General features: G+C 64.0%; 52 protein-coding genes (2 of these 52 cut by a window edge). 32 read left to right on the top strand and 20 right to left on the bottom strand.

The genetic code is table 11. The annotated features are described in order from the left end of the window. A protein-coding gene (locus G8O24_RS07550; protein WP_188097976.1) for a cytochrome c biogenesis CcdA family protein crosses the window boundary here: on the top strand, window positions 1-618 show its 3' portion. Its footprint begins 114 nt before the window's first position; only the last 618 of its 732 coding nucleotides appear in the window; its start codon lies beyond the left edge, outside the window; its stop codon occupies window positions 616-618. An 11-nt stretch (window positions 619-629) separates the two neighbouring features. Here G8O24_RS07550 and G8O24_RS07545 read toward each other — a convergent pair whose 3' ends face one another. Then, the gene (locus tag G8O24_RS07545; protein ID WP_188097974.1) at window positions 630-1721 is read right to left on the bottom strand and encodes an amidohydrolase family protein; all 1092 of its coding nucleotides are present in this window, start codon (window positions 1719-1721) and stop codon (window positions 630-632) included. A gap of 204 nt (window positions 1722-1925) precedes the next feature. Continuing rightward, complete coding sequence (locus G8O24_RS07540) at window positions 1926-3383, bottom strand: sensor histidine kinase (protein WP_188098029.1); 1458 nt, start codon at window positions 3381-3383, stop codon at window positions 1926-1928. A gap of 432 nt (window positions 3384-3815) precedes the next feature. On the opposite strand from G8O24_RS07540, the gene G8O24_RS07535 reads away from it, so the two are divergent. Next, complete coding sequence (locus G8O24_RS07535; RefSeq protein ID WP_188097972.1) at window positions 3816-4049, top strand: hypothetical protein; 234 nt, start codon at window positions 3816-3818, stop codon at window positions 4047-4049. 152 nt (window positions 4050-4201) lie between these two features. Here G8O24_RS07535 and G8O24_RS07530 read toward each other — a convergent pair whose 3' ends face one another. Beyond that, a complete protein-coding gene (locus G8O24_RS07530) occupies window positions 4202-5476 on the bottom strand; it encodes a serine hydrolase domain-containing protein (protein ID WP_188097971.1) in 1275 nt (424 codons plus the stop codon). Window positions 5477-5638: 162 nt separating this feature from the next. On the opposite strand from G8O24_RS07530, the gene G8O24_RS07525 reads away from it, so the two are divergent. The 11 genes from G8O24_RS07525 (at window position 5639) to G8O24_RS07475 (ending at window position 19599) form a co-directional block, all read left to right on the top strand. Beyond that, on the top strand, window positions 5639-6556 hold the full coding sequence (locus tag G8O24_RS07525; protein WP_188097969.1) for an intradiol ring-cleavage dioxygenase: 918 nt from the start codon (window positions 5639-5641) through the stop codon (window positions 6554-6556). A 345-nt stretch (window positions 6557-6901) separates the two neighbouring features. Next, complete coding sequence (locus G8O24_RS07520) at window positions 6902-8218, top strand: CmpA/NrtA family ABC transporter substrate-binding protein (RefSeq protein WP_188097968.1); 1317 nt, start codon at window positions 6902-6904, stop codon at window positions 8216-8218. 53 nt (window positions 8219-8271) lie between these two features. Next, the gene (gene ntrB / locus G8O24_RS07515) at window positions 8272-9168 is read left to right on the top strand and encodes a nitrate ABC transporter permease (protein WP_188097966.1); all 897 of its coding nucleotides are present in this window, start codon (window positions 8272-8274) and stop codon (window positions 9166-9168) included. A gap of 13 nt (window positions 9169-9181) precedes the next feature. Beyond that, a complete protein-coding gene (locus tag G8O24_RS07510; RefSeq protein WP_188097964.1) occupies window positions 9182-9976 on the top strand; it encodes an ABC transporter ATP-binding protein in 795 nt (264 codons plus the stop codon). A gap of 318 nt (window positions 9977-10294) precedes the next feature. Further along, window positions 10295-11698: an MFS transporter gene (locus tag G8O24_RS07505; protein WP_188097962.1), complete on the top strand. Its 1404-nt coding sequence runs from the start codon at window positions 10295-10297 to the stop codon at window positions 11696-11698. A 122-nt stretch (window positions 11699-11820) separates the two neighbouring features. Continuing rightward, complete coding sequence (locus tag G8O24_RS07500) at window positions 11821-12249, top strand: globin family protein (protein ID WP_188097960.1); 429 nt, start codon at window positions 11821-11823, stop codon at window positions 12247-12249. Between the two features lie 10 nt (window positions 12250-12259). Then, complete coding sequence (locus G8O24_RS07495) at window positions 12260-13477, top strand: NAD(P)/FAD-dependent oxidoreductase (protein WP_188097958.1); 1218 nt, start codon at window positions 12260-12262, stop codon at window positions 13475-13477. 14 nt (window positions 13478-13491) lie between these two features. Beyond that, window positions 13492-16197 (top strand): nitrate reductase, encoded by a 2706-nt coding sequence (locus G8O24_RS07490; RefSeq protein WP_188097956.1) that lies wholly within the window; start codon window positions 13492-13494, stop codon window positions 16195-16197. Between the two features lie 292 nt (window positions 16198-16489). Next, on the top strand, window positions 16490-17329 hold the full coding sequence (locus G8O24_RS07485) for an aldo/keto reductase (protein ID WP_188097954.1): 840 nt from the start codon (window positions 16490-16492) through the stop codon (window positions 17327-17329). Between the two features lie 188 nt (window positions 17330-17517). Beyond that, a complete protein-coding gene (locus G8O24_RS07480) occupies window positions 17518-18459 on the top strand; it encodes a DMT family transporter (RefSeq protein ID WP_188097953.1) in 942 nt (313 codons plus the stop codon). Between the two features lie 60 nt (window positions 18460-18519). After that, window positions 18520-19599, top strand: a complete 1080-nt coding sequence (locus G8O24_RS07475; RefSeq protein ID WP_188097951.1) for a zinc-binding dehydrogenase — start codon at window positions 18520-18522, stop codon at window positions 19597-19599. On the opposite strand, the gene G8O24_RS07470 is transcribed toward G8O24_RS07475, so the two are convergent. From G8O24_RS07470 to G8O24_RS07460, 3 genes are all read right to left on the bottom strand, one after another. Then, on the bottom strand, window positions 19577-21004 hold the full coding sequence (locus G8O24_RS07470) for a TAXI family TRAP transporter solute-binding subunit (protein ID WP_188097949.1): 1428 nt from the start codon (window positions 21002-21004) through the stop codon (window positions 19577-19579). The two genes, G8O24_RS07475 and G8O24_RS07470, sit on opposite strands and share 23 nt — an antisense overlap. Window positions 21005-21055: 51 nt before the next feature. After that, a complete protein-coding gene (gene ppk2, locus G8O24_RS07465; RefSeq protein WP_188097947.1) occupies window positions 21056-21976 on the bottom strand; it encodes a polyphosphate kinase 2 in 921 nt (306 codons plus the stop codon). An 87-nt stretch (window positions 21977-22063) separates the two neighbouring features. Continuing rightward, window positions 22064-22525 (bottom strand): Lrp/AsnC family transcriptional regulator, encoded by a 462-nt coding sequence (locus G8O24_RS07460; protein ID WP_188097946.1) that lies wholly within the window; start codon window positions 22523-22525, stop codon window positions 22064-22066. Window positions 22526-22655: 130 nt separating this feature from the next. On the opposite strand from G8O24_RS07460, the gene G8O24_RS07455 reads away from it, so the two are divergent. After that, window positions 22656-25019 carry a thiamine pyrophosphate-binding protein gene (locus G8O24_RS07455; RefSeq protein ID WP_188097944.1) on the top strand — a complete coding sequence of 788 codons (2364 nt, stop codon included), beginning with the start codon at window positions 22656-22658 and terminating at the stop codon, window positions 25017-25019. Between the two features lie 332 nt (window positions 25020-25351). Continuing rightward, window positions 25352-26782: an aldehyde dehydrogenase family protein gene (locus G8O24_RS07450; RefSeq protein ID WP_188097943.1), complete on the top strand. Its 1431-nt coding sequence runs from the start codon at window positions 25352-25354 to the stop codon at window positions 26780-26782. A 195-nt stretch (window positions 26783-26977) separates the two neighbouring features. Here G8O24_RS07450 and G8O24_RS07445 read toward each other — a convergent pair whose 3' ends face one another. Further along, on the bottom strand, window positions 26978-27955 hold the full coding sequence (locus G8O24_RS07445) for an SMP-30/gluconolactonase/LRE family protein (RefSeq protein ID WP_188097941.1): 978 nt from the start codon (window positions 27953-27955) through the stop codon (window positions 26978-26980). Window positions 27956-28044: 89 nt separating this feature from the next. On the opposite strand from G8O24_RS07445, the gene G8O24_RS07440 reads away from it, so the two are divergent. Continuing rightward, entirely contained in the window at window positions 28045-28869 is an 825-nt protein-coding gene (locus G8O24_RS07440; RefSeq protein WP_188097940.1) for an NAD-dependent epimerase/dehydratase family protein, read from the top strand. 263 nt (window positions 28870-29132) lie between these two features. Then, on the top strand, window positions 29133-29546 hold the full coding sequence (locus G8O24_RS07435; RefSeq protein WP_188097938.1) for a hypothetical protein: 414 nt from the start codon (window positions 29133-29135) through the stop codon (window positions 29544-29546). A gap of 14 nt (window positions 29547-29560) precedes the next feature. Here G8O24_RS07435 and G8O24_RS07430 read toward each other — a convergent pair whose 3' ends face one another. From G8O24_RS07430 to G8O24_RS07420, 3 genes are all read right to left on the bottom strand, one after another. After that, window positions 29561-30244 carry a nitroreductase gene (locus G8O24_RS07430; protein ID WP_188097936.1) on the bottom strand — a complete coding sequence of 228 codons (684 nt, stop codon included), beginning with the start codon at window positions 30242-30244 and terminating at the stop codon, window positions 29561-29563. A gap of 118 nt (window positions 30245-30362) precedes the next feature. Beyond that, a complete protein-coding gene (locus tag G8O24_RS07425; RefSeq protein WP_188097935.1) occupies window positions 30363-30677 on the bottom strand; it encodes a hypothetical protein in 315 nt (104 codons plus the stop codon). Between the two features lie 57 nt (window positions 30678-30734). Beyond that, complete coding sequence (locus G8O24_RS07420; protein WP_188097933.1) at window positions 30735-31415, bottom strand: GntR family transcriptional regulator; 681 nt, start codon at window positions 31413-31415, stop codon at window positions 30735-30737. A gap of 174 nt (window positions 31416-31589) precedes the next feature. Here G8O24_RS07420 and G8O24_RS07415 point away from each other — a divergent pair, with 174 nt between their 5' ends. The 4 genes from G8O24_RS07415 to G8O24_RS07400 all read left to right on the top strand — a co-directional run bounded on the left by G8O24_RS07415 (window position 31590) and on the right by G8O24_RS07400 (window position 36431). Further along, the gene (locus G8O24_RS07415; RefSeq protein ID WP_188097931.1) at window positions 31590-33302 is read left to right on the top strand and encodes an IlvD/Edd family dehydratase; all 1713 of its coding nucleotides are present in this window, start codon (window positions 31590-31592) and stop codon (window positions 33300-33302) included. Between the two features lie 63 nt (window positions 33303-33365). Continuing rightward, window positions 33366-34361: a TRAP transporter substrate-binding protein gene (locus G8O24_RS07410; protein WP_188097929.1), complete on the top strand. Its 996-nt coding sequence runs from the start codon at window positions 33366-33368 to the stop codon at window positions 34359-34361. A 154-nt stretch (window positions 34362-34515) separates the two neighbouring features. Then, the gene (locus G8O24_RS07405) at window positions 34516-35094 is read left to right on the top strand and encodes a TRAP transporter small permease (RefSeq protein WP_188097928.1); all 579 of its coding nucleotides are present in this window, start codon (window positions 34516-34518) and stop codon (window positions 35092-35094) included. Then, on the top strand, window positions 35091-36431 hold the full coding sequence (locus tag G8O24_RS07400) for a TRAP transporter large permease (protein WP_188097926.1): 1341 nt from the start codon (window positions 35091-35093) through the stop codon (window positions 36429-36431). Before G8O24_RS07405 ends, G8O24_RS07400 begins: the two co-directional genes overlap by 4 nt. On the opposite strand, the gene G8O24_RS07395 is transcribed toward G8O24_RS07400, so the two are convergent. Together G8O24_RS07395 and G8O24_RS07390 are read right to left on the bottom strand one after the other, a co-directional pair. Next, complete coding sequence (locus G8O24_RS07395) at window positions 36391-36999, bottom strand: histidine phosphatase family protein (RefSeq protein ID WP_188097924.1); 609 nt, start codon at window positions 36997-36999, stop codon at window positions 36391-36393. The two genes, G8O24_RS07400 and G8O24_RS07395, sit on opposite strands and share 41 nt — an antisense overlap. A 2-nt stretch (window positions 37000-37001) precedes the next feature. Beyond that, window positions 37002-37796 carry an enoyl-CoA hydratase/isomerase family protein gene (locus tag G8O24_RS07390; protein WP_188097923.1) on the bottom strand — a complete coding sequence of 265 codons (795 nt, stop codon included), beginning with the start codon at window positions 37794-37796 and terminating at the stop codon, window positions 37002-37004. Window positions 37797-38042: 246 nt separating this feature from the next. Here G8O24_RS07390 and G8O24_RS07385 point away from each other — a divergent pair, with 246 nt between their 5' ends. After that, window positions 38043-39263 (top strand): NAD(P)/FAD-dependent oxidoreductase, encoded by a 1221-nt coding sequence (locus tag G8O24_RS07385; RefSeq protein WP_188097921.1) that lies wholly within the window; start codon window positions 38043-38045, stop codon window positions 39261-39263. Here the strand turns inward: G8O24_RS07385 and rbsK are convergent, their stop codons facing one another. Both rbsK and G8O24_RS07375 read right to left on the bottom strand, forming a co-directional pair. After that, a complete protein-coding gene (rbsK, locus tag G8O24_RS07380; protein ID WP_188097919.1) occupies window positions 39264-40178 on the bottom strand; it encodes a ribokinase in 915 nt (304 codons plus the stop codon). A 22-nt stretch (window positions 40179-40200) separates the two neighbouring features. Beyond that, window positions 40201-41094, bottom strand: a complete 894-nt coding sequence (locus G8O24_RS07375) for a sugar kinase (protein WP_188097917.1) — start codon at window positions 41092-41094, stop codon at window positions 40201-40203. A gap of 245 nt (window positions 41095-41339) precedes the next feature. On the opposite strand from G8O24_RS07375, the gene G8O24_RS07370 reads away from it, so the two are divergent. The 9 genes from G8O24_RS07370 (at window position 41340) to G8O24_RS07330 (ending at window position 51058) form a co-directional block, all read left to right on the top strand. Continuing rightward, window positions 41340-42188 carry a VOC family protein gene (locus G8O24_RS07370; protein ID WP_188097915.1) on the top strand — a complete coding sequence of 283 codons (849 nt, stop codon included), beginning with the start codon at window positions 41340-41342 and terminating at the stop codon, window positions 42186-42188. A 259-nt stretch (window positions 42189-42447) separates the two neighbouring features. Next, a complete protein-coding gene (locus tag G8O24_RS07365; protein ID WP_188098027.1) occupies window positions 42448-43107 on the top strand; it encodes a TetR family transcriptional regulator in 660 nt (219 codons plus the stop codon). Window positions 43108-43379: 272 nt separating this feature from the next. Beyond that, window positions 43380-44189: an ABC transporter permease gene (locus G8O24_RS07360; protein ID WP_188097913.1), complete on the top strand. Its 810-nt coding sequence runs from the start codon at window positions 43380-43382 to the stop codon at window positions 44187-44189. 52 nt (window positions 44190-44241) lie between these two features. Next, window positions 44242-45234 (top strand): ABC transporter substrate-binding protein, encoded by a 993-nt coding sequence (locus G8O24_RS07355; protein WP_188097911.1) that lies wholly within the window; start codon window positions 44242-44244, stop codon window positions 45232-45234. A 123-nt stretch (window positions 45235-45357) separates the two neighbouring features. Next, the gene (locus tag G8O24_RS07350) at window positions 45358-46200 is read left to right on the top strand and encodes an ABC transporter ATP-binding protein (RefSeq protein ID WP_188097909.1); all 843 of its coding nucleotides are present in this window, start codon (window positions 45358-45360) and stop codon (window positions 46198-46200) included. A gap of 33 nt (window positions 46201-46233) precedes the next feature. Then, window positions 46234-47739 (top strand): enolase-like domain-containing protein, encoded by a 1506-nt coding sequence (locus tag G8O24_RS07345; protein ID WP_244645771.1) that lies wholly within the window; start codon window positions 46234-46236, stop codon window positions 47737-47739. Then, entirely contained in the window at window positions 47736-48887 is a 1152-nt protein-coding gene (locus tag G8O24_RS07340; protein WP_188097907.1) for a Gfo/Idh/MocA family protein, read from the top strand. The genes G8O24_RS07345 and G8O24_RS07340 overlap by 4 nt, the downstream gene beginning before the upstream one ends. A 117-nt stretch (window positions 48888-49004) precedes the next feature. Beyond that, the gene (locus G8O24_RS07335) at window positions 49005-50195 is read left to right on the top strand and encodes a dihydrodipicolinate synthase family protein (protein WP_188097905.1); all 1191 of its coding nucleotides are present in this window, start codon (window positions 49005-49007) and stop codon (window positions 50193-50195) included. Beyond that, a complete protein-coding gene (locus tag G8O24_RS07330) occupies window positions 50195-51058 on the top strand; it encodes a sugar phosphate isomerase/epimerase family protein (protein WP_188097904.1) in 864 nt (287 codons plus the stop codon). Before G8O24_RS07335 ends, G8O24_RS07330 begins: the two co-directional genes overlap by 1 nt. 23 nt (window positions 51059-51081) lie before the next feature. On the opposite strand, the gene G8O24_RS07325 is transcribed toward G8O24_RS07330, so the two are convergent. From G8O24_RS07325 to G8O24_RS07305, 5 genes are all read right to left on the bottom strand, one after another. Beyond that, window positions 51082-51852 carry an amino acid ABC transporter ATP-binding protein gene (locus G8O24_RS07325; RefSeq protein WP_188097902.1) on the bottom strand — a complete coding sequence of 257 codons (771 nt, stop codon included), beginning with the start codon at window positions 51850-51852 and terminating at the stop codon, window positions 51082-51084. Window positions 51853-51874: 22 nt separating this feature from the next. Next, window positions 51875-52570 (bottom strand): amino acid ABC transporter permease, encoded by a 696-nt coding sequence (locus tag G8O24_RS07320; protein WP_188097900.1) that lies wholly within the window; start codon window positions 52568-52570, stop codon window positions 51875-51877. Beyond that, window positions 52567-53361, bottom strand: a complete 795-nt coding sequence (locus G8O24_RS07315; RefSeq protein ID WP_188097898.1) for an amino acid ABC transporter permease — start codon at window positions 53359-53361, stop codon at window positions 52567-52569. The genes G8O24_RS07320 and G8O24_RS07315 overlap by 4 nt, the downstream gene beginning before the upstream one ends. Window positions 53362-53428: 67 nt before the next feature. After that, window positions 53429-54331 (bottom strand): amino acid ABC transporter substrate-binding protein, encoded by a 903-nt coding sequence (locus G8O24_RS07310; protein WP_188097896.1) that lies wholly within the window; start codon window positions 54329-54331, stop codon window positions 53429-53431. Window positions 54332-54347: 16 nt separating this feature from the next. Beyond that, the gene (locus G8O24_RS07305) at window positions 54348-55508 is read right to left on the bottom strand and encodes an aminotransferase class V-fold PLP-dependent enzyme (RefSeq protein ID WP_188097894.1); all 1161 of its coding nucleotides are present in this window, start codon (window positions 55506-55508) and stop codon (window positions 54348-54350) included. A gap of 177 nt (window positions 55509-55685) precedes the next feature. On the opposite strand from G8O24_RS07305, the gene G8O24_RS07300 reads away from it, so the two are divergent. Further along, window positions 55686-56483, top strand: a complete 798-nt coding sequence (locus tag G8O24_RS07300; RefSeq protein WP_188097892.1) for an IclR family transcriptional regulator — start codon at window positions 55686-55688, stop codon at window positions 56481-56483. 133 nt (window positions 56484-56616) lie between these two features. Here the strand turns inward: G8O24_RS07300 and rocD are convergent, their stop codons facing one another. After that, window positions 56617-56881, bottom strand: the 3' portion of a protein-coding gene (gene rocD, locus G8O24_RS07295; RefSeq protein WP_188097889.1) for an ornithine--oxo-acid transaminase. It continues 950 nt past the right edge of the window; the window shows 265 of its 1215 coding nt (coding positions 951-1215); the start codon falls outside the window, past its right edge; the stop codon is at window positions 56617-56619.

The raw sequence follows: 56881 nt of genomic DNA, 5'->3' as shown, positions 1-56881 counted from the left end.
GAGCATGTCGAGAGCGGCGAGCCCGACACGGCCTCCAAGCGCGCGATCATGATGGCGGCGCTGCTGTTCGTGCTTGGCTTCTCCACGGTGTTCGTGGCGCTCGGCGCCAGCGCCTCGCTGATCGGCGGGCTGATCCGCACCTGGTCGGCGGAATTGTCGATCCTCGCCGGCATCGTCATCATCGTGATGGGCCTGCACTTCCTCGGACTGACGCGCATCGGCATCTTGATGCGCGAGGGTCGGCTGCCGATCCCGAAGCCTGTCGGACTCTGGGGCGCCTACATCATGGGGCTCGCCTTCGCGTTCGGCTGGACGCCCTGCATCGGTCCGATCCTCGCCGCGATCCTGTCGATCGCCGCGGCGGAAGCGACGGTCACCAAGGGGGCGGGCCTGCTCGCCATCTATTCGGCGGGCCTCGGCATTCCCTTCCTGATCGCCGCCCTGATGATCGAGCAGTTCTCGACACTGTTCGCGCGCATGAAGGGGCACCTCGTCAATGTCGAGCGCGCCATGGGCGTGTTGATGGTCATCACCGGCATCGGCTTCCTCACCGGCGCGGTCTCCAATGTGAGCATCTGGCTGCTGGAGACGTTTCCGTCGCTGCAGACGATCGGCTAGATCATCCGCAACTAGGCTCGTAACCGCGGAATCAGGCGCGTCGCGTTCTCATGACCGATGGCATCGAGATCTTCCGCCGAGAGGCCAAGCTTCTGCATTTGTGTGAACTGGCCAAAGCCGAAATACGGATAGTCGGTGCCGTAGGTGATCTGCGAGGCCGGGACGAGTTTGAGTAGCGCCGCCATGGACGGCGCGAATGTCGCATTCGCGGTGTCATAATGAAGCCGGCGTAGCTCGCCTTCGATTCCCTCCGGCGCAAATTCCTTCAGGTCGGGCCGCGCCCCGTAGAACGAATTGATCCGGCCGGCCATCATCGGGATCGTGCCGCCGGCATGCGAGAACAGCCATTTGATGTCGCGATAGCGGGCAAACGAGCCGCTGAGCAGCAGGCTTGTCACCGTGCGCGTGGTGTCGTGCGGGACTTCGATCACCGCCGGAAACGTGCCGACGCTGAGAGCGCTGCAACAGTTCGCGACCAGCGGATGGACATAGACGACCGCCTTGCGGCGATTGAGCTCTTCCAGCACGGGCCTGTAGGCGGCATTGCCGAGCCATTTGTCGCCATAGCTCGTCTGCAATCCGATCCCGTCGGCCTTCAGCGTGTCGATCGCATACTCTATTTCCTTCAGCGTCGCATCGATGTCCAGCATCGACAAGGTCGCGAACAGGCCGAAGCGGCCGGGGTGGTCGCGCATCATATCCGCTGCATAGTCGTTGCAGGTCCGCGCGAGCCGGCCGGCTTCCGCTGCCCCAAGGTCGAACCACACGCCGGGGGTGGAGGCGATCGAGAGGATGCCGGTGCGGACGCCGTTGCTGTCCATGTCGTCGACCAGCTTCTCACGGGTCCATGCGACCTGGCCGGGGAAGTGTGGCTGCTTGCGCGCGTCCTCGTAGCCTAGCCAGAGCTTTTGATATTCCGGCGGATAGAAGTGAAGATGGGTGTCAATCAGCGCCGGCCTGGTTTGTGCGAATGCCGCCGTGGACGCGAAGGTCGAGGTCAGGCCGACTGCGCCTAGCCTTGCGAGAAAGCCGCGTCGCGACCAATGCAAATCGCAGCAGCTGCAGCCGCGATGTATCGGCGATTTTCGATCCCGCGTGTTCATGCTGAAATTCACCTGCGATCGCTGGTTCAGATCGATGATCCGTTGGATCGCACCGTTCTATCGTCGTTGCGTCGTATCCGCACCTGGCCGGTCGCGCGGCGCCAGCAATTTTATGTGAACCAGTAGCAGGCGCACGAACAGGTGAAGGGCTGCGAGAGCTTTGCCCCGAAAGATGGAGGGAGCTTTGTCGCCGGTATCGATCGTTCACCGCGTTTCGTCGAGTGCGCAGGTCACCGTGCAGACCACACCCTTTGGCAGGAAGTCCACCGTGGCTTCGCCGCCGAGCTGATCACGCGCGCTGCGTTCGATCAGGCGCGAGCCGAAGCCGCGCTGAACCGGTGCCGTCACCAGCGGGCCGCCGATCTCGGTCCAGATCAGCCGGAGCCGCGGCTTCGGCGTGTCGGCGATGACATCCCATTCCAGCGTCACCCGGCCGGACTCGTTGGACAGCGCGCCGTATTTCGCCGCGTTGGTCGCGATCTCGTGCACGATCATCGACAGCACGACCGCAAGCCGCGGCGACAGCGGCACCGCGGGCCCGGTCATCTGGATGCGATCGGGATTTGCAAGCAGGAAGGGGCGGAGCGCGCGCGCGATCACGTCCCTGAGCTCCGAGCCCGCCCACTTCTCCTGGCTGAGCAGATTGTGCGCTTCTGCGAGTGCGCCGAGCCGTCCCTCGAACTTGCTCCGCTCGTCGCGGCTGGCGCTGCGAAAGGTCTGCACTGCGATCGCTTGCATCAGCGCCAGCGTGTTTTTGACGCGGTGATTGAGCTCCTCGATCAAAAGACTATGCAGCATCTCGCCGCGCGCAATCGTGGTGGCCATCCGAACCGCAAAAGTCAGGCCGATCAGCAGCAGCACGCCGCCGATCAGGCTGGTGACCGCGACGTTGCGCCAGAGCGGGGCGATCAGCGAGCTTTCCGGAACGCCGGCGGCGACCGTCCAGCCGGTCAGATGCGATCGCATATAGGCGGATGCGAGGGGAACGCCGTCGAGCGAGACCGACGAAAGCGCAGCCTCGTCGCTGCGAAACATTTCCGTGTAGAGCGAGGGCGAGGCGCGCTTGCCGAAGGTTTCGTCCGGATTGGGCACGCGCGCGAACACGGTGCCCGTGGCATCGAGCAGCGAAACCGTCCATTCATTGTCCGGCCGTTGCTTCTCGACGAGGTCCTGGAAGATGCCGACCGGCGGGCTAAAGCAGAGGTCATAGACCACGGCGCCGTCGCGAAAGACTGGAACCTCGACGGTGAGAACCTGCCGACGGTTATAGACGCCCTGAAACAGGTCGGAATATTGCGGCGCCTTGGCCGCGAATATCTTGTCGACAATCGCCATGTTGCCGCGCGGCGGCAGGCTCGCAATATCCTCTGTCGCGGAGGAAAACAGGATCCGGCCCTTGCTGTCGGAGATCAGCAACAGACCGCCTCTGCCGTATTGCTCGAGAAAGCCGAGCGCGATGCGGCGAAAACTGACGAAGTCGTCGTTGCGCAGCGAATTCGTCAGCGCCAGCACCTGCAGGCCGCCGGTCATCCGCTGCACCTCGGAATCCAGCACGAGGCGCATGCTGCGCACATTCTCCAGCACACGCCGGGTCGCATCGCTGCGGGCCTGCTTGTAATTGTAGAAAGCGATGCCAACCGCGAACACGATCAGCGGCAACATCGTTCCCGTGACCAGGAGAGCGAGCCGGACCGGCAGGGAGAGCTTTGACAAACGCGGGCATCCCGGTTCCAGCGCCTGGGCGCCGGATTATGGTTTTGCAGAACCATACGGGCAGGAATTGCACGGCGCCACGATTTTCGCATCGGGCGAGCGGGCCAGATCGGGATTTTTGCGGCGCAGTCGCCGACGCCAGTGCGGATACGTCGCGTCAGCTCATGCTGATGGCGGTGAGCACCAGGCAGACGGCATATACGGCCGCCAGACTGAGCCCGGCGATCCGGGCTTCCCGATGCGATCTCATGTGTTGATCTCCGAGGCTGCTCCATCAACATCTCGCTGCAGGCGCCGTTCCGGCTGATAAGGAACAAATTGCTACTTTTTCCCGTTCTCGAATCGACCGGGCGCAACGTCCGGCAATTGGAGGAGGAGAGAATGAAGCTGAGGATCGCAACCGCAGCCCTGATGGTGGCTGCGTTTTCACTGCCGGCGTTCGCGGCCGACGAGTTCTATGTCGTGCAGGACGTCAAGACGAAGAAGTGCACCATCGTCGACAAGAAGCCGACCGACACGTCCATGACCGTCGTCAGTCCCTCCGGCACGATCTACAAATCGCGCACCGAGGCTGAGAGCGGCATGAAGACCGTCAAGGTCTGCACGTCAAACTGAGGAGGATGACAATGCCCGTCCTGATTTTATGGGCCGTGCCGGCCGTGCTGGTGATTGGCGGCGGCGTTTACCTGATCGGCCACTTCCACTGAACCAAAAGCAACGGGCTCCGCAACGCTGTGCGGAGCCCGTCACAACAAATGCCGGGAGCGTCAGAGATTGCTCTCGGTGATCGCCGCATAAACCATGCTGCGCAGCTCGCGGCGCAGCGGGTAGGCGCTCGACGGCAGCACCTGCGTCATGAAGATCGTGATCAGCTCTTCGGCCGGATCGATCCAGAACGAGGTCGTTGCCGCTCCGCCCCAATTATATTCGCCGGGGCTGCCCGCGATCAGCGTCTCGGCGGGGCGCATCGTCACCGCAAAGCCGAGGCCGAAGCCGATGCCGTTATAGGCGGCCTCCGAAAACAGCGAGCGCGACACTTCCGGCAGCGCCTGTCCGCCCGGAATGTGATTGCTGGTCATCAGCGCCAGCGTCTTCGGCCCGATCAGTCTGACACCACCAAGCTCGCCGCCGTTGAGGAGCGCGCGGCAGAAGGTGAGATAGTCGGCCATCGTCGAGCACAGCCCGCCGCCACCCGAGATGAAAGACGGCGGCGACAGGAACGAACTCGTCGCCGGGTCGTCCTGGAGCGTCAGGCCCTCGCGGCGCTGGCCGGCATGGAAGGTCATGCCGCCACCGGGATCGGCCGAGTAGCACGCCGCAAAGCGATGCGCCTTCGACGCCGGCACGTAAAAATCGGTGTCGGTCATGCCGAGTGGATCGAGAATGCGGGTCTTGAGGAACTGCTCGAACGGCATGCCCGAGATCTTGCCGACGAGATAGCCGATCACGTCGGTCGCGACCGAGTAGTTCCATGACTCGCCCGGCGAAAACTCAAGCGGGATTTTTGCAAGGCCCTCGATCATGGTCTGGAGCGTACCTGCTTTCTCGACCTCGCCGATCTTCTCGGCGCGATAGGCGGCATCGACATTGGAGCGCTGCTGGAAGCCGTAAGTCAGTCCCGAGGTGTGGCGCAGCAGGTCGACGATCAGCATCGGCCGGGCCGGGGGCCGGGTCAGGAAATTGGGCGAGGTGCCCGCGACGAACACGCCGAGATTCTTCCATTCCGGAATATACTTTGCGACCGGCTCGTCGATCGCGACCAGGCCCTCCTCGACCAGCATCATGAAGGCGACGCTGGTGAGCGGCTTGGTCATGGAATAGATGCGGTAGATGGTGTCGTCCTTGACCGGCACCTTGCGCTCGACATCGGCAAGGCCCTGCACCGAGCTGTGGGCGACCTTGCCGCGGCGATAGACGAGCAGGTGCGTTCCCGGAAAACGGCCGGCATCGATGTACCGGGCCCTCAGATGGGCATCGACGCGGTCGAGCGCGGCCTTGGACATGCCCACGGATTCGGGCGAGGCGGGGGTAGGGGCGAGCATTGGTTCCTCCGGCACTGTTCTGAAGGCGTTGATAGCCGAAATGACGGCCTCATTCCAAGCGCGTCGCGCTTAACGCGAGGTCGCCTGATGGTGTAGGCTTTGATCCGGAACGCCTCCAAGGAGCCCCGCCGGGCCAACGAGAAAAATCAAGGCAAACGCACCATGACCCAGTTCAACGAGACCGAACTCACCGAGGCCGTCGTCAAGAGCTTCGACAGCACGCCAAACCCGCGGGCGAAATTCCTCCTGCAGGAATTGGTGAAGTCGCTGCACGATTACGTGAGCAAGACCGGTCTCACCTTCGAGGAATGGGAATACGCCATCGATTTCCTGACCCGCACCGGCCAGAAATGCACCGACACCCGACAGGAGTTCATCCTGCTCTCCGACGTGCTCGGCGTCTCCATGCTGGTCGACGCGGTGAACCATCGCGACCGCGACGGCGCGACGGAGACCACCGTGCTCGGCCCGTTCTATGTCGGTGAGCACAAGGTCACCGCCCACGGCACCGACATCTCGCCGAACAATCTCACCGGCGAGCGGATGTTCGTGCAGAGCCGCGTCACCGATCTCAAGGGCAAGCCGCTGGCGAACGTCCCTGTCGACGTCTGGCATGCCGACGATGACGGCTTCTACGATTCACAGAAGGCGAATTATGACGAGGTCGGCGCCTCGGCGCGGGCGCGCTTCGTCACCGACGGCGATGGCCGCTTCTTCTTCCGCACCATCCTGCCGTGCAGCTATCCGATCCCGACCGACGGGCCGGTCGGCGAAATGATCGTGCAGACCAAGCGCCATCCGATGCGGCCGGCGCATGTGCACTTCCTCGTCAACGCGAAGGGCTACGAGCCGCTGATCACGCATGTCTTCATCGGCGGCGACAAATATCTCGATTCCGACGTGGTGTTCGGGGTCAAGGACGACCTCGTCGCCAAGGTCGAGCCCCGCAACGACCCTGTGATGCCCGACGGTGCCAAGGCGAACGGGCCCTGGCACCTGATGACCTACGAATTCCACCTCAAGCCCGGCGGCGGCATTGCGCCCAAGCCGCTGGGGACGAAGGCGGCGGAGCCGGCCTGATAAGGCGTGAATCGCGTCTGCCTACTTTGTGTGCGGCGCACAAGATTTGAGCGAATCGCAAATTTGGCGTGCGCGCGGCGTGCTGCGACAATCCGGCTCGGAGCGTGCAACTTATTGATTCAACGAATTTTTTACGTCCCTTTGGCTTGGCATGAAGCTTGAATCGTTCAAGCCGACGCCATTGAAGCCGTCCCGCGAGACTTCTCATCCGAAATGCCGACGCCACCAAGACGGGGGTCTCCCCCGTCGCGCGTTCGCATGCGCTTTTTTGGCGTTACGGACGGACGGGCTGCTCGTGTGCACTGACGCCATCAATCCGCAACGATGCAAAGGACGACACGATCCATGACCAAGCGCACCCGCCGGCCCTCGGATAATGGGCTCAGCCGCCGCCAATTGTTGAAGGCTACCGGCTCGACCGCCGCTCTTCTCGCCGCCGCCAAGCTGAACTTCCCCGCCGGCGCCTTCGCGCAGGACGCAGGCCCCGAGGTCAAGGGCGCCAAGCTCGGCTTCATCGCGCTGACCGACGCGACCCCGCTGTTCGTCGCCAAGGAGAAGGGCATCTTCGCCAAATACGGCATGCCCGACGTCGAGGTGCAGAAGCAGGCCTCCTGGGGCACCACGCGCGACAACCTCGTGCTTGGCTCCGAAGGCAACGGCATCGACGGCGCGCACATCCTCACCCCGATGCCGTATCTGATCTCGGCCGGCAAGGTGACGCAGAACAACCAGCCGACGCCGATGTACATCCTGGCGCGGTTGAACCTGAACGGTCAGTGCATCTCGGTCGCCAAGGAATATGCCGATCTCAAGGTCGGCATCGACACCGCGCCCTTCAAGGCGGCGCTGGAGAAGAAGAAGGCCAGCGGCAAGGCGGTGAAGGCCGCGATGACCTTCCCCGGCGGCACGCATGATCTGTGGATCCGCTACTGGCTCGCCGCCGGCGGCATCGATCCGGACAAGGACATCGAAACCATCGTGGTGCCGCCGCCGCAGATGGTCGCCAACATGAAGGTTGGCACCATGGACTGCTTCTGCGTCTGCGAGCCGTGGAACCTGCAGCTCATTCATCAGGAGATCGGCTACACCGCGATCACCACCGGCGAGCTCTGGGACAAGCATCCCGAAAAATCATTCGGCATGCGCGCGGCCTGGGTCGACAAATATCCAAAGGCGGCGAAGGCGCTGCTGATGGCGGTGATGGAAGCCCAGCAATGGGCCGAGAAGGCCGAGAACCGCGAGGAAGCCGCGGTGATCTGCGCCAAGCGGCAGTGGATCAACTGCCCGGTCGAGGATGTCACCGACCGTATGAAGGGCAAGTTCGACTACGGCACCGGCCGCGTCGTCGAGAACTCGCCGCAACAAATGCGGTTCTGGAAGGACCAGGCCTCCTATCCGTTCCAGAGCCACGACCTCTGGTTCCTTACCGAGGACATTCGCTGGGGCAAGTACGAGCCCGGCTTCGACACCAAGGCACTCATCGCCAAGGTCAATCGCGAGGACCTCTGGAAGGATGCGGCCAAGACGCTCGGCGTCGCGAGCGCCGACATCCCGGCTTCCACCTCGCGCGGCAAGGAGACCTTCTTCGACGGCAAGGTGTTCGATCCCGAAAATCCGGCTGCCTATCTGAAGTCGCTCGCGATCAAGCGCGTCGAAGTCTGATGGAGCCCGCGGCCGCCTTCGGGCGGCCGCATCCTTTGAAGCCGGAGAATGCGATGAACATGCCTGCCACCAAGATCGAGGTCGAGACCGCGGCGCCTGCATCCGTCGCCGCGCCTGTCGTTGCGATGACACCGAGGCGCCCGCCGCGCGCCGAGGCCTATGCGCGGATGGCGAAGGAGACCGCGGTGCGCGTCATTCCGCCCCTGGTCGTGATCGCATTGCTTGCGCTGGTGTGGGAGCTGGTCTGCCGCCGCGCAGGCTCCGCGCTGCCGCCGCCGTCAAAGGTGTTCAAGGACACCAAGGAACTGATCTTCGATCCGTTCTTCGACCATGGCGGCATCGACAAGGGCCTGTTCTGGCATCTGTCCGCCAGCCTCCAGCGCGTTGCGCTCGGCTACTCGCTCTCGGCGATTGCCGGCATCGCGCTCGGCGTGCTGGTCGGGCAGTCGGTCTGGGCGATGCGCGGGCTCGATCCGTTGTTCCAGGTGCTGCGGACCATTCCACCGCTGGCCTGGCTGCCGCTCTCGCTCGCCGCCTTCCGCGACGGCCAGCCTAGCGCGATCTTCGTCATCTTCATCACCTCGATCTGGCCGATCATCATCAATACCGCGGTCGGTATCCGCAACATTCCGCAGGACTATCGCAACGTCGCCGCGGTTGTGCAGCTCAATCCGCTGGAATTTTTCGCCAAGATCATGATCCCGGCGGCGGCGCCTTACATCTTCACCGGGCTTCGCATCGGCATCGGCCTGTCGTGGCTCGCCATCATTGCAGCCGAAATGCTGATCGGCGGCGTCGGCATCGGCTTCTTCATCTGGGACGCCTGGAATTCCTCGCATATCAGCGAGATCATTCTGGCGCTGTTCTATGTCGGCATCGTCGGCTTCGTGCTCGACCGTCTGATCGCGGGCCTCGGCAAGGTCGTCACCCGCGGCACCGCGCAGAACTGAGGGAGAAGGGCACATGACCGCCTATCTGAAGCTCGATCACATCGACAAGATCTTCACCCGCGGTGCTGCGACCACCGAGGTGCTGAAGGACATCAACCTGACGATCGAGAAGGGCGAATACGTCTCGATCATCGGCCATTCCGGCTGCGGCAAGTCGACCCTGCTGAACATCATCGCCGGCCTGACGGGCGCCACCACCGGCGGCGTGCTGCTGGAGAACCGCGAGGTCAATGCGCCGGGGCCCGATCGCGCGGTGGTGTTCCAGAACCACAGCCTGCTGCCGTGGCTCACCGTCTACGAGAACGTCAAGCTCGGCGTCGACAAGGTCTTTGCCAGGACCAAGTCCAAAGCCGAGCGCGACGCCTGGGTGATGCACAATCTCAACCTGGTGCAGATGGCCCATGCCAGGGACAAACGTCCATCCGAAATCTCCGGCGGCATGAAGCAACGCGTCGGCATCGCGCGGGCGCTGGCGATGGAGCCGAAGGTGCTGTTGCTGGACGAGCCTTTCGGTGCGCTCGACGCATTGACCCGCGCCCATCTCCAGGATTCCGTGATGGCGCTGCATCAGAAGCTCGGCAACACGATTCTGATGATCACCCACGACGTCGACGAAGCCGTGCTGCTCTCCGATCGCATCGTCATGATGACCAACGGGCCAAGCGCGCGCATCGGCGAGGTGCTGGAGGTGCCGCTCGCCCGGCCGCGCAAGCGCCTCGAGCTCGCGACCAACGCGACGTATTTGAAGTGTCGGCAGCGCGTGCTCGAGTTCCTCTACGAGCGCCACCGCTTTGTCGAAGCGGCGTAAACCCTGCGCCTAATTTTGAATCATCAAGCTCAATCCTTGTGCGCCGCACAGGGATTGAGCGAATCGCAAGATTTGCGTGCGAAATGGCCCTGCAAATATTTCGGGCAATTCGAATAAGTCGCTGAATTTCCCTGTATTTCCCTGGTGCGAGCAGTTGGCACGGAAGTTGAATTACTTTGTCCGACGCCAACGACGACGTCCCTCAACATCATCAATCAGCATCGTGATCTCGCCACCGGGGCCTTGCCTCGGAGCGTGCCTCCTTGCGTGGAGGCTGAGCCTGCAACGACGCAGCGGTGAGTCTGGAAGGGATATTCAATGACGACGAATTCGACGCGACATCCGGCTTCAAGTCCGACCTGGATTTCAGACTGGCGCCCCGAGGACGAGGCGTTCTGGAATGCGACGGGCAAGACCATCGCAAGGCGCAACCTGATCTGGTCGATCGTGGCCGAGCACATCGGCTTTTCGGTCTGGCTGATCTGGAGCATCGTCACCACCAAGCTGCCGCAGGCAGGCTTCCACTACTCGACCGACCAGCTGTTTCAGCTCGTCGCGGTGCCCGGCCTGATCGGCGCCCTGATGCGCTTTCCCTACACCTTTGCGGTGACGACGTTCGGCGGCCGCAACTGGACCATTTTCAGCGCGGCGATCCTGTTCGTCCCGACGCTGTCGCTGGCCTATTTCGTCAGCCAGCCCGAGACGCCGTTCTGGCTGATGCTGCTGGTGGCTTCGACCGCCGGTCTCGGCGGCGGCAATTTCGCCTCCAGCATGACCAATATCTCCTTCTTCTTCCCCGACCGGATGAAGGGCTGGGCGCTCGGCCTCAACGCGGCCGGCGGCAATATCGGCGTTTCCAGCGTGCAGCTGCTGACCCCGATCCTGATGACGTTGGCCGTCATCAATCTGTTCCAGGCGACGCCGGTCGACGGCATCTTCCTGCAAAATGCCGGACTGATGTGGGTGCTGCCGATCGCGATCGCGGTGTTCGGTGCGGTGTTCTTCATGAACAATCTCACCTCAGCGAAGTCGTCGGTGAAGAACCAGCTCGCGATCGTCAAGCGCAAGCACACCTGGATCATGGCGTACCTCTATATCGGCACGTTCGGATCCTTCATCGGCTATTCGGCCGCGTTTCCGCTGTTGCTCAAGACGCAGTTTCCGGCGGTGACGATCGGTATCGCGTTCCTCGGGCCACTGGTCGGTTCGTTGTCGCGGCCGCTCGGCGGCCTGCTCGCCGACAGGATCGGCGGCTCGATCCTCACCTTCTGGAATTTCATCGCGATGACGGCGGCGACGGTCGGCGTGCTCTATTTCGTCGGGCACAAGGACTTCATCGGCTTCCTGTCGATGTTCCTGATCCTGTTCGTCACCACCGGCATCGGCAATGGCTCGACCTACCGCATGATCCCCTCGATCTTCCGCGAGCAGAACCTGTTCAAGGTGCGCGGCAAGGGCGATGCCGAGCGCGCGGCTGCCTTGAAGACAGCCAGCATCGAGAGCGGCGCGGCGGTCGGTTTCATCGGCGCGGTCGGTGCCGTCGGCGGCTACCTGATCCCGAGCGGCTTCGGCAAGTCGATCGCCCTGACCGGCGGTCCGCAGCTCGCGCTCGCGATCTATCTCGGCTTCTACGCCTCGTGCCTGGCTTTGACCTGGTGGTTCTACCTGCGTCGCAGCCCGCAAGGCGAAGGCGCGCCAAGCCTTGCCGAGGCGCGGGTCTGACATTTGGTACGAATCTCGCTTCTCCCCGCACGCGGGGAGAAGACTCTCTGATGTCGTTTGAACCATGAACTTTTTCCGCAACGGCGCGGACAAAGGCAGACCGAAACAGACAGGAGACCATCATGACGCCTGAGCAGATCGCCCTCGTGCAGCAGAGCTTTTCCAAGGTCGCGCCGATTTCAGAGGCAGCTTCCCAGCTGTTCTACGACCGCTTGTTCGAAGTGGCCCCGTCCGTGCGCGCGATGTTTCCCGAGGACATGACCGAGCAGCGCAAGAAGCTGATGGGCATGCTCGCCGCCGTCGTCAGTGGCCTGTCGAATCTCGAGACGATTCTTCCCGCGGCGTCGGCGCTGGCCAAGCGCCACGTCGCCTACGGCGCCAAGGCCGAACACTATCCCGTGGTCGGCGCGACCTTGCTGTGGACCCTGGAGAAGGGCCTCGGCGAGGCCTGGACGCCTGAACTCGCCGCCGCCTGGACCGACGCCTATGGCGTGCTTTCCGGCTACATGATTTCCGAGGCCTATGGCGCACAGCCGCAGGCCGCCGAATAGGAGATGTCTTGTGAGTGAACCGCTCGTCATCGTCGGCAACGGTATGGCGGCAGCTCGTCTGGTCGACGAGCTCGCCAAGACCGCGCTCGGCCGCTATGCGGTCGCCGTGATCGGCGAGGAGCCGCGGCTCGCTTACAACCGCGTGCTGCTCTCATCCGTGCTGGCCGGCGAGACCGGCTCGCACGAGATCGAGCTCCGCCCGGCGGATTGGTGGCGCGATCGCGGCGTCACCGTGCGCTACGGCTATCGCGTGACCGAGATCGACACCGGCCGCCGCGAGCTCAAGATCGAGGGTGAAGAAAGCATGGAATATTCCAAGCTCGTGCTCGCCACCGGATCGACGCCGCTGCGGCTCAACATACCCGGCGCCGATCTTGCCGGCGTGCACACCTTTCGCGACACCCGAGATGTCGACCTGTTGCTGACGCTCGCAGCCGCCAGGAAGCGAGTCGTCGTGGTCGGCGGCGGCCTGCTCGGGCTGGAGGCGGCCTATGGCCTGGCGAAGGCCGGCGCGCCGGTGACGCTGCTGCATCTGATGGACCGGCTGATGGAGCGCCAGCTCGATGCGCCCGCGGCCGACCTGCTCAAGACGCTGGTCGAACGCAAGGGCATCCGCATCATGCTCAATGCATCGACGGTCCGCATCCATGGCGCACGCCATGTCGAAGCGGTGGAGCTTGCCGATGGCAGCCGTATCGCGGCTGAAGCCGTGATCTTCGCCGCCGGCATCAGGCCCAACGTCGCGCTGGCCAAGGAAGCCGGCATTGCGGTCAACCGCGGCATCGTCGTCAACGACGTGATGCAGACCGCCTCACCGGACATTTACGCGCTCGGCGAATGCGCCGAGCATCGCGGCACCTGCTACGGGTTGGTCGAGCCCGCCTACGAGCAGGCGCGGGTGCTCGCGCGTCATCTGGCCGGCCGGCCCGCCGCCTATCCGGGCAGTGTGGTCTCGACCAATCTGAAGGTCTCCGGCGTCAGCGTGTTTTCGGCCGGCGACTTCATGGGCGGAGACGGCAGCGAGAGCATCGTTCTCACCGATCGCAGGCGCGGCACCTACAAGAAGCTCGTGATCGCGGACGGCCGGCTCACCGGAGCCGTGCTGATCGGCGATACCATCGATGCGCTCTGGTATCTGGAGCTGATCCGCAATCGCGAGAAGGTCGCGGCGATCCGCACCGACATGATGTTCGGTCGCACGCTGGCGCATCCTTCCAAGGCGGCGTGACAAGGCAGTTCGATATGACAGCAGTTGATCCCACGCTCCGCGCTATCAGAACGGCCTGTCCCTATTGCGGAGTCGGTTGCGGCGTGCTGGCGACGCCAGACGGCAAGGGTGGCGCAGCGATTGCGGGCGATCCTGAGCATCCCGCCAATTTCGGCCGGCTGTGCTCGAAGGGGTCTGCGCTCGGCGAGACCGTCGGGCTCGAGGGCCGGCTGCTGTACCCGATGATCCGCTGCAAGGGTGTGCTCGAACGCGTCGCCTGGAGCGATGCGCTCGATCATGTCGCCCACCGCATGCAGCACATCGTCGCGCGCGATGGCGCCGACGCCGTTGCATTCTATCTCTCGGGGCAGCTTCTCACCGAGGATTACTACGTCGCCAACAAGCTGATGAAGGGCTTTGTCGGCACCGCGAACGTCGACACCAATTCGCGGCTGTGCATGTCGTCCTCGGTCGCGGGCCATCGCCGCGCTTTCGGCGCCGACACCGTGCCCGGCTGTTATGAGGATCTCGACCAGGCCGATCTCTTGGTCTTCGTCGGCTCGAATGCGGCCTGGTGCCATCCGGTGCTGTTCCAGCGCATGCTGAAGAACCGCGCCGAGCGCGGCGCGCGCATGATCGTGATCGATCCGCGCCGGACCGATACTGCCGGCGATGTCGATCTGTTCCTCGGCCTCAAGCCCGGCACCGACACCGCGCTGTTCTCCGGCCTGTTTGTCCATCTCGCCGACAACGGCGTGCTCGACCGCGACTACATCGCAGAGAACACGTCGGGATTCGACGATGCGCTGGCACGCGCGCGCAACATCGCCGGCAGCGTCACCGCGACCGCGCTGGCGACGGGGCTCTCCGAGCAGGACGTCGCCACCTTCTTCAGGATGTTCCGCGACACCGAGAAGGTCGTCACGCTCTATTCGCAGGGCGTCAACCAGTCGGCGCAGGGCACCGACAAGGTCAACGCGATCCTGAATTGCCATCTCGCCACGGGGCGCATCGGCAAGCCGGGCGCCTCGCCGTTCTCGCTGACCGGCCAGCCCAATGCGATGGGTGGCCGCGAGGTCGGCGGCCTCGCCAACATGCTGGCCGCACATATGGGCTTCACGCCGCCCGACATCGACCGCGTCAGGCGGTTCTGGAAGGCACCGCGCATCGCAACCCACGAGGGGCTGAAGGCGGTGCAGCTGTTCGAGGCGATCAACCGCGGCGAGGTCAAGGCGCTGTGGGTGATGGGCACCAACCCGGCGGTGTCGCTGCCCGATGCGGACATGGTGCGCGAGGCCCTGAAGAAGCTCGAGCTGTTCGTGGTCTCGGAGAACGTGCTGACCAACGACACGGTCGAAGCCGGGCCGCACGTGCTGCTGCCGGCGCTGGCCTGGGGCGAGAAGTCGGGCACGGTGACCAATTCCGAGCGGCGTATCTCGCGCCAGCGTTCGTTCCTGCCGGCGCCCGGCGAGGCGCGCCCCGACTGGTGGATCCTGAGCGAGACCGCCAAGCGCCTCGGCTTCGGCGACAGTTTCAATTACAAATCCGCCGCCGAGATCTTCCGCGAGCACGCCGCGCTCTCGGCCTTTGAAAATGATGGCCGTCGCGATTTCGACATCGGCGCGCTCACCTCGCTGTCCGACGAGGCCTTCGATGCATTGAAACCGGTGCAGTGGCCTGCACGCGAGGGCCAAGCGCCCGGCGAGCGCTTCTTCGCTCACGGCGGTTTCTTCACCAATGACGGCAAGGGTCGCTTCGTCGCGCCGGAGGTGCCGGCGCTGCGCAGCGAGACCGGCCCGTCGCGTCCGCTCAGGCTCAACACCGGACGCATCCGCGACCAATGGCACACCATGACGCGTACGGGCCTGAGCCAGCGGCTCGGCGCGCATCTGCCCGAACCCTTCGTCGAGATACATCCTGACGACGCCAACAAATACGGCATCGTCCATGACGGCTATGCCCGTATCACCACCGACTACGGCCAATGCATCTTGAAGGTCGTGGTCAGCGAACGCCAGCAGCGCGGCACCCTGTTCGCACCGATCCACTGGAGCGCGATGAACGCCTCGCACGGCCGCGTCGGCGCGCTGGTCGCCTCGTTCACCGATCCGTTCTCGGGGCAGCCTGAATCGAAAGCGACGCCGGCGGCGATCGCTCCCTATGAATTTGTCTTCCGCGGCTTCGCGCTGTCGCGAAAGCCGCTCGATCTGCCGTCCAGCCTGTTGTGGACTCGCGTCACGGTCGCGGGCGGCTTTGGCTATCTCTTCGCCGACAATGCCGATCTGTCGCGCTGGCCAGCCTGGCTCGACGGTCTCGCCGGCGAGGATGTCGCGGATTACAGGGATTTCGGCGGTGGCGTCTATCGCGCGGCCTCGTTTTCGGGCGACCGCATCGAGACCTGCCTGTTCGTCGGCCCCGCCCACGATGCCGGCGATTGGGAGGTGGTGAAAAGCGTGTTTGCGGCCGATCGCGTCACCGACGATCAGCGCCGCATGCTGCTGTCGGGCAAATCGAGCGAAGGCGCCGCCTCGACCGGTCCTGTCGTCTGTGCCTGCTTCGGCGTTGGTCGCGGCACCATCTGCGACACCATCGCGAGCGGCGCGCGTACCGCCGCCGAGATCGGCGCCAGGCTCAAGGCCGGCACCAATTGCGGCTCCTGCATCCCCGAGCTGAAGCGCCTGATTGCGACGGCGGAAGTCGCGCCGGCAAAGCAAGCGAAGGTCGCGGGCGCGGCCGGGTAGGCCCGGCTCTTTCCATCGTCATTGCGAGCGCAGCGAAACAATCCAGAGTTCCTCCTCCGACTGGATTGCTTCGCTGCGCTCGCAATGACGGTGTTGATGGAGGTGTGCTCGCTTTCTCCCCCGGGGGGCGCCCTAGCGAAAACCAGGACCCATTACCCGGGTCCAGCGTTGTCGAGGCGCACTACGGCAGCATCTACTGCTACAACATCTCCCTGTGGTAATGGGTCCTGGCTCCCGTGCGCAATTGCGCACTAGGCCAGGACGACACAGAGAACGAGGACCGGAGCCAGACATGAACACAAAATCCTTCGGCAATACCGGCGCCAACGTTTCCGTGATCGGGCAGGGCACCTGGTATCTCGACCATGGCGACCGCAAGCGCGCGATCGCGGCGCTGCAGCGCGGCCTCGATCTCGGCATGACCCATATCGACACGGCGGAGATGTATGGCGATGCCGAGCTCGTCATTGCCGATGCGATTGCCGGTCGTCGCGACGAGGTGTTTCTAGTCTCGAAGGTGCTGCCGAGCAACGCCTCGCGCCGCGGCACCATCACGGCCTGCGAACGCTCGCTGAAGCGGCTGAAGACCGACAGCCTCGATTGTTATCTGTTGCACTGGCGCGGCTCTTATGACCTCGCGGACACCGTCGCCGCGTTCGAGGAGCTGGTGACGTCCGGCAAGATCAAATCCTGGGGCGTCTCCAATTTCGACGCCGACGATCTCGACGAACTCCTCGACGTGGCGGGCGAAGGCAAGATCGCCTGCAATCAGGTGCTCTATCACCTGAAGGAGCGTGCGATCGAGCACGCGGTGATTCCGTGGTGCGAGCGGCACGGCGTTGCCGTCGTCGCCTATTCCCCGTTCGGGCACGATGATTTCCCCGACGAGCGCAGCAAGGGCGGCGCTGTGCTCGCGCGCATCGCGGAGGCCCGTCGCGCGACGCCGCGTCAGGTCGCGCTGAGCTTCCTCACCCGTGCGGCTACGGTGTTCGCGATCCCGAAGGCATCGTCGGCGGACCATGCCGGCGAAAATGCGGCCGCCGGCGACCTCGTGCTGACGAAAGAGGAGATTTCGGCGCTGGATGCGGCGTTTCCGCGCGGCCCGAAGCCGCGCAGCCTGCCCATGCTGTAGTGCACAAACCTCCATTCTTAATGGAGTATTGACGCGCGCGGACCTGAGCGCATATCGGCATCCTGTTTTCGGAAGTTGTGAAAGCGGCGCGTTTGTCGTTTTTATAGGCTCTTCTCGATTCGCATTCTTGCCGGGTTCCCACAGTGACGCCGCCGCCCGCCGCAGCCGCAAGGCTCGACAGCATTTCCATGCCCATGGCTCAAAAGAAGCAGGAGGCTCGCCGCGCGCCTGCGCGCGTCGATCATCCCTTCAAGGGCATTGCGCTGGTGCTGCTCTCGACCGTGTTTCTCGGCTGCTCCGACGTGACAGCGAAATATCTTTCGACCAGCCTGCCGTCGATCGAGATCACCTGGATCCGCTTCGTCACCTTCGCGCTGATGTTCACGCCGGTGATGCTGCCGGCCTCGCCGCTGCACGCGATGCGCACCGACCGGCTCCGCCTGCAATTGATGCGCGGCGCGGCACTGCTCGGTTCCTCGCTGTTCTTCATCACCGGCCTGCGCTTCCTCCCGATTGCGGAAGCTTCCGCCACCGGCTTCGTCTCTCCACTGTTCGTGACCGCGTTGTCGATCATCTTCCTCAGCGAGAAGGTCGGCTTGCGCCGCTGGATCGCGACCGCGATCGGCCTGACCGGCGTGATGATCATCCTGCGGCCGGGTTCGAGCGCGTTCCATGTCGCCGCGTTCTTTCCGATCGTCTCGGCGTTCTGCTGGGCGGCTGCGCTGATCCTGACGCGCATGATGAGCGGGCGCGAAGCCGTCCTCACCACGATGGCCTATTCGGCCCTCACGGGTGTTGCGATTCTGAGCGTGATGGTGCCGTTCGTCTGGGTCACGCCGAGCTGGAGCGCGATCGGATTTGGCATCGTGATCGGCGTTGCCTCCACCGTCGGCCAGTGGATCATCGTGCTGGCCTATCGTTACGGCGATGCTTCGGTGCTGGCGCCGTTCTCCTACACCCAGCTGCTGTGGGTCAGCATCCTCGGTTTCTTCATCTTCGGTGAATTGCCAGACGTCTGGACCGTCGTCGGCGCTGCCTTCATCGTCGCCAGCGGTCTCTACATCGCCCATCGCGAGCGTGTGCGCCGCGCCCAGCTGCTGGTGCTGGAAGAGCGCTCCCCGAACCCCTGACGCAAGTCAGGGCGTCCTGCTTCGTGCTATCAATGGCTCCAACGATGAGGGAGGAGCCGGATGCGCGCTGCGATTTTCAGGAACGGTGAGATTGTCGCCGGCCAAATGGCTGAGCCGAAGCCCGGTCCCGGCCAGGTGCTGGTCAGGACGCTCGCCTGCGGCATCTGCGGCTCCGACCTGCACGCGCGCCACCACGCGCCCCGCATGGTGGAGATGGCGAAGAAGACCGGACGACCGCCGATGGACCTGTCGCGCGACGTCGTGTTCGGCCACGAATTCTGCTGCGAGATCGTCGATTACGGCCCCGGCACGGAACGCAAGCTCAAGCCGGGCACGCATGTGTGCTCGCTGCCCGCGCTGCTGACACCTGATGGCATCAAGGGGATCGGCTATTCCAACGATTACGTCGGCGGCTATGCGGAGAGAATGATCTTGAGCGAGCCGCTGCTGCTGGAAGTGCCTGATGGCCTTGCGCCGGAACATGCCGCGCTCACCGAGCCGCTGGCGGTCGGCGTCCACGCGGTGGCCAAGGCCAATATCAGCGGCGGCGAGGTGCCGCTGGTGATCGGCTGCGGCCCGGTCGGTCTTGCGGTGATCGCCGCGCTGAAGATCCGGGGCCTGCACCCGATCGTCGCCGCCGACTACTCGCCGGCGCGCCGCGCGCTCGCGGCCAGGCTCGGCGCCGACGTCGTCGTCGATCCCAGGGTGTCGCAGCCCTATGCGACCTGGGCCGAGCACGCGCAGATGTCGGCGGCGGAGAAGGCGGCGCGGCCGCCGTTCCAGGCCATGCTGCCGGCGCTGAAGCCCGCAATCATCTTCGAATGCGTCGGTGTGCCAGGCCTGCTGCAGCAGGTGTTCGAGGGTGCGCCGCGCGATGCCAGGATCGTCGTGGTTGGCGTCTGCATGGAGAGCGACAGGAACGAGCCCATGCTCGGCATCATGAAGGAGCTCAACGTCCAGTATGTGCTCGGCTACACCCCGGAGGAGTTTGCAGCCTCGCTGCGCCTGATCGCGGAAGGGCAGGTGGATGCGGCGGCCATGGTGACAGCGGAAGTAGGCATCGACGGCGTCGCAAAAGCCTTCGCCGATCTGGCCAATCCCGAGGCGCACACCAAGATCATCGTGCAGCCGTGGAGATAGGGAAAGGCTGAAGCACGGCGCCGTCGGATTGTTGCGCGGTCTCGGCAGGTCCGATCTGGGCAATGACGGCGCGACGGTCGACGATTGCCTGATGGAATTGCGCCAGCACGAGACCGAAAGCGGCGAGATCGCCGTCCTCGATGGCACCATCCTCGTGGCAGGTCAGCGTCTCGCGCAGGATGTCGTCGGCGGCGCTCTGCATGGAGGCGAGATCGTCGAGCGAGGAGGCTTCGCGCACGCTCGAGATCGCCTTCAGCAGGCGGTCGCGATGCAGTGCGTTCTCGCTGCGCTCCTCGCGCCGCAGGTAATGTCGCAGCCATGCGGCGACCGAACCGAGACCCGACAGCAGCAATACCGCGCCCCAGATGTAGTCGCTGTACTTGTCCATGAAGCTGCGTTCGTTGCCATCGATGAAGGCGGCCGCTCCCGGATGCGCGGGCAGTGCGGCGTCCTTGTCGGTGTCGGGCTTCTGGATGTGGCCGGCGCCCGGCAACTCCTTGAGCAGCGACGGCCTGACCGCGAACAGATCGCGCGTGAACGCGCCGACCGTGTCCTCGGACAACGAGGTCGGCGCCACGATCAGATGATTGACGGCGATGGTCTCGACCTTGTCGTCGGGCCGCTGCGGTGAGGCCGCGAATGCGCCTGCAGGTATCTCCTCGGATTCGTACGGCGGATGCCGCTCGGCGATCGCATCGGAAACGTCGACCGAGAGGAATTTCGGCTCGCCGCGCAGGCGTGTGGTGGCGGCAATCGTGTCCGCGATGACCCTGTCGTCGAGAGCGCCCACCATCATGAAGGCGTCCAGCGTGACATCCTGGGTCATATCGGAGATGTGGTCGGTGCCGAACTGGCTGATCGTCACCTTCTGCGGATTGACGCCGGATTCGGCGAGAATGACGCGCAGCAGATTGGGATTGGCATCACCGAGGCCCACGATACCGATGCGCCGGCCGCTGAGCGAGGCGATATCAGAGACCTTCGACTTGGGTACGCCCTTGCGCCCTGTCGGCGCCCACAGCACTACGAAATTCCGCCGCAGGATGGCGACCGAATTGGCCTCCGGTGGCATGGCAAGGTCGCCGCGCGCAACCGCAAGGTCGGTCTTGCCAGCGCCGAGCAGATTGAGGCTCTGCAGCGTGCCGTCGGTCTCGATCGGCGTCAGTCGCACGGCGCCGCTCTTTGCCTCGATCGCCTTCGCGATTGCGAGCACCAGCGTCTGATCGTCGCTGCCGGCCGGTCCGACGGCAATGCGCAACATCGCCGGCTGCCAGAACCAATAGGCAAGCGCGAGCGCGACCGTCAGCAGCGACAGCAGGCTTGCCACCGCGAGCCATGGGCTGAAGCGATTGCGGCGGCGGGAGGCGCCGCTGCTGTTGATGCTGAGGTCGCTCGGCACGGGCATCTAGCTGTCCTCATCGGCAAGCTGGCCCGCCGGTTGACGCGGCGGCTGCCGTCAGTATTTCGAAGGCACGTACATCTCCGGCGGGACGGGGCCGCGGTGGTAGTCGGGATTGCGGACTCGCGGCGGCAGCACCACGGGCATGCGAGCGACCTCCTCGTAGGGGATTTGACTCAGGAGATGCGAGATGCAGTTGAGGCGGGCGCGCTTCTTGTCCACGGCATCGACGATCCACCACGGCGAGTCAGGCAGATGCGTGTGCTCCAGCATCGCCTCCTTGGCCTTGGTGTAGGCTTCCCAGCGGCTGCGGGCCTCGACGTCCATCGGGCTCAGCTTCCACTGCTTGAGCGGATCCTTGATGCGCATGGTGAAGCGGAACTGCTGCTCGTCATCCGTGATGGAGAACCAATATTTGATCAGGATGGTTCCGGAGCGGATCAGCATCCGCTCGAATTCCGGCACCGACTGGAAGAACTCCTGGTATTGCTCGTCGGTGCAGAAGCCCATCACGCGCTCGACGCCGGCGCGGTTGTACCAGCTGCGGTCGAACAGCACGATCTCGCCGCCCGCGGGCAGGTGCGCGACGTAGCGTTGGAAGTACCATTGCGTGCGCTCGCGCTCGCTCGGTGCAGGCAGGGCCGCGACGCGGCAGATGCGGGGATTGAGGCGCTGGGTAATGCGCTTGATGACGCCGCCCTTGCCGGCGGAGTCGCGGCCCTCGAACAGCACCACGACCTTCTTCTTCTCAGCTTGCACCCAGTCCTGAAGCTTGACCAATTCACCCTGGAGGCGGAGCAACTCGCGGAAATAGATCTTGCGGTCAACTGTGGGGTTGAGCACGTCGGTATCGTCCAGCAGCTCATCGAGACGGGCATCATCCAGCTCCATCTCCAGCTCCTCGTCGAGATCGTCGGCCATCTCCTGGATGATGCGCTCACGCTTGGCGGCCTCGGCGGTACGATCGGATGCAGTCATGGCCCTCTCTTTCGGCAGGAATGCCTGATAGCCACGACCATCTGCGGGGTTTGTTGCGGCCATGTGACAGCGGTGGCCCGGTAGGGCCTACACCGGCAGCGCGATCGAATATTTGACCTGGCTGAGCGCAAAGCTCGACTCGATCGAGGCGATGCCGTCGAGGCGGGTCAGTTTTGTCTTCAGGAACGTCTCGTAGGAGGCGAGGTCGGCGGCGACGACGCGGAGCAGATAGTCGCGGTTGCCGGTCATCAGATAGCATTCCAGCACCTCGTCCCATTTCGAGATGGCGCGGGCAAAGCGGTTGAGGTCCTCCTCCTTCTGCCGCGCCAGCTTGATCGAGATGAAGACGCTGACATGCAGCCCCAGCGCCTTCTGGTCCACCGTCGCGATATAGCGCGAGATGACGCCGCGCTCCTCCAGGAGCTTGACGCGGCGATGACAGGGCGAAACCGAGAGCCCGACCTTGTCGGCGAGCTCCTGCATGGTCATCCGGCTGTCGGTCTGGAGGTGGCTGAGGATCTTGCGGTCGATGGCGTCGAGCTCGGGCATTGGGATGAACCTACAGTTTTGATCGGTTTATTGATATGATATCCCAATATTGGTGGGTATGACGCGATAAATTGAGAAATCTGGCGTCGTCCGGAGGCGTATGATCCGCCTTATTTTCCGGAGCATCGCCATGCCCGTTGATTCCGCGCGTCTCGACACCCTGACGGCACTGGCCCGCAAGGCGCTGTGGCTGTCGTCCTGGACCATCCATCACGCCAACCACATCCGCTCCAATGCGGATGGGTTGAAGGTCGGTGGCCACCAGGCCTCGTCCGCTTCGCTCGCCACCATCATGTCGGCGCTGTATTTCCACGTGCTGCGCCCGGAGGATCGCGTCGCGGTGAAGCCGCATGCGAGCCCGGTGTTCCACGCCATCCAGTACCTGTTCGGCCGCCAGTCGCGCGAGAAGCTGGAGAATTTTCGCGGCTTCAAGGGCGCGCAGTCCTATCCCTCGCGCACCAAGGACGTCGACGACGTCGATTTCTCCACCGGCTCGGTTGGCCTGGGCGTCGCGCAGACGCTGTTCGCCTCGCTGGTGCAGGACTACGTCAAGGCGCATGGCTGGATGAAGGACCGCCGCGAGGGGCGGATGATCGCGCTCGTCGGCGATGCCGAGATGGACGAGGGCAACATCTTCGAGGCGCTCGCGGAAGGCTGGAAGCACGGTCTGCGCAACACCTGGTGGGTGGTCGACTACAACAGGCAGTCGCTCGATGCCGTCGTGCGCGAGGGGCTCTGGGAAAAGTTCGAGACCATGTTCCGCAATTTCGGCTGGGACGTCGTCATCGTGAAATACGGCCGCTTAATGCGCGAGGCCTTTGCCGAGCCCGGCGGTGAGGCGCTGAAGGCGTGGATCGACAATTGCCCGAACGCGCTCTACGCGGCGCTGTGCTTCCAGGGTGGCGCGGCCTTCCGCAAGCATCTGCATGACGAGATCGGCGACCAGGGACCGATCACGAAATTGATCGACAAGCGCAGCGACGAGGAGCTGCTGGCGCTGATGTCCAATCTCGGCGGCCACGACATGGCGAGCATGGTCGAGGCGTTCGAGTCCATCGACCACGATCGCCCGGTCTGCTTCATTGCCTACACCATCAAGGGCGTCGGGCTGCCGTTCCAGGGCCACAAGGACAACCATGCCGGCCTGATGACCGTCGCCCAGATGGAGAAATACCGCGAGAGCCAAAATATCCGTCCGGGCCACGAATGGGACAAGTATGAGGGCCTGCCGCAATCCGCCGCCGAGCTCGACGCGTTCCTGGCGCGCGTGCCGTTCAACCGGGATGGTCGCCGGCTGACTGCGCCGGTGGTCGAGGTGCCTGCCCAGCTCGCCTTCAAGCCGTCGCCGCAGATGTCGACGCAGCAGGGTTTTGGCCTCGTGCTGAACGAGATCGCGCGCGGGGACAGCGAGCTGGCAAAACGCATCGTCACGACCTCGCCCGATGTCACCGTCTCCACCAATCTCGGCCCCTGGGTGAACCGCCGCGGCCTGTTCGCCAACGCGGCGAAGGCCGACTTATTCCGCAGCGAGAAAATTCCGTCCACCTACAACTGGGACGCCTCGCCCAAAGGCCAGCATCTCGAGCTCGGCATCGCCGAGATGAACCTGTTCATCATGCTTTCGGCGCTCGGCCTGTCGCACCAGGTCAACGGCGCGCGGCTGCTGCCGGTCGGCACGCTCTACGACCCTTTCATCGAGCGCGGCCTCGATGCGCTGAACTATGCCTGCTACCAGGATGCGCGCTTCATGGTGGCGGCAACCCCCTCGGGCATCACGCTCGCGCCCGAAGGCGGCGCGCATCAGTCGATCGCGACGCCCTTGATCGGCATGGCGCAGGACGGGCTCGCCTCGTTCGAGCCGGCGTTCGTCGACGAACTCGCCGTGATCATGGGCTGGGGTTTTGAGCACATGCAGCGGGATCCCGGCGAGGGCGGCTCGGTCTATTTGCGGCTCTCGACCCGCAGCATCGAGCAGGCCCAGCGCATCATGACCCCGGAGCTGCAGCAGGGCATCACCGACGGCGCCTATTGGCTGCGCAAGCCCGGCCCGAATGCCGAGCTCGTGATCGCCTATACCGGCGCGGTCGCGCCGGAAGCCATCGAGGCCACCGGCTTCATCGGCGAGAACAGGCGCGACATAGGCCTGCTCGCCATCACCTCGGCCGATCGCCTGCATTCCGGCTGGACTGCCGCGCGAAAGTTGCGGCGCGACCGCCGCGGCGTGCAGCATCTCAGCCACATCGAAAAATTGCTGGCGCCGCTGCCGCGCGACTGCGGCATCGTGACCGTGATCGATGGCCACCCGGCCGCGCTCGGCTGGCTCGGCAGCGTCCGCGGCCACCGCGTCGAGGCGCTCGGCGTCGAGCAGTTCGGCCAGACCGGCAGCATCGCCGATCTCTATCGCCACTACGGCATCGACGCCAACGCCATCATCGATGCGGCCGAAAGCCTCACCATCGGCGCGCCGGTGCTGCATCGGAAGATGGCGGTGTAGTCGAGGTAACTGGCGGCATGGGCCCCGGCTCAGTAGCGCACCGCTGAAGGAGCGCTGCCGTAGCGCGTCGAAGACGCGCGTAAACGCGCTGATAGCGTCCGGGGCACGCGAGCATTTGCACTCCTTCCAATTTCGTGTCCCGGACAAGGCGCGACATGAAATGTCGCGACGCCGAGCCGGGACCCAAAGCCGCTTGCTTCGCTCCCTGTCGGGTCCCATATTCCGCCCGTCCGCCGCAACGCTGGCCCCGCATATGGCGGGTTCAATTGCTGGCGCTTTCGTGCAAGGATGCCTGCCGAAACGCCCCCCAAGCCCCCAAGAAGAGGTTAACGATGGTCAATCGCATGCAATTCTACATCGACGGCGCCTGGGTCGATCCCGCCGTCAAGAAGTCCACTCCGGTCGTCAATCCCGCGACGGAAGAGGCGATGTACGAGGTTGCGCTGGGCTCCAAGGCCGACGTGGACAAGGCGGTCGCCGCCGCCAAGCGCGCCTTCGCCACCTTCTCCCAGACCAGCCGCGAGGAGCGCGTCGCGCTGCTCAGCAAAATCATCGAGGTCTACAAGACCCGCATCAAGGAGATCGGCGCCGCCGTCTCCGACGAGATGGGCGCCCCGCTACCGATGGCCGAGAAGCTCCAGGCCGGCGCCGGCCTCGGCCATCTCATGACCACGCTCGACGTGCTCAAGAACTATCATTTCGAGGAGCCGGTCGGCACCGCCATGGTGCTGCGCGAGCCGATCGGTGTGGTCGGCATGATCACGCCCTGGAATTGGCCGCTGAACCAGATCGCCTGCAAGGTCGCGCCCGCGCTTGCCGCCGGCTGCACCATGATCCTGAAGCCCAGCGAGTTCACGCCCACCTCGGCGTTGATCTTCGCGGAGATCCTTCATGAAGCCGGCGTGCCGAAGGGCGTGTTCAACCTCGTCAACGGCCTCGGCCCCGAGGTCGGCGCCGCCATGAGCGAGCACCCTGATATCGACATGATCTCCTTCACCGGCTCGACCCGCGCCGGCATCGATGTGGCCAAGCGCGCCGCGCCGACCGTGAAGCGCGTCAGCCAGGAGCTCGGCGGCAAGTCGCCGAACGTCATCCTCGAAGGCGCCGACCTCACCAAGGCGGTCACCGGCGGCGTGATGCACATGTTCAACAACTCCGGCCAGTCCTGCAACGCGCCCTCGCGCATGATCGTGCCACTGTCCAAGATGAAGGAAGTCGCCGCGATCGCGAAGGCCGTCGCCGACAAGACCAAGGCGGGCGATCCGCGTGCCGATGGCACCACCATCGGCCCGGTGGTCAACCGCGGCCAGTGGGACAAGATCCAGGGCCTGATCAAGAAGGGCATCGACGAGGGCGCAACGCTCGTCGCCGGCGGCCCGGGCCTGCCCGAAGGCGTCAACAAGGGCTTCTATGTCCGCCCGACCATCTTCGCCGACGTCACCCCTGACATGACGATCGCGCGCGAGGAGATCTTCGGACCGGTGCTGACGATCATCGGCGCCAAGGACGAAGCCGACGCCGTCAAGATCGCCAATGACACGCCCTACGGTCTTGCCGGTTATGTCTCGGGCGCGACGGTCGAGGACGCCAAGCGGGTCGGCCGCCAGATCCGCGCCGGCAACGTCAACCTCCAGGGCGTGCCCAACGACCGCACCGCGCCGTTCGGCGGCTACAAGCAGTCGGGCAACGGCCGCGAGTGGGGTAAGTTCGGCCTCGAGGACTTCCTCGAGGTGAAGGCCGTCGCCGGCTTCAACGCGGCGTAATTTTTTAACGGCTGAACAAGCGAAACGCCGGAGCGGGAAGCCGTTCCGGCGTTTTGTTTTTCTTCTGATGTGTCTCGGCGAGGCGAGATATCGTAGGGTGGGCAAAGGCGCGCTCTTCGCGCGACGTGCCCACCATCAAGAAGTGGTGGGCACGCTTCGCTTTGCCCACCCTACGAGAGCATCGCCTCGTCGCAACTATCCCCCCACCGCCCCCTGCGTGTTCACATACAACGCGTAGATCGACTGGCTCGCCGCCATGAACAGGCGGTTGCGCTTGACGCCGCCGAAGCACACATTGGCGCAGCGCTCCGGCAGCGCGATGCGGCCGATCATGACGCCGTCGGGCGCGAACACCACGACGCCGTCGAGTTCGGGATCGCCCATGCCCCAGCCGCACCAGAGATTGCCATCGACGTCGACGCGGAAACCATCCGGCGTGCCGGGGCCGGCATCGACGAAGACGCGCTTGTTCGAAAGCTTGTCTCCGGCAGGCGAGACGTCATAGGCGAGAATTTTGCGGGTTGGCACGCCGCGGGATTCGATGAGATAGAGGATTTTCTCGTCCGGCGAGAAGGCGAGCCCGTTCGGCCCGAGCACACCCTCGGCGACGACGGTGGCCTTGCGAGTCTCGGGATCGAGCCTGTAGACGTTCATGTCGATCTCGGGCTCGGACTTGTAGCCCTCGTAATTGCCGAGGATGCCGAAGATCGGATCGGTGAACCAGATCGAGCCGTCCGATTTGACAACGACGTCGTTCGGCGAGTTCAATCGCTTGCCATTGAATTGGTCCATCAGCACGGTGATCTCGCCGTCATACTCAGTGCGGGTGAGGCGGCGCCCGCCATGCTCACAGGTGATGAGCCGGCCTTGCCGGTCGCGCGTGTTGCCATTGGCGAAATTGGACGGCTTGCGGAACACGCTGACCGCGCCGGTCTCTTCCTCCCATTTGATGATGCGCTGGTTCGGAATGTCGCTGCAGAGCAGATAGCGCCCGTCGCCGAACCAGACCGGGCCCTCGGCCCAGCGCAGGCCGGTCGCGAGCCGCTCCACCGCCGACAGTTTCAGCCAGTATTTCTCGAAGCGGGGATCGAGCGCACGGATCGCCGGGTCGGGATAATAGCTCGCCGGGCGCCAGCCCGGCCGTTCCTGGGTGTGAGACGATGCCTCATTCATGCCGGTTCTCTCGTTTCGTTCCCTCTGGACAATCCAGCTATCATTAGAGACACGTGACCGCAAATCGGTCACCAACGGCGAGGAACAACATGCCGCGTATTCTGATGACGGGAGCTTCGGGCGGAATCGGCACGCGCCTGCGCAAGCTGCTGCCGCCGATCTATCCGGATCTCCTGCTCTCCGACATCAAGCCGCCGGCCGATCTCGGCGCGAACGAAACATTCAAGGCGGCTGATCTCGCCGATCTCGCGCAAGTCGAGGCGATCTGCGAGGGCGTCGACGGCATCCTCCATTTCGGCGGCTATTCCGTCGAAGGGACCTGGGACCAGATCCTCCAGGCCAACATCATCGGCGGCTACAATCTGTTCGAGGCCGCCTACCGCAAGGGCGTCAAGCGCGTGGTGTTTGCCTCCTCCAATCACGCCGTCGGCTTCTATCCGCGCCACCACAAGATCGGCACCGACGTGACGCCGCGCCCCGACGGCCGCTACGGCGTCAGCAAGGTGTTCGGCGAAGCCGTCGGCGCGCTCTACGCCGACAAGCATGGCTTGAAGGTGACGTGCCTGCGCATCGGCAATTTCGGCGACATGCCGCTCGACCAGCGCCGGCTCGCGATCTGGCTGAAGCCCGACGACCTCGTGCAGCTCTGTCGCATCGGGCTCGAGCATCCCGACATCCATTTCGAGGTCTTCTACGGCGCCTCCTTCAACGAGCGCGCCTGGTGGGACAACAGCCGCGCCTATGCATTCGGCTATCGCCCCACGGGGCGCGCCGAAGATTTTCGCGAGCACGCCATGGAAGAGCAGGCCAAGCTGAAGCCGGATCCGGTCGGCGATTATTTCCAGGGCGGCGCGTTCTGCAGCATGGAGTTCGACGCCGACCCGAGCCGCATCATCGATTGGAGCAAGCGGTAACGCGCCCAGACCGTGCAGCGGCGAGGACGATGGAAGTTGAGTTTGCAGCCACTCGCCACACCTGTCATTGCGAGCGCAGCGAAGCAATCCAGAATCCCTCCGCGGAAAGACTCTGGATTGCTTCGCTGCGCTCGCAATGACGCGCTGAGGGAGCGTACTCTCGAACAACCGATGACACCCGGCGTGCCATTGATCTAGGTCAACACCGCGCCGAACCTCCTCTGGCTCTCGATATCTGCGACTGCAACTCGAGAGCCACGACAATGAAATTCAAATTGTCACTCTTCGCGATGCTTGCCACGATTGTCTCAGGACCCTCGCGCGCCGCACCGCTCAGCGAGGCCGAAGCGGCGTTTCTCGACCAGCTCGTCACCGCATCCGTGGTGCTGGAGCAACGTTGCGTCGGCTATGAGGTCGATGGTAGCGGCAGCGTTCAACTCGGTGCCCGGCTGCTCGGCAGCACCAATGCGGCGATGGCCATGATCGACGCCTATGCTGCGGCCATCAAGGCCCACGACGGCGAGAGCTACGATCCCGGCAAGTTCCGTCCCGAAGTGTCGGTCGCGGCCAGCAAGGCGTTCAAGCGCGTCCGAGCGGATTTGATCAGGAACCCGGGAAGGGCCTGCGCCCATTATGGCGGTGCCAGCGTGGACCGCGGCCTGCTGCGACGCTACTGAACGAGCGCCCGCTCCTAGCCTCCGCTCGCAAATCCCACGAACGTCGTCGCCTCTTCCACCGACTTGCGCTCGGACACCACGGCATTGGCGGGAAAGCTGTGATCCGGCCAGCCCAGCGCGATGCTCTTCATGATCACCTGATCGTCCGCGATCCCGGCATGCTCGCGCACGACGGGGGATTGCATGATGCCCTGGCTGTTGATCACGGCCCCAAGCCCGCGCGACCAGGCCGCGTTGACGAGCGCGGTCGCCACGGCGCCGCAGTCGAAGGCCGTATCGTCACTGGAGGCCAATTGGCGATCGTAGGTGATGATCACGCACACGGGCGCGTCGAACTGGCGAAAACCGCGCAGCACCCAGTCCTGCCGCTGCTGCTTGTCATCTCGCGCAATTCCCATGGCGCTGAACAACTGCTTGGCAACGCCAATCTGGCGTTCGCGATGTACGCCCTCGAATGGCTGGCCGGTTCGAAATTCGCGCGAATGCGGCACGCCCGCCAGATTGCGCTCGGTATTGCCCTGACGGATACGGTCCAGCGGGGCGCCGGTGATGACGTAGAAATTCCACGGCTGGGTATTCATCGAGGATGGCGCGCGCATGGCGAGCGCCAGGATTTCCTTGATCAATTGCTGCGGGACAGGGTCCGGCTTGTAACCGCGAATGCTTCGCCGGCCGAGAATGACATCATCAAATTCCATCTTGCGGCATCCTGAAATTGGCATCTGCCGCGTTCTCGCTCACGGTTTTGATCATGTCCATAGCTTTTCAGACAGGAAAAGCTCGGCCTTTTCCGCTTGGCGACGTGCTATTCCAATGTCACGGACGCTGTTTCAGCAGCGCGTCGGAGAATGCTTTGCGAAGCGCGGGCAATCTATCCGACAGTCCCATATTTTCTGCGGCACGTTCCAGATCACGCCAGAATCCCCCTTGAGCGGAGAGGAGATGACCGAGTTCCTCGAGCGCGTCGAGCGCTAGCCCAAGCTCATTGTGCTCGAGGAATTCCCGGTATTGCTCTAAAAGCCTGGCGGTCTCGTGCTCGTTTGCAGCTGGGCTAGCTGGCAGCGCATTTCGCGCTCGTTCAAGCACTGTCTCGGTGATCTTCCAGCGCTTAATTGGCTCGTGGTTGGGCATCGGTTTCAGCAGGTCTTGACCCTGAGGCGCATTGGGATCAGCTTGTCATACGCGGGCCTAGTGCGTCTCCCCCGCAATCCTCGCCAGATAATCCTCCTTGCTGAACTGCATGTGATCGACGCACAGCTGGGCCAGCGCCCAGCTGTCGCGGCCCTTCAGCAATTCGATCATCAGCTCGTGCTGCCGCCGTGATTGCGCGAGGCCGTCGCGGTCGGCGAGGTTTTTGGCGCGCATCGGCAGGGTCAGGCTCATATAGTCCTGCAGCGAGCGGACCAGATAGGGATTGCCGCAGGCGGCGAACAGCGTGACGTGGAAGGCGTCATTGGCCTCGTGGATGCCGCGGAGGTCGCGCACATCGGCCTTGGCGCAATAGCCGCGTTGCAAGGCGGTGAGTTGGTCGATCAGGCTTTGCGGCGCGGGCAGGGGGATCATCAGCGCGGCCTGCCGCGTCAGCATCTCCCTGACTTCGTAGATCTGCCGGACTTCCTCGGCCGAATAGAACCGGACGGTGGCGCCGACGTTCTTCTCGCGGCGGACGATGCCGCGGCGTTCGGCATCCACCAGCGCCTGCCGCACGAAGTGCCGCGAGGTGCCGTATCGAGACATCAGCGCGTCCTCGGTCAGCCGCGCACCCGGCGCGAGGCGGCCGAAGATGATGTCCTCCTCCAGCCGCGCGACGACGTCGTCAGGGTCGTCGCGCCTGACAGCCATGGCGTCTGCTGTGCGAATGTCGGACATGCCCTCGGCCTCCGGCTCTTGCCGGTCCGCCTTGTGGAGCAGGGCCAGGCGCGATTGTCAATAATTTGTGTCTAGTGCGGTGCCATAAGGCAGAAAGTCCGGCCGTAAGCACCTCAGTTATTGACAATCAGGGGGCAGGCTGTAGCACAATGCCAGACGAGAAGGAGTGGTCTGATGACGAGTGGTTTGCGCAAGGGTCTGACGAGCTATGGCGATGCCGGCTTCTCGCTGTTCCTGCGCAAGGCGTTCATCAAGGCCATGGGTTATTCCGACGACGCGCTGGAGCGGCCGATCGTCGGCATCACCAATACCTATAGCGACTACAATCCCTGCCACGGCAACGTCCCTCAGATCATCGAAGCCGCCAAGCGCGGCGTGATGCTGTCGGGCGCGATGCCGTTCGTGTTCCCGACCATCTCGATCGCCGAGAGCTTTGCGCATCCGACCTCGATGTACCTGCGCAATCTGATGGCGATGGACACCGAGGAGATGATCCGGGCCCAGCCGATGGATTCGGTGATCGTGATCGGCGGCTGCGACAAGACGCTGCCGGCGCAGGTGATGGCCGCGATCAGCGCCGACTTGCCGACGGTGGTCATCCCGGTCGGTCCCATGGTGGTCGGCCATCACAAGGGCGAGGTGCTGGGCGCCTGCACCGACTGTCGCCGTCTCTGGGCCAAGTATCGCGCCGGCGAGATGGACGACGCCGAGATCGAGGCGGTGAATGGCCGCCTCGCGCCCTCGGTCGGCACCTGCATGGTGATGGGCACGGCTTCGACCATGGCCTGCATGATCGAAGCCATGGGCCTGTCGCTGCCGATGAGCGCGACGATTCCGGCACCGCACGCCGAGCGTTTCCGTCTGGCGGAAGCCAGCGGCAAGGTCGCTGCAGAGATGGCCAAGGCCAAGGGGCCGAAGCCGAGCGAGCTGCTGACGCCGGCCTCGTTCAAGAACGCGCAAGTCGTACTGCAGGCGATCGGCGGTTCGACCAACGGCCTGATCCATCTGACCGCGATGGCGCATCGTTCGCCGCACCGGCTCGATCTCGAAATGTTCGACCAGATCGGCCGCGAGGTGCCTGTTCTGGTCGATCTCAAGCCGTCCGGCGAGCATTACATGGAGCACTTCCATCACGCCGGCGGCGTGCCGAAGCTGCTGGCGCAGCTCGGCGATCTCGTCGATCTCGACGCCAAGACGATCTCGGGCCAGACGCTGCGCGACGTCGTTGCCAATGCGGAAGACGTGCCGGGCCAGGACGCGATCCGCTCGCGCGACAATCCGATCAAGAAGGAAGGCGGCCTTGCCATCCTGCATGGCAACCTCGCGCCACGCGGCGCCGTCATCAAGCAATCGGCGGCGAGCCCGAAGTTGCTGAAGCACACGGGGCGCGCGGTTGTGTTCGAGTCGGTCGAGGACATGACGCTGCGCGTGGACGATCCCGAGCTCGACGTCACCGCCGACGACGTGCTTGTGTTGCGCAATGCCGGCCCCAAGGGCGCGCCGGGGATGCCCGAGGCCGGTTATCTGCCGATCCCCAAAAAGCTCGCGCGCGGCGGCACCAAGGACATGGTGCGCATTTCCGATGCGCGCATGAGCGGCACCGCGTTCGGCACCATCGTTCTCCACATCACCCCGGAATCCGCCGTCGGCGGACCGCTGGCGCTGGTGAAGAACGGCGACAGGATCAGCCTCGATGTGGCCAAGCGCAGCATCGAGCTTTTGGTCGATGCGGCCGAGCTGGAGCGCCGACGCGCGGCCTTGAAGCCGGCGGCTGCGCCCGACGAAGCGCGGCGCGGCTATGCCTGGCTGTTCAACGAGACCATCATGCAGGCCGATGAGGGCTGCGACTTCGACTTCATGCAGAGGACTGGGAAGAAGACTGAGTAAGGGCTGACAACCAACGAGCGCCGAGACCGCTGAAAGCGGCCGGCGATAAAACAGGGGGAGACGATGATCGCACGATCCATGTGTGGGTTGGTGGCTGCAGCCACCATGCTGTTCGTCACGGGCGCGGGGGCACAGGAGGTGAAGCATTATCGCTTCGCCTATGACCAGCCCCGCAACACCGGCTACTCCATTGCCGGCGACCTCTTTGCCGACAAGCTCAAGGAATTGAGCAAAGGCACCATGATCATCGACCAGTATCCCGGCGCGCAGCTGGGCCAGGAGCCGCAGGTGCTCCAGCTCGTCAAAGCCGGCGACGTCGAATTCTCCATCGTCTCCTCGGCCAACACCGCGACGATCTCGCCGCAGGCCGGCGTGATGTCGCTGCACTATCTGTTCCGCGACGAACAGCATGTGGTGAAAGGCCTCGCCGACCCGAAGGTGTTCGAAGCGCTCAAGGCCATGATCGAGGAGACCACGCAGGGCCTGCATCTCATCGGCACCGGCTCGCAGGGCGTGCGCCACATGTACTCCAAGAGGGAGATCCACAACGTCGCCGACATCAAGGGCCTGAAGGTCCGCGTGCAGGCGACTGCGACCGAAGACACCATGTTCCCGGCCTATGGCGCCCAGACCGTGCACATGCCGTTCGGCAGCGTCTACACCAGCTTGCAGACCGGCGTCGTCGACGTCGCCGAAAACAGCATCAATGTCTACCTCGTCAACAAGCATTACGAGGTGGCGCCGGTGCTGAACATCACCGAGCACGAAGCCAACAATGCGTTGGTGTTCGTCTCCGACAAGCTCTGGCAGAGCCTCTCGGCCGAGCAGAAGGGCTGGGTCCAGGCCGCGGCCAACGAGATCAGCACCAAGGAGCCGGCGAAGGCGTTCGACCTCGAGCGCAGCGCCGCCGAGAAGCTGAAGAAGATGGGCGTCAAGGTGGTCGACGACGTCGACAAGAAGAGCTTTACGGCGATTGCCGACCCCTATCTCGACAAGCTCGCCAAGGAGCTCGGCCCGCACGCCGAGAAGATCAAGGATCTGATCCGGGCGATCAATTAGGCTGCGTGCGTCGCTCTCTCCGCGCGTCGTCCCGGCGAAAGCCGGGACCCATACTCCGCGGCGGAGCTTGGGGCACGATGGCTGTCAGCTTGCTTTCATCATAACGGCCTGGGGCTATGGGTCCCGGCCTTCGCCGGGACGACAAGGGAATTGAATGTCGATTTCCGACAAACTGGTCCTCCACCGCCAACGCCACCTCAAATGGCGCTGGCTCGACTGGCTCGAGCTCGCGCTGATGATCCTCTGCGGCCTGCTGTGCTTCGGCTTCTCGCTGTCGGTCACCGCCGACATCGTCACCCGCACCATCGGCCATCCCTGGCTGTGGCTGCAGGAAGTCACCTCGACGCTGTTCATCTACGCGATCTTCATCGGGACCGCGGTCGCGACGCGCCGCAACGACCACCTCTATCTGACCGCGATCTCCGAGGCGATGCACGGCACGCCGCGGCTCATCGTCGAAGTCATCATCCGCCTCATCGTGCTCGGCGTCGCGTTCTGCCTGATCTGGTACGGCTATCAGAACTATCTGCGCGGCTTCGGCAGCTTCCGCCTGCCGTCGGGCACGCCGATCGCCTCGCTTTATGCGATCATTCCGCTCTCCGGCCTCCTGGTTGGCCTGTTCACGATCGAGCAGCTCGTCAACGGCCTGCGCAACGGCTTCGATCATCCGGAGCCGCTGGATGAAGATGCCGCACCCGTCGCGACCGAAGCGCAAATGAGGGCGCAGCCGTGAGCGCACCCATTGTTCTTGCGTTGATGTCGATCTGCTTCCTGTCGTTCGGCTATCTCGGCGTGCCCGTGCCGTTCTCGCTGATGGCCGGCGTGTTCATCGGCGCCATCCTCTCCGACGTGTCGCTTGCCGCGATCATCCAGAAGATTTTTGACGGCGTCGATTCCGAGGCCTTGCTGGCGATCCCGTTCTTCCTCCTGGTCGGCGAGCTCATGAGCTCGGCCAATGTGGTGGTGCGAATAGCCAATCTCTCGGTGTCGCTGGTCGGGCATATCAGGGGCGGGCTGTCGCAGGTCGTGGTCGTCTTCAGCATGTTCTTCTCGGAAATGTCGGGCTCGACCACCGCCGACGTCGCCGTGATGAGCCGGGCGCTCGGCGGCCCGATGAAGCGGGAGGGCTACGAGCCCGCCTTTATCGCCGCGATCATTGCCTCCGCCTCGACCATCGCGGCGCTGGTGCCGCCGAGCATCACGGCCGTCGTTTATGGCGCGGTCGGCAACGTCTCGATCGCCGGCCTGTTCATGGCAGGCGTGGTCCCCGGCCTGATGATCGGCTTCGGTCTGATGATCTACTGCTATTTCTTCGGCCCGTCCGGCCTGCGCAAGCCGCGTGCGCCGTTGCGGCAGATCGTGTTCGCGGCCGGCGATGCAGCGCTGCCGCTGATGATCCCGGTGATTCTGCTAGGGGGCATCCTGACCGGCTGGTTCACGCCGACGGAGGCCGGCGTCGTCGCCGTGGTCTGGATCATCCTGGTCGTGATACCCGCGCTCAACCGCGGCCATTTCCGGAAGATCCCGTACGATTTCTGCCTTGCGGGCCTGATCTTCTCGCTGCCGCTGATCACCATCGGCGCCGCCAACGCCTTCGGCTGGATGCTCGCTTACTTGCGTGGCGCCAGCTACATCGCCGACATGATCACCTCGATCGCCGGCCACGATCCGCATCTGATCATGCTGCTGATGGTGCTGCTGTTCACCGTGGTCGGCGATTTCATCGAGCCGGTGCCGACCATCATCATCTTCATGCCGCTGGTCAACACGCTGACGGAAGCCGGTGACATCAACGGCGTCCACATGGGCGTGGTCCTGATCGCGACGCTCGCCTTCGGCCTGATCACGCCGCCCTATGGCCTGGTGCTGTTGATGGCCTCGAAATTCGTCGGCATCAGCTTCGCCAAGGCACTGCGTGCGGCGCTGCCGATCTATGTCGTGTTCTTCGCCACCATCGCGTTCGCGATCTATTTCCCCAGCGTCGTGCTGTGGCTGCCGCGACATGTGCTGCCTGAGTCGGTCGGCTGCTTCAAATCGCCGGCGGGGACGGGTTACATCTGTCCGCAGTAGCGAGCAGCTCCACGCGCCATTGCACGGCGTCGCAGACATAGCGGAACGGCGTGCCGTGGCTGTTCTTGAAATAGCTGCCGGATAGCGCCTTCGCCATGCCCTGCATCACCGCGTCATGGCAGACGAACAGGAAGTGGTCATCGGGATGCCGGTCCAGCCACGCGGCGACGCAGGCCAGCGACCGCTCGGTCATGGCGTCCCAGCTCTCGCCGTCAGCGGGAAGAATCGAGACGAGGCCGGTCGCCGATGTGACGCTGTGCTTGATCATGAGGTCGCGGATCGGCAGGCCCTCGAGGCTGCCGAAGTCGAACTCGATGATGCCGTCGTCGATCGCAAGCGGCACCGAGATCGCTTCCGCGATGATCTCGGCCGTTCGCGCCGCGCGCACCAGGGGACTTGCGACGATGCGGCTGATGCCGGCGCCACGCAACAGGACTGCGGCCTCGCGCGCCTGCTTGAGACCGTCCTCGTTAAGCGGGTTGTCGGTCCGGCCCTGGAAAAGGCCTTGCCGGTTCCAGTCGGTGGCACCGTGCCGCAGACCGCAGAACGAGCGCGATGGCGCCTGCATGCTCACTTGGCCTTGCTCGTGAACTTCTTCACGGCGGTGCGGAACTCCTCCGTGTTCATGGCCATGATGATCTTGTGCTCCTCGGCATCGAGCTGCTGCTTCACCGGCGTCGTCGCGGCCGCATAGACCAGCTGTTTGGTGCCGGCGATGGCCGCCGGCGGGTTCTGCGCCAGCCGCTCGGCAAGCTGCCGCGTCGCCGCTTTCAGCTCGGTTGCGGGAACGGTCTTCGCCACGAGCCCCCATGCATGGGCCTGCTGCGCGGTGAAGTTGTCCTCGGCGAGAAAAATCTGCAACGCCCGGCGCGAGCCGACCGTGCCGACGATGCCGACTGTGCTGCCGCCATCCGGCGACACGCCGATCTTGGCATAGGCCGGCGTGAATTTGGCGTCATCAGCGGCGATGCAGAGATCGGTGACGAAGGCGAGGCCCATACCGGCGCCGGCGGCGGAGCCGTGCACGCTCGACAGCGAGATCTTCGGCATGCGCCTGAGGATCTCGATGAAGGCGTGATAGTGCTTGAGCAGTTCCCCGACGACAGGTGTCACCGTGCCCGCCTCGGCCGCAGCGCCGATCGTCTGCAGATCGCCGCCGGCCGAGAAGGCGCGGCCTTCGCCCTCGATCACCACAACCTTGATGGCGTCATCGCCTTCGATGTAGGCCGCGAGCTGCTCCAGCTTTTGTGCGATGGCGAGGTTGACCGAGTTGAACGCGGCGGGGCGGTTGAGCGTGATGGTGGCGATCGCACCTTCGATCCGTAGCAGCGCGGGATCGTCGGGCTTTGAGACGGGTGCTGGCATCGGAAAAATCCCCGGCTGGAGAGGTTAGCTACTGCAACTAAATCGCAGAAGGCGGGGGGACACAATCCCCGGCCGGCGGTGCCCTTCAGGCGCCCCTTGCGCAGCGCGGAACGATAGGCTCATATGGGGCCGCCTTCGCCAAAGGGACGGACACGAGCGCCGGCTCCTCGCTAGGCTAGCCAAGCCATCTTTACGGAGAGGGAACGACATGGGTCACGCTCGTGTCTTGCAGAAATGGGCTGTCCAATGACCGACGGACCGGTGATCATCGTCGGGGCCGGCCACGGCGGCTACCAGGTCGCTGCGTCGCTGAGGCAGGCGGGTTATGCGAATCGCATCTGCCTGATCAATGACGAGGCGCATCTGCCCTATCAGCGGCCGCCGCTGTCCAAGGCCTATATCAAGGGCTCGGCCGGACCTGACAGCCTGATGTTCCGCCCCGAAAAATTCTACCAGGACCAGAACATCGAGCTGATCTCGGGGCGCGCCGTGTCGATCGACCGCGCCGCGCGAAAGGTGCTGCTCGCATCTAGCGAGACGCTGCCTTATGGCCATCTCGTGCTGGCAACGGGCGCGCGCAACCGGCTGCTGGATCTGCCCAATGCCAACCTGCCCGACGTGAAATATCTGCGCATCCTCGACGACAGCGAGTCGCTCAGGCAAATCATGCCGACGAAGAAACGCGCCGTCATCATCGGCGCCGGCTTCATCGGCCTCGAATTCGCCTCCACCGCGCGGATCAAGGGCCTCGAGGTCGACGTGCTCGAGCTCGCCCCGCGCGTGATGGCGCGCGCGGTGACGGCGGAGGTCTCGGAATATTTTCAAGAACGGCATCGCGAGGCCGGCATCCGTATTCACCTCGGCGTGCAGGCAACGTCGATCGAAGCCGAGGGCGGCAAGGTCACCGGCGTCAGTCTCAGCGACGGCCGGCATCTGCCCGCCGACCTCGTCGTGGTCGGCGTCGGCGTGCTGCCGAACATCGAGCTTGCAGCCGAGGCGGGGCTGCCCGTCGCCGCCGGCATCATCGTCGATGAATATCTCGCGACGGCAGATCCGAACATTTCAGCGATCGGCGATTGCGCGCTGTTCGCGAGCCCGCGCTTCGGCGGCTCGCTGCGGCTGGAATCGGTGCAGAACGCCACCGATCACGCCCGCTGCCTGGCCGCGCGGCTGACCGGCGACAAGAAGCCCTATGACAGCCATCCCTGGTTCTGGAGCGACCAGGGCGAGGACAAGCTCCAGATATCAGGCCTCACCACCGGCTATGACCGTGTCGTGCTGCGCGGCGATCCCGCCAAGAAGGCGTTCTCCGCATTCTGCTATCACGGCGACAGGCTGCTCGGCATCGAATCGATCAATCGCGCCGGCGATCACATGTTTGGCCGCCGCCTGCAGGCGATGGACCGCTCGATCACGCCAGAGCAGGCCGCCGACGAAAGTTTTGACCTGAAGAGCGCGCTGGCGTGATCAGCCGGCGCTGAGTACCGCTGTTACCTCTGCTGCCGTCGGCATCGATGGCCCGGCCCCCATGCGCTGTACGCTGATCGAGGCGGCGGCGTTGGCGAAGGCGAGGGCTGCGCGCAACGCCACGCCATCGGCCAGTTGCGAGGCGAGTGCGCCGACGAAGCAGTCGCCGGCGCCCGTGGTGTCGACCGCCTTCACCGCGCGGCCGGGTACCGCAAATTCCTCGTTGCCAGCGAGCGCGAGCACGCCGCGTTTGCCGAGCGTGATGCAGATGGTCTGATCCGCGCGCACCTGAAGCTGTCGGGCGACCGCGATGATCTTGACGGCCTCGTCGTCATCGGAGAGCCCGGTTCCCGCGAGGAAGCCGAGCTCGGTCTCGTTCAGCACGAGGATGTCGACCAGCGCGAGCAGCTCAGCGGGCATCTGTTGCGCCGGCGCCGGGTTGAGCAGCGTCGCCGCTCCGGCGCTCCGGGCGCGCTGGAAGAACGCGGCGATGGTCTGCAGCGGGATCTCGAACTGGCTGACCGCGACGTCGCCTTTGGCCAAGGGAACCGCCGCAACATCCTCCGCGCCCACCTGCGCATTGCTGCCGGGAATGACGACGATGGTGTTGTCGGACGCCGCAACCGTGATGATCGCGGTGCCGCTATGGGTGTCGGCCTCGCGAACCGAGCCGAGATCGATGCCTTGCGCGCCGAGGAACGTCCGCAGCTCGGCCCCGAACGCATCCTTGCCGAGCCGCCCGATCAGCGTCGTCTTCGCGCCGAGCCTCGACGCCGCGACGGCCTGATTCGCGCCCTTGCCGCCCGGAAAATACAGTACTTCGCGGCCCGCGACGGTCTCGCCGACCTTGGGATGGCGATCGGCCGTCGCCACCACGTCCATGTTGATGCTGCCGGCGACGAAGACGCGCCCCATGACATGTCGCCCTTGCAAATTCCTAAACGCGAACTTCGAACTCGTGCCTGACCTTGGCGATGTCCACGAGGGTCGGCAGGCCGGCCTCGTTGCCAAGCCGCTGGATCTTGAAGGTCGAGGCGGCGCGCGCGAAGTCGAAATGCTCGCGCCAGCTTTTGCCGGGATGGGCGAGATACGAATAGACATAGGCGCCGTGGAAGACGTCGCCGGCGCCATTGGTGTCGATCACGCGCTCGCGGGGGATCGGCATCGCCGGCATCACCTGCACCGTTCCGGTCTCGTCGTACCAGAACAGGCCCTTCTCGCCCATGGTGACGCCGCCGATCTTGCAGCCGCGGCTCTTGAGGTAGTCGAGCATCTTCTCGGGCGTCAGGTCCATCTGCTCGCATAGCCGCTCGGCGACGATCGCGACGTCGATGAACTCCAGGAGCTCATGCGTGTTTGTGCGCAGGCCGCCGCCGTCCAGCGAGGTCAAAATGCCCGCCTCGCGGCAGACTTTGGCGTAATGGATCGCGGCGTCGGGCTGGTGGCCGTCGACATGCAGCGCGCGGCAATTGCCGAGATTGAGGATCGGGAACGGATGGATGTGGGAATCGTCGCGGCAGCGGACGATGGCGCGCTTGCCGTCCTTGGGCATGATGAAGGAGAGCGAGGACTGGTTCACCTTCCGCGCATGCAGCGAGATCGCGTATTTCGCGCACATGTCCTGGAACATGCGCCCCAGCCAGTCATTGGCCGCGGTGGCGATCAGATCGGGCACGATGCCGAGCTTGGCGCAGCAGAACGCCGCCGTCACCGCGTTGCCGCCGAACGAAACCGCGTAATCCGAGGCCACGTGCTTCTCGTCGCCGGTCGGCATGTGGTCGGTGATGAAGACGACGTCGATATAGGTCTGTCCGATAAAGAGAGCCTGCATTGGTTGTCCGTGATGCGCTGGGTGGTCCCGGCCGGCGACTTACCTTAGCACCGCTTCGGCGAGAGCCAAAAATATTCCAACGCCAAAATATTCGCAAAGTCATGGCGATAGGCGCTTGAGCTCGGCCGGGGGGCGGAATACGACCGTGGCGGGGCCGCGTCGCCCCGGGCCGAGCCGGTGACCCGACAGGACCACGAGGGCTTGTCACGGGCGTTCGGTTCCGGCTCCGTCGGAAGGGAGGGAACATGATCACCGGCCTCGATCACGTCGTCGTCCTGGTCAGGGATATCGGTGCGGCCAGGGCGGCCTATCAGACGCTGCTCGCGCGCGCCCCGGCCTGGCAGAATTCCGGCGAGGGCGCCGATCGCGTGCTGTTCACCCTCGACAACATGACGATCGAATTGATGGCGCCGAGCGGCTTCACCGCGACCGCAGACCGGATGCGCGCGCTGCTCGACGACCATGAGGGCGTGCTTGCCAGCCTGTGCTTTCGGGTCGCGGACATCGGCAAGATGCACCGGCGGCTGGACCGGGTGGCTCTGAAGCCGGATCCCGTCGCCGAGGTCGAGAGCAGCGACGAACTGGCGGGCGCGGTCCTGCACTGGAAGCGCACGCGGGCCGCGACCGAGCTGACGCGCGGCGTGCGCATGTTCTTCCTCGAGCTTGCCGAGGAGCGGCCGAAGTCGGTTGCGACAGATGTCGCACCGGTCGACGGTCTCGATCACGTCGTGATCACCACGGAGGATTCCGATCGCGCCGCCGCCCTCTACGGCGCGCGGCTCGGGCTCGATCTCGCGCTCGACCGCTCGCACCATGATTGGGGCCAGCTGATGTTCTTCCGCTGCGGCGATCTCATCGTCGAAGTGGTGCGGCGCCCCGTGGCGGGCGGGGATTCCCAGCATGACCGGCTCTGGGGGCTGAGCTGGCGCGTCGCCGACATCGACGCCACCCGCACCCGCCTGATCGCGGCGGGCCTCGACGTCTCCGAAGTCCGCAACGGCCGCAAGCCCGGCACGCGCATCACGACCGTGCGCAGCGGCACCTGCGGCATCCAGACCGTGCTCTTGGAGCGCTCGCCGAAACCGCCGGAGTGAGGGCGGCGCTCGTTCCGCTCGAAGACTCCCGTAGGGTGGGCAAAACGAAGCGTGCCCACGCTGTGCCTATTCGATGCGAAGACGTGGGCACGGCGCAAGTGCGCCTTTGCCCACCCTACGAAACTGCGTCCTGGGCACGAGATCGTTCTCAAACGTTCGCCCGCATGATAAGTCGATCTGGACCACCACCCAGCGAGCACCCGGTTTGGCCAAGGCAACCGCAAAGCGAACTCTGAAATGGCAGCGCGATCCCGAAGGGATGCGGCTGCGCATTCTCGAGGCGGCCAAGCAGGAGTTTTCCGCTCACGGGCTCGCCGGCGCGCGGGTCGATCGCATCGCTGCCAAGGCCGGCGCCAACAAGCGCATGCTGTACTACCATGTCGGCAACAAGGACGAGCTTTATCTGGCGGTGCTCGAAGGCGCCTATGACAAGATCCGCAGCGAGGAGCGGGGGCTCGATCTCGAACATCTCGATCCGCCCGAGGCCATCAAGCGGCTGATCGAATTCACCTGGGGCTACTTCCTGCGCAACCCCGAATTCTTGTCGCTGCTCCAGACCGAGAACCTCGCCCGCGCCAAGCATTTGAAGCGCTCGACCAAGGTCAAGTCGATGCATTCGCCCTTCGTCGAGATGATCCGCACCGTGGTGCGGCGCGGCGTCGAGAGCGGCGATTTCCAGGTCGCGGTCGATCCGGTCCAGCTCTACATCTCGATCGCGGCGCTCAGCTTCTTCTATCTCTCCAACTCGGCGACGCTCAGCGTGATCTTCGGCCGCGACCTGCTGGACAAGAAAGCCAAGGACGAGCGCCTCGCGCACATGTCCGGCCTCGTGCTCGCCGCGCTGACGGGCCGGTCGGCCGCGTTGTTTGAGGTCGCCAAGGCGCCGAAGCCGCGTAGCGCGGTGGCGCAGACCGTTTAAGGCAGGCTCTTTCTTCATCGTCATCCCGGCGAAGGCCGGGACCCATACCGCGTGATCTATCGATCGTGTGCGGTGCTAATCCCGAGCGCCCCGTCTTCGCCAAACTTTTCCCTGGGGTTATGGGTCCCGGCCCCCGTGCGCAATTGCGCACTAGGCCGGGACGACACTGAGTATGCGGAACCCCTGCCACAAAACCCAAAGCGCCCCCTAGACAGTATTTATCCAACGGGTTAATTTCTCCCCATAACGAAGAAGACTGCCGGGAGTGAAAATTGGCCGAGCCGAAGCCGCAGGGTGCATTGTCCAAGCTGCTGAATGCGGCCTGGGTTCGGCCGTTCTTGTTCCTCGTTTTCATCGTCGTCGCCTGGGATCTCGCGATCCGGCTGTTCAGGATCCCGGCCTATCAGATCCCGTCACCGGCTGACGTGGTTGCGGTGCTGCGCAGCGACTGGCCGGAACTGCTGCGCCAGAGTTGGCCGACCACCTATGCGACCGTCTGCGGCTTCGTGCTGTCGGCGCTGTTCGGCATCCCCGTCGCGATGCTGATCGCGGGCTCCAAGACGGTGGAGAGCTACGTCTATCCGCTGCTGGTGTTCTCGCAATCCGTACCGAAGATCGCGATCGCGCCGCTGTTCGTGGTCTGGTTCGGCTTCGGCATCGTCCCGAAGGTGATCTCGGCGTTCCTGCTCGGCTTCTTCCCCGTCGTCGTCTCGGCCGTGCAGGGCTTCAAGTCGGTCGACCCTGATATGGTTGATCTTGCCCGCGCCATGCAGGGCAGCCGCTTCCAGGTGTTTTGCGCGGTGAACCTGCCGCATGCGTTGCCGGCGATCTTCTCCGGCCTCAAGGTCTCGGTGACGCTGGCCGTGGTCGGCGCCGTCGTCGGCGAGTTCGTCGGCTCCAACTCCGGCATCGGCTATGTGATGCAGCGCTCGATCGGCACGTTCGACCTGCCGACCATGTTCGCCGCCCTGGTGATCCTCGCGCTGCTTGGCGTCATCCTGTTCTGGATCGTCGACCGCATCGAGAAGCTGATTATCCCCTGGCATGTCAGCCAGCGCGAAGAGGTGATCTTCGCTTCCTGAAATCAAGCAACGGCCACCAACGGCCGGAACATAACGACGAGGGAGAGTGACGATGAAGCGGTGGATTGGGGCTGCAGCTGCGGCGCTGATGGCGTTTGCAGTTTCGCCGGCGCAGGCGGCCGACAAGGTCGTGTTGATGCTGAACTGGTACGTCTATGGCGAGCATGCGCCGTTCTATTACGGCAAGGCCAAGGGCATTTACGCGGCCGAAGGCATCGACCTCGAAATCCAGGAGGGGCGCGGCTCGGCGGCGACCACGCAGGCCGTCGCTGCCAAGACCGCCGATTTCGGCTATGTCGATGTGCCCACCATGATGCGCGCCGCGATCAAGGGCGCGCCCGTGATCGCGACCGGCGTACTGCTCCAGACCTCGCCGATGTCCGCGATGGGCTTTGCCGACAAGAACATCAGGAAGCCTGAAGACATCAAGGGTAGGACGGTCGCGATCACGCCGGCCGATTCCATGACGCAGATCTGGCCGCTGTTCCTGAAGAAGACCGGCCTGAAGGAAAGCGACTTCCAGACCGTTGCCGGCGACGGCCAGACCAAGCTCAACGCCGTCATCAACGGTCAGGCTGATCTCTTGCTCGGCTACGTCATGGACCAGTCGATGAAGATCAAGGACGCGACCGGCAAGGACGTGTTTCCGATCAAGTTCGCCGACTACGGCATCAACATGGTCTCGTCAGGCATCATCGCCAACACCGACTATGTGAAGGCTAATGCCGACCTCGTCCGCCGCTTCATGTCGGCGACGACCAAGGCGGTCGAAGCTGCCGAGAAGGAACCGAAGGCAGCCGCGCAGTCGATCCTCGATGCCAATCCCAAGGGCGGCAAGATCGACACGCTGACGCAGGGTTTTGAGCTGACCATCCCGCTGTACCGGACCGCCGAGACCAGGAGCAAGCGGCCGTTCCAGGTCACCGACCAGAACATGACCGACAGCGTCAACCTGATGGTCGAATATGGCGGGCTCGATGCCAAGGCCAAGGAAAACCCGAAGGCGTTCTACACCAACGACTACTTGCCGAAGAGTGGCACGTGAGCGCTTTCGTCATTGCGAGCGAAGCAATCCAGGCTGCCACTGCGCAAAGACTCTGGCTTGCTTCGTCGCAAGGGCTCCTCGCAATGACGGCGGTGACAGCTTTGTTCGATTGGATGTAACTGAATGATTCCTAAGAAGGCCAGTCCAGCGGAACAGCCGGCCGCGCATTTGCGCCTGGTGTCGGACCGGGTCGGCGACGCGTCAGGCATCAAGCTATCGGGCGTGTCCAAGACCTACCGCACGCGCGACGGCGACGTGCCTTCGCTGCGGCCGCTCGATTTCCATATCAACGATGGCGAGTTCTTCGTCGTGGTCGGCCCGTCCGGCTGCGGCAAGTCCACGCTGCTCAAGCTGATCTCCGGCCTGCTGCCGCCGACCACGGGCGAGGTGCTGGTCGAGGGCGAGAAGGTGACGGCGCCGCACGGCAATGTCGGCATCGTGTTCCAGAACGCGTTGCTGCTGCCCTGGCGCAACATCCTCGGCAACGTCATGCTGCCGATCGACATGAAGCGGCTGGGGCGCGACGAATATCTCGTCCGCGCCAAGGCGCTGCTCAAGCTGGTCGGGCTCGAAGGCTTCGAGAAGAAGCTGCCCTGGCAGCTCTCCGGCGGCATGCAGCAGCGCGCCTCGATCTGCCGCGCACTGGTGCACGACCCCAGGATCATGCTGATGGACGAGCCGTTCGGCGCGCTCGACGCGCTGACACGCGAACGCATGAATGTCGAGCTGATGCGGATCCAGCGTGAAACCAGGAAGACGGTGCTGCTGATCACGCATTCGATTCCGGAAGCCGTGTTCCTCGCCGACCGTGTGCTGGTGATGACCGAGCGGCCCGGTGCGATCGCCGCGATCTACGACATCCCGCTGCCGCGCCCGCGCTCGCTCGACGTGATGGCGGATCCTGTGTTTACGGAGCTGGTGCAGCGCATCCGCAAGCATTTCTTTTCGCAGGGGACGTTGGACTAGGACGATGGGAGTAACTCTAGCTTTCAGAGCGTCATGGCCGGGCTTGTCCCGGCCGTCCACGCCTTGCTCCATGCGACAAAGAACGTGGATGCCCGGGACAAGCCCGGGCATGACGACATCCCTAGGACACGGTCCGTGCGCCTGAAGCTGCGAGATATCGCCTTCTTCGAACGTCCCGTCCAGTTCGCGCGGCCGTTCCGCTTTGGCGCGATCACGCTTCACGCGACGCCGCAATTGTTCGTGCGGGTCGAGATCGAGGTCGAGGGCAAGACTACAAACAAGGGCACTGCGGTCGGCGCCAGCGCCGAGCTGCTGGTGCCGAAATGGTTCGACAAGCGGCCGGAGCTGTCGCCGGCGCAGACGGTCGATGGCCTGCGCCGTTCTCTGGAAATAGCTCGCGGGCTATACTTGGCGCGGACCGAATTCCAGACGGCGTTTGATCTGCATGCCTCCTGCATCGGCGCGCAGATCGCGACCTGTGCGAAGAAGAACATCCCACCGCTTGCTGCGGCCTATGGTCCGGCCGAGATCGACAAGGCGATCCTCGATGCGCTGCTGCGGGCGGTCGAGGCCAGTTTCTTCGACGGAATGGCCGCGAACATTGCCGGTGTCGACGCGCGGCTTTCGCCCGATCTGAAAGATGCGGATCTCGCAGCGTTTCTCTCTGGACGCAAGCCGCTGCCGCGCGTCGCGGTCAGGCATACCGTTGGACTCGATGATAGGGTCGAAGGTGCGGGCGGCGTTGCTGATGCCCGACAGAACGCAGGCGCGAATTATTTCAAGCTGAAGCTGGGGGGCGATCCGTCGGTCGATGCTGAGCGGCTGGCGCGCATCGGCAAGGCGCTTGATAGGCTCGGGCGCGACACCAAGGTGACGCTCGATGCCAACGAGCAGTACGCGGATCTTGCCGCGCTTCAGGCGCTCATCGACCGGCTTGATCGTGATCCCGCGCTGCGCTCGATCTCGTCGAGATTGCTCTACATCGAACAACCGATGCCACGTGATATCACCAGGCAATCGCCGCTCGGCTCGCTCGCCGCGCGCGGCCTCATCATCGACGAGGCCGACGATTCCTACGACGCATTTCCCGCGGCAAGGGCGCTCGGCTATCACGGCATTTCATCGAAATCCTGCAAGGGGCTCTACAAGTCTATCGTCAACGCGACGCGCGCGGCAAAATGGAGCGGGAGGGGCGAGACATTCTTCGTCACCGGCGAGGATCTCACCTGTCAGGCTGGCCTTGCCGTGCAGCAGGACCTTGCGCTGGGCGCCTTCATCGGAGTCATTCACGCCGAGCGCAACGGCCATCACTATGTCGACGGCTTTGGCGAGACGCCTCTCGCAGAAGCGCAGGCCTTTGCCGCCGCGCATCCCGATCTCTATGCCGACGCCGGGCACGGCATCCGGCTTTCCATTCACGAGGGCGATCTCCTGACGGGATCGCTTCATTGTGCGGGCTTTGCGACACAGGTCCATCCGGACTGGTCGGCGCTCCGCCCGCTCGAACAGCCAACATCACTTCAGGAGTATCTGGCATGACTACGCAACGCCTCGGCCTCATCATGAACGGCGTCACCGGCCGCATGGGGCTCAACCAGCATCTGATCCGCTCGATCGTCGCGATCCGCGACCAGGGCGGCGTTCGCCTGAAGAACGGCGATCGCGTGATGCCAGATCCGATCCTGGTCGGCCGCAGCGCCGACAAGATCGAGGCGCTCGCCAAGCGCTACAACATCGCGCGCTGGACCACCGATCTCGACGCCGCGCTCGCGGACACAAACGACACCATGTTCTTCGACGCCGCGACCACGCAGGCCCGCCCCGGCCTGCTGACCCAGGCCATCAATGCCGGCAAGCACGTCTATTGCGAGAAGCCGATCGCGACGAACTTTGAAGAGGCGCTGGAAGTCGTGAAGCTCGCCAATGCCAGGGGTGTCAAGCACGGCACCGTGCAGGACAAGCTGTTTTTGCCAGGGTTGAAGAAGATCGCCTTCCTGCGCGACAGCGGCTTCTTCGGCCGCATCCTCTCGGTGCGCGGCGAGTTCGGCTATTGGGTGTTCGAGGGCGGCTGGCAGGAGGCGCAGCGGCCGTCCTGGAACTACCGCAGCGAGGACGGCGGCGGCATCATCCTCGACATGGTCTGTCACTGGCGCTACGTGCTCGACAACCTGTTTGGTAACGTTAGAAGCGTGGTCTGCATCGGCAACACCGACATCCCCGAGCGCTTCGACGAGCAGGGCAAGAATTACAAGGCAACCGCGGATGATTCCGCCTATGCCACCTTCCAGCTCGAAGGCGGCGTCATCGCCCACATCAACATGTCCTGGGTCACGCGCGTCTATCGCGACGATCTCGTCACCTTCCAGGTCGACGGCACCCATGGCTCGGCAGTCGCGGGCCTCACCGACTGCATGATCCAGGCGCGGCAGGCAACGCCTCGGCCGGTGTGGAATCCCGACGAGAAGCGGCTGCACGATTTCTACGGCGACTGGCAGAAGCTGCCCGACAACGTCACCTACGACAACGGCTTCAAGGAGCAATGGGAGATGTTCATCCGCCACGTCTACGAGGATGCGCCCTACAAGTTCACGCTGCTCGAAGGCGCCAAGGGCGTTCAGCTCGCCGAATGCGCGCTGAAGAGCTGGAAGGAACGGCGCTGGATCGACGTCGCCCCGATCAAGGTGTGACAATCCAATGCTAGTGATTTCGTCATTGCGAGCGCAGCGAAGCAATCCAGAGTCTTTCCGCAGAGGCAGTCTGGATTGCTTCGCTGCGCTCGCAATGACGGGGAGAGGTTCGAAGCCATGAATAAACCCGTCCAACCCATGTCATCCCTGTCGCTGAAACTGCCCAAGGCCGATCGCTCGATCGAGACCTATCGGCTCGCTGCCTCGCGCACGTTCCCCGCCAAGCTCGAGGGGCCGCTGAACCGGATCGCCTTCTCGGCGGTGCATACGGTTGTCGATCCCTTCGCCGATAACGATCCCTGGCTGTCGGTCGCCGTCGACTGGGACAAGACCATCGCCTTCCGCGAGCACGTCTGGGACCTCGGCCTCGGCGTTGCCGAGGCCATGGACACCGCGCAGCGCGGCATGGGCCTGGACTGGCCGACCTCGCTGGAGTTGATCACGCGTTCGGTCGCCGCCGCCAAGCGGCGCAATGCGCTGGTGTTCTCCGGTGCCGGCACCGATCATCTCGCCGTGGAGGACGCCAAAAACCTCGACGACGTGATCCACGCCTATGAGGAGCAGATCTCGGCGGTCGAGAAGGTCGGCGGCCGCATCATCCTGATGGCCTCGCGCGCGCTGGCAAAACTCGGCCGCGGCGCGGACGACTATGCCAAGGTCTACAACCGTGTGCTGTCGCAGGTCCGCGAGCCCGTCATCATCCATTGGCTCGGCGACATGTTCGATCCGGCGCTGGCGGGCTATTGGGGCACCAAGGACCTCGCCAAGGCGATGGACGTCGCGGTGGCCATCATCAACCACAACGCTGCCAAGGTCGATGGCGTCAAGGTCTCGCTGCTCGACAAGCAGCGCGAGATCGACATGCGCCGTCGCCTCGACAGGCGCATCAAGATGTATACCGGCGATGATTTCAACTATGCGGAGTTGATCGCCGGCGACGAACAAGGCTTTTCGCATGCGCTGCTCGGCATCTTCGATGCCATCGCGCCTGCCGCGTCCTACGCGCTGTCGCGTCTTGCGGCCGGCGATGAGGCCGGGTTCCACGACGTGCTGGGGCCGACCGTGCCGCTGTCGCGTCACATCTTCAAGGCGCCGACGCGGTTCTACAAGACCGGCGTGGTGTTCATGGCGTATCTGAACGGCCACCAGGACCATTTCACCATGGTCGGCGGCCAGGAGAGCACGCGCTCGACGTTACATCTGGCCGAGCTGTTCCGTCTCGCCGACAAGGCCGGTCTGCTCGCCGATCCCGAACTCGCGACGCAGCGGATGAAGACCGTGCTCGCCACCCACGGTATCGAACCCTGATGCGTGATTTCTCCACCGGCCATCGCTTGATGTCGCTCAACACGGCGACCGTGCGCAAGCAGGGTGACCTCGTCGAGATCATCGACGCCTGTGCCAGGCACGGCATCCGCGCCATCGACCCCTGGCGCGACCAGGTCGCCGCCGTCGGACTCGACCGTGCGGTGCGCGCCGTGCGCGATGCCGGCCTCGATCTCTCGGGCTATTGCCGCGGTGGCATGTTTCCCTCGGATGCTTCGCGCCGGGGCGAGGTGCGCGACGATAACAGGCGCTGCGTCGACGAAGCCAAGGCGCTGGGTGCGCCCTGCGTCGTCCTCGTCGTCGGCGGCCTGCCGCAATATTCCCGGCCGGGGAGCGAGGCGTCGAAGGACATCGCGGCGGCGCGCGGGCAAGTCGAGGAAGCGCTCGCCGAGATGCTCGACTATGCCAAACAGGCAAGCCTGCCGCTGGCGATCGAACCGCTGCATCCGGCCTATGCCGCCGACCGTGCCTGCGTGAACACGACGAAGCAGGCGCTCGACATCTGCGACCGGCTCGACCCTGATCGCAGCGGCATGCTCGGTGTCGCGCTCGACGTCTATCACATCTGGTGGGACCCGGAGTTGATGACCCAGATCGCGCGCGCCGGCAAGGATCGCCTGCTCGCCTTCCACGTTTGCGACTGGCTTGTGCCGACAAAAGACATCCTCAACGACCGCGGCATGATGGGCGACGGCGTCATCGACATCAAATCGGTGCGCGCCACCGTCGAGGCGCAGGGCTTTGCCGGCTATTCGGAGATCGAGATCTTCTCCAACGACTGGTGGAGCAAACCGATGGACGAGGTGCTGCGCACCTGCATCGCGCGGCACAAGACGGTGGTTTAGCCCTAAAAGAGCAGTGAATTCTCCTAGTGAATGATCTGCTGGAGAAAGCCCTTTGCTCGCTCGGTGCGCGGTGCGCGAAAGAACGTTTCGGGATCGGCTTCCTCGACGATGGTCCCGCGATCCATAAAGACCACGCGGTCGGCGACTTCGCGGGCAAAGCCCATTTCGTGCGTGACGCAGATCATCGTCATGCCGTCTCGCGCAAGTCCCATCATGGTGTCGAGCACCTCCTTGACCATCTCCGGATCGAGCGCCGAGGTCGGCTCATCGAACAGCATGACCTTGGGCTGCATGCAGAGGGCACGCGCGATGGCGACGCGCTGCTGCTGTCCGCCGGAGAGCTGCCCGGGATACTTGTCTGCCTGATCGTGGATGCGCACCCGGCGAAGAACACCCATCGCGCGCTCACGCGCCTCCTTGCGAGATAGTCCGCGCACCTTTATCGGGGCGAGCATGCAGTTCTCGACAATCGAGAGATGCGGGAACAGATTGAAGCTCTGGAATACCATCCCGACCTCGCGGCGAACGCTGTTGATGTCGGTCATCCGGTCCGTCAGCTCGACACCGGTCACGACGATCCGGCCGCTATCATGCCTTTCGATGTGGTTGATGCAGCGGATCAGCGTTGATTTGCCGGATCCTGATGGACCGCAAAGGACAATCTTCTCGCCGGCGGCGACGGTCAGATTGACATCGTTAAGGGCGGTGAATTGGCCAAACCGCTTCACCAGCTTTTCCACGGCGACAATGGCCGACGACCGGCTCGGCACGTTCACGGCAGTCTGCTGCAGCATCTAGGTCTCCCAAGGGCTTCGACTATCGGCGTGTTCCAGCCATCGCATAGCGTTTACGCAGCGAGGCGACCCATTGCGAGGCCGCCGAGCTGATGCCGAGATAGACCAGGGCAACCACGACATACATCTCGACCAGGCGCCCATTGAGCTGCGCGAGCTTCGAGGCCGCACCAAGCAAGTCGGTCAGCGACAGCACGTAGACCAGCGAGGTGTCCTGGAACAGGATGATGGTCTGGCTCAGGATGATCGGGCTCGCCACACGGAGCACCTGGGGCAGGATCACGCAGCGGTAGGTATGGAAGGTGGAAAGCGCGAGCGCCTGGCAAGCCTCGAACTGTCCGCGGTTCACCGCGCGCAATCCGACTCGGATGATCTCGGAATAATAGGCCGCCTCGAACAGGCCGAAGGTGATGAAGGCCGTCCAATTGGCGCCGATCGGAACCGGACGGCCGGTGCCGCTGAGATGACCGAGCACGATGGGCACCAGAAAGAAGAACCAGAACAGGACGAGGATCAGCGGGATTGAGCGGATCAAGGCGATGTAGGCGCGTACCAGTCTACCGGCGACGGGCACCTCGAAGTGCTGGACGAGCGCGAACAGAGTTCCGAGGATCATGCCGATGAGGAAAGCCGCAGCCGTTAGCGCGAGCGAGAACACCAATCCCAACCACAGATAAGGCCAGGCCTGGACGACGATCGAGAAATCGAGACTGTTCATTTCATGACCTCAATGGCGTCGGGCAGGGTACCCACTTGCTCGAGATCGTCCTTTAGGCTCGGCTCGATCGCACCCTTCGCCGGCGTGGTGCCCGGTATCCGCACGGCCTTGTCGATGGCGGCCATCACCTGGTAGGCGATCAGCGCGAGCGCGAGATAGATAAGCGTCGCGGCGCCAAAGGCCGTAAACGTCTGGAACGTAGCTTCGCTGATCTGCCGCGCTTGTGCGGTCAGCTCCAAGAGACCGATCGTCAGGGCGACCGACGTGTTCTTGTAGATGCCCATGACCTCGCTGGTCAGGCTCGGCACGATCAGGCGCAGCGCCTGCGGCACGATGATGAAGCGGTAGGTCTGATAGGGCGTGAGCCCAAGCGCTTGTGCGGCCTCGGATTGCCCTGTCGGGAGGGCCTCGATCCCCGCACGAACCTGCTCGGCGACGCGTGAGGCCGTGTACAGACCCAGACACACGAGCGCCGGAAAGAACGATCCCCAGGGCGGTGGTATCTGCTTGACGGCATTGCCGAGCGAGGTGGGCAGGACCTCCGGCAGCACGAAGTACCAGAGGAACATCTGCACCAGCACCGGGATGTTGCGGAAGATCTCCACATACAGCCGTGCCAGCACCGCGACGATCGGGTTGTGGACGGTCCTGGAGATGCCAACCACGAGGCCGACCGCGAAAGCGATCCACCAGCCGAAGAACGCCAGCGCCAGCGTCCAGCCGAGGCCCGACAGCAGCCAGTCGATGTAACGCTGGCCGTCTGCTGTCTGCTCAAATAGCACTCCGAACATCGCGAACCTCGGGCTTCAGCTGCGAGGGAGGATCAATGTGCGAGAACGTCTCCGCTATCGCGGCCGATCAATCGACGGCGTCACTGGGATGGGCGATCCGATCCATGAGTTCGTCGGTGAGTGGGAATGCGAGGTTCTCACCCTTGGGCGGAATCGGCCTCGTGAACCATTTCGTGTAGGTCTTCTCGAACTGGCCCGAGGCCATCTGCTTGGAGAGGACATCGTCGACGAGCGCCTTGAAGCCGGCATCGCCCTTCGTGAACATCAGCCCATAGTAGACCTTGGCATAGCCGTCCGGAAGGAAGATCAGCGCGTCTGGATTTGGCGCCGCGGCCTTGAGGCCTGCAAGGAGGATGTCGTCCTCCATGAAGGCGGCTGCGCGGCCGGTGTTCAGCATCAGGAAGGATTCCGCATGATCCTTGGCCTGGACGATGTTGAGGCCGAGTTGCTGCTTCGCATTTGCCGCTTGCGCGAAGCCGATGGCGTTGGAGCCCTGCGTGACGACGATGGTCTTGCCCTTCAAGTCGCTGGCAGTCTTCACGCCGCTGTCGGCCTTGACCAGCCAGCGCGGCTGGCTGACGAAGGTCGTGACGGAAAACGACACCTGTTCCTGCCGCTTCTTGTCGTTCGCCGTGCCGCCGCATTCGATATCGACCGTGCCGCTTTGAATGAGTGGAATCCGGTTGGACGAGTTCACCGGTGTGTAGTTGACCGCGAGATTGGGCAGGTTGAGTTCCGTCTTGATGCGCTCGACGATTGCCGCGCAGAGATCCAGCGAGAAGCCGATCGGCTTTTGATCCGGACCGAGATACGAGAATGGAATGGAGGCTTCGCGGTGGCCGATGGTGATGGCGCCGCTCGACTTGATCTTGGAAAGCGTCGGGCTGTCGGCTGCGATCGATGGCCCGGCAAGAGCGCCAGTGGCCATGAGGCCGGACAGGACACCGAGGACACGCGCAAGCTTCGTCATGTGCAATCTCCTTCTGTTAAGCGGCCCTGTGCGACGGCTTCACGCCGCGCCGGCGGATGACGTCGATCAGCCGATCGACGTCTGCGAACGTGTTGAACATGCCGAACGACACGCGAATGCCATCGCGCTCCGGCGAGACCCGGATATTGTTCTCTTCGAAATGGCCGAGCCATTCGGCCGCGGGCAGCGCGATGACATAGATGTGCGGCGCGCGGTACCGCCTCTCGCGCGGCCCGACCAGGCGAATATCGAGCATGTCGAGCTGGCCAATCAGATGATCGCCGAGATCGAAGCAGTGATTCTGGATGTTCTGCACGCCGATGGCGTTGATCATGTCGAGCGAGGCGCCGAGCGCCTGAATGGCCGGAAGATTGAAGTTGCCGAGCTCGAAACGGCGCGCGCTCGCGGCGAGTTTGAGCTTGTCCGGGCGGGCGATGAGATCCGACGGGATCTCGGCAAGACTCGCAGCGGCGAGGTAGGCGGGCTTGAGTTCGGTCCTGGCCTTGTCCCAATAGAGCAGGCCGAGTCCCTGCGGCACCAGCAATCCCTTGTGGCTACCCGATCCAATGACGGTTGCGCCCATCGCCTTGGCATCGATCGGCACGACACCAATGGCCTGCATCACGTCGACGATGAAATAGAGATTCTTCTCTCGGCAAAGGGCGCCAATGCTCTCGACATCGAAGCGGTGGCCGGCGTGGAACGTCACCAGCGACATCGAGATCGCACGCGTGTTTGCATCGATATGGGGGCGAATGGTCTCGGCGTTGACGATGGCAGTCATCGGCACGAACTCGACCGTCACGCCCCTCCGCTGCAGATTTAGGAACGCATACGCATTGTTCGGATGATCGCCGTGGAGCATCAGGACTTTGTCGCCGGCGCGCAGAGGCAGCGCATTCGCGGCGATATTCATGCTCTCCGAGGTGTTCTTGGTGAAGGCGATCTCATCGGCGGACGCGCCCAGAAACTGAGCGACTTTCGCGCGGATTGCTTCGACGCGATCAAGCCAGACGTTTTTCGGCCCGGCCGTCTCCAGGCCTTCGCGGAGGAAGCGGTCGATCGCCGCCTTGACGGGAAGGGCGAGCGGCGTCTGGAAGCCGGAGTCGAGATAGGTGATCCGCTCGGCAGCCGGGAATTCCTTCCGCACGGCGTCAACGTCGTAATGACCTGACACTTCACCCTCCTGTTCAGCGAGCCGGCGGCCCCTCACGTGGTGCACAAAATTTATTCACTTGCCGTCAACGCCAACGCTATGGGCATTTCGTTCCGCAATCCAGAAGATTTGTCGAATTACGATACCATTCATTCCGAAAAATGATAATAATAGCGCGCGACGAGCAAAGGACACGGCATGACGGACGCGAAGACCGAGCTAAGGAGTGACGGACCACTCGATCGTGCCTTTGCGATTGTTGGCTATGTCGCGGGGCAGACCAAGGCCGTCTCGGTTGCTGAGATCGCCAGTGCGTTAGCGCTGCCGCTGCCGACCGCGCACCGGCTGGTCGGAAACCTCGAGGAGCGCGGACTTGTTCAGAAGGCCCTCGGTACGAAGCGCTATGTGGTCGGCAATCAGCTCGTCACGTTGTCTGCGAAAGTCATCGGCGCGGCTTTCCGCACCGCCCGTCGGCATGCCGTGCTGCGCGGGGTTGCCGCCGAGATCGGGGAGCAGTGCGAGATCGGCGTGGTGCGCGACAACACGGTGGCATATGTCGACAGCGTGCGCGTATCGCAGCAGCAAGGTCTCCAATTCAATCCCGGTGAGGCGGCGCCACTGCACTGCACGTCCACCGGCAAAATTTACATGAGCCGATTACCGGAACGAGTGCGTGAGAAGTTGTGCCGCGCACTCGCTCTAACCCGATATACCGAAACAACGATCGTGGACGTCGAGAGCCTGCTGAAGGTCCTCGAGGAGACACGCAAACGGAGTTGGGCCAAGACCAACGAGGAGTATGTGAGAGGGGTCGTTGGCTGCGCCGTCCCTATTCTCTCTCCGGATCGTGAACTGATCGCATGCCTGGGCGTCTCCGTCCCTGTAGCGCGGGTGAGCTTCGCCCAATTGGACGGGTTCATAGGCCCGCTGCAGAAAGCCGCAGCGCTCTTGTCGGAAACGATCCTCCAGGCTGATGACGAGGGGGGCGAGCTGTGAGCGTCGTCTGCTTATGGCCCATGCGTGGTTGCGCCTCGGTGCGGAATTCAATCGCTACCAGGGCGTAACGGGGATTAGGAGAACCTACTGCCATTGGCCGCCGCCGCGCCGCAATCCTCCCACGCAAGCCGTCTCACGAGAAATCCTGCGTCAGGGTCGCGGCGAAGCGCTCCAGCGCCCAGTCGACCTGGTCACTGGTGATCACCAGCGGCGGGGCGATGCGGATGGTGTGCTCATGGGTGTCCTTGGCGAGGATGCCCTCGGCCTGGAGCGCCTCGCAGTAGCGGCGGGCGCGGCCGGCTTCGGGATGCAGCTCGACCGCCAGCATCAAGCCGCGCCCGCGCACCTCGCGGATGGTGTTGGCGCGGATGTCTTTCAGGCCTTCCAAAAAGCGCGCG

This window comes from Bradyrhizobium campsiandrae, assembly GCF_014529705.1.
In the GTDB taxonomy this organism is placed as follows: domain Bacteria; phylum Pseudomonadota; class Alphaproteobacteria; order Rhizobiales; family Xanthobacteraceae; genus Bradyrhizobium; species Bradyrhizobium campsiandrae.
The sequence above is the reverse complement of the archived record's forward strand: the minus strand, read 5'-3'. Positions and strand labels throughout refer to the sequence as shown.

Coding starts and splice junctions, on each gene's coding strand:
- G8O24_RS07545 (WP_188097974.1), bottom strand. CDS start 1,721: ATGAACACGCGGGATCGAAAATCGCCGATACATCGCGGCTGCAGCTGC.
- G8O24_RS07540 (WP_188098029.1), bottom strand. CDS start 3,383: ATGTTGCCGCTGATCGTGTTCGCGGTTGGCATCGCTTTCTACAATTAC.
- G8O24_RS07535 (WP_188097972.1), top strand. CDS start 3,816: ATGAAGCTGAGGATCGCAACCGCAGCCCTGATGGTGGCTGCGTTTTCA.
- G8O24_RS07530 (WP_188097971.1), bottom strand. CDS start 5,476: ATGCTCGCCCCTACCCCCGCCTCGCCCGAATCCGTGGGCATGTCCAAG.
- G8O24_RS07525 (WP_188097969.1), top strand. CDS start 5,639: ATGACCCAGTTCAACGAGACCGAACTCACCGAGGCCGTCGTCAAGAGC.
- G8O24_RS07520 (WP_188097968.1), top strand. CDS start 6,902: ATGACCAAGCGCACCCGCCGGCCCTCGGATAATGGGCTCAGCCGCCGC.
- ntrB (WP_188097966.1), top strand. CDS start 8,272: ATGAACATGCCTGCCACCAAGATCGAGGTCGAGACCGCGGCGCCTGCA.
- G8O24_RS07510 (WP_188097964.1), top strand. CDS start 9,182: ATGACCGCCTATCTGAAGCTCGATCACATCGACAAGATCTTCACCCGC.
- G8O24_RS07505 (WP_188097962.1), top strand. CDS start 10,295: ATGACGACGAATTCGACGCGACATCCGGCTTCAAGTCCGACCTGGATT.
- G8O24_RS07500 (WP_188097960.1), top strand. CDS start 11,821: ATGACGCCTGAGCAGATCGCCCTCGTGCAGCAGAGCTTTTCCAAGGTC.
- G8O24_RS07490 (WP_188097956.1), top strand. CDS start 13,492: ATGACAGCAGTTGATCCCACGCTCCGCGCTATCAGAACGGCCTGTCCC.
- G8O24_RS07485 (WP_188097954.1), top strand. CDS start 16,490: ATGAACACAAAATCCTTCGGCAATACCGGCGCCAACGTTTCCGTGATC.
- G8O24_RS07480 (WP_188097953.1), top strand. CDS start 17,518: ATGCCCATGGCTCAAAAGAAGCAGGAGGCTCGCCGCGCGCCTGCGCGC.
- G8O24_RS07475 (WP_188097951.1), top strand. CDS start 18,520: ATGCGCGCTGCGATTTTCAGGAACGGTGAGATTGTCGCCGGCCAAATG.
- G8O24_RS07470 (WP_188097949.1), bottom strand. CDS start 21,004: ATGCCCGTGCCGAGCGACCTCAGCATCAACAGCAGCGGCGCCTCCCGC.
- ppk2 (WP_188097947.1), bottom strand. CDS start 21,976: ATGACTGCATCCGATCGTACCGCCGAGGCCGCCAAGCGTGAGCGCATC.
- G8O24_RS07460 (WP_188097946.1), bottom strand. CDS start 22,525: ATGCCCGAGCTCGACGCCATCGACCGCAAGATCCTCAGCCACCTCCAG.
- G8O24_RS07455 (WP_188097944.1), top strand. CDS start 22,656: ATGCCCGTTGATTCCGCGCGTCTCGACACCCTGACGGCACTGGCCCGC.
- G8O24_RS07450 (WP_188097943.1), top strand. CDS start 25,352: ATGGTCAATCGCATGCAATTCTACATCGACGGCGCCTGGGTCGATCCC.
- G8O24_RS07445 (WP_188097941.1), bottom strand. CDS start 27,955: ATGAATGAGGCATCGTCTCACACCCAGGAACGGCCGGGCTGGCGCCCG.
- G8O24_RS07440 (WP_188097940.1), top strand. CDS start 28,045: ATGCCGCGTATTCTGATGACGGGAGCTTCGGGCGGAATCGGCACGCGC.
- G8O24_RS07435 (WP_188097938.1), top strand. CDS start 29,133: ATGAAATTCAAATTGTCACTCTTCGCGATGCTTGCCACGATTGTCTCA.
- G8O24_RS07430 (WP_188097936.1), bottom strand. CDS start 30,244: ATGGAATTTGATGATGTCATTCTCGGCCGGCGAAGCATTCGCGGTTAC.
- G8O24_RS07425 (WP_188097935.1), bottom strand. CDS start 30,677: ATGCCCAACCACGAGCCAATTAAGCGCTGGAAGATCACCGAGACAGTG.
- G8O24_RS07420 (WP_188097933.1), bottom strand. CDS start 31,415: ATGTCCGACATTCGCACAGCAGACGCCATGGCTGTCAGGCGCGACGAC.
- G8O24_RS07415 (WP_188097931.1), top strand. CDS start 31,590: ATGACGAGTGGTTTGCGCAAGGGTCTGACGAGCTATGGCGATGCCGGC.
- G8O24_RS07410 (WP_188097929.1), top strand. CDS start 33,366: ATGATCGCACGATCCATGTGTGGGTTGGTGGCTGCAGCCACCATGCTG.
- G8O24_RS07405 (WP_188097928.1), top strand. CDS start 34,516: ATGTCGATTTCCGACAAACTGGTCCTCCACCGCCAACGCCACCTCAAA.
- G8O24_RS07395 (WP_188097924.1), bottom strand. CDS start 36,999: ATGCAGGCGCCATCGCGCTCGTTCTGCGGTCTGCGGCACGGTGCCACC.
- G8O24_RS07390 (WP_188097923.1), bottom strand. CDS start 37,796: ATGCCAGCACCCGTCTCAAAGCCCGACGATCCCGCGCTGCTACGGATC.
- G8O24_RS07385 (WP_188097921.1), top strand. CDS start 38,043: ATGACCGACGGACCGGTGATCATCGTCGGGGCCGGCCACGGCGGCTAC.
- rbsK (WP_188097919.1), bottom strand. CDS start 40,178: ATGGGGCGCGTCTTCGTCGCCGGCAGCATCAACATGGACGTGGTGGCG.
- G8O24_RS07375 (WP_188097917.1), bottom strand. CDS start 41,094: ATGCAGGCTCTCTTTATCGGACAGACCTATATCGACGTCGTCTTCATC.
- G8O24_RS07370 (WP_188097915.1), top strand. CDS start 41,340: ATGATCACCGGCCTCGATCACGTCGTCGTCCTGGTCAGGGATATCGGT.
- G8O24_RS07365 (WP_188098027.1), top strand. CDS start 42,448: ATGCGGCTGCGCATTCTCGAGGCGGCCAAGCAGGAGTTTTCCGCTCAC.
- G8O24_RS07355 (WP_188097911.1), top strand. CDS start 44,242: ATGAAGCGGTGGATTGGGGCTGCAGCTGCGGCGCTGATGGCGTTTGCA.
- G8O24_RS07350 (WP_188097909.1), top strand. CDS start 45,358: ATGATTCCTAAGAAGGCCAGTCCAGCGGAACAGCCGGCCGCGCATTTG.
- G8O24_RS07345 (WP_244645771.1), top strand. CDS start 46,234: ATGGCCGGGCTTGTCCCGGCCGTCCACGCCTTGCTCCATGCGACAAAG.
- G8O24_RS07340 (WP_188097907.1), top strand. CDS start 47,736: ATGACTACGCAACGCCTCGGCCTCATCATGAACGGCGTCACCGGCCGC.
- G8O24_RS07335 (WP_188097905.1), top strand. CDS start 49,005: ATGAATAAACCCGTCCAACCCATGTCATCCCTGTCGCTGAAACTGCCC.
- G8O24_RS07330 (WP_188097904.1), top strand. CDS start 50,195: ATGCGTGATTTCTCCACCGGCCATCGCTTGATGTCGCTCAACACGGCG.
- G8O24_RS07325 (WP_188097902.1), bottom strand. CDS start 51,852: ATGCTGCAGCAGACTGCCGTGAACGTGCCGAGCCGGTCGTCGGCCATT.
- G8O24_RS07320 (WP_188097900.1), bottom strand. CDS start 52,570: ATGAACAGTCTCGATTTCTCGATCGTCGTCCAGGCCTGGCCTTATCTG.
- G8O24_RS07315 (WP_188097898.1), bottom strand. CDS start 53,361: ATGTTCGGAGTGCTATTTGAGCAGACAGCAGACGGCCAGCGTTACATC.
- G8O24_RS07310 (WP_188097896.1), bottom strand. CDS start 54,331: ATGACGAAGCTTGCGCGTGTCCTCGGTGTCCTGTCCGGCCTCATGGCC.
- G8O24_RS07300 (WP_188097892.1), top strand. CDS start 55,686: ATGACGGACGCGAAGACCGAGCTAAGGAGTGACGGACCACTCGATCGT.